General features: G+C 68.2%; 50 protein-coding genes and 1 tRNA gene (1 of these 51 cut by a window edge). 14 read left to right on the plus strand and 37 right to left on the minus strand.

Features of this window, described 5'->3' with window-relative positions; translation table 11 throughout:
• Positions 1-525: tetratricopeptide repeat protein (locus L6Q21_RS13565; RefSeq protein WP_237831308.1), on the plus strand; the 525-nt coding region annotated here is incomplete at its 5' end.
• Positions 515-1,471, plus strand: coding sequence for a tRNA lysidine(34) synthetase TilS (gene tilS / locus L6Q21_RS13570; protein ID WP_237831309.1), 957 nt, complete (start codon positions 515-517; stop codon positions 1,469-1,471). The genes L6Q21_RS13565 and tilS, both read left to right, overlap by 11 nt.
• Here tilS and L6Q21_RS13575 read toward each other — a convergent pair.
• From L6Q21_RS13575 to queF, 4 genes are all read right to left on the minus strand, one after another.
• The gene (locus tag L6Q21_RS13575) at positions 1,440-2,822 is read right to left on the minus strand and encodes a serine hydrolase domain-containing protein (protein ID WP_237831310.1); all 1,383 of its coding nucleotides are present in this window, start codon (positions 2,820-2,822) and stop codon (positions 1,440-1,442) included. The genes tilS and L6Q21_RS13575 overlap by 32 nt on opposite strands.
• A gap of 26 nt (positions 2,823-2,848) precedes the next feature.
• Entirely contained in the window at positions 2,849-4,051 is a 1,203-nt protein-coding gene (locus L6Q21_RS13580; protein WP_237831311.1) for a deoxyguanosinetriphosphate triphosphohydrolase, read from the minus strand.
• A gap of 82 nt (positions 4,052-4,133) precedes the next feature.
• Positions 4,134-5,261, minus strand: a complete 1,128-nt coding sequence (locus tag L6Q21_RS13585; RefSeq protein WP_237831312.1) for a CaiB/BaiF CoA transferase family protein — start codon at positions 5,259-5,261, stop codon at positions 4,134-4,136.
• Between the two features lie 96 nt (positions 5,262-5,357).
• A complete protein-coding gene (gene queF / locus L6Q21_RS13590; protein WP_237831313.1) occupies positions 5,358-5,810 on the minus strand; it encodes a preQ(1) synthase in 453 nt (150 codons plus the stop codon).
• A 71-nt stretch (positions 5,811-5,881) separates the two neighbouring features.
• Between queF and L6Q21_RS13595 the strand changes: the two genes are divergently transcribed.
• Positions 5,882-5,957, plus strand: a tRNA-Thr gene (locus L6Q21_RS13595).
• Between the two features lie 48 nt (positions 5,958-6,005).
• On the opposite strand, the gene L6Q21_RS13600 is transcribed toward L6Q21_RS13595, so the two are convergent.
• The 8 genes from L6Q21_RS13600 to L6Q21_RS13635 form a co-directional block, all read right to left on the minus strand.
• The gene (locus tag L6Q21_RS13600; protein WP_237831314.1) at positions 6,006-7,034 is read right to left on the minus strand and encodes an AraC family transcriptional regulator; all 1,029 of its coding nucleotides are present in this window, start codon (positions 7,032-7,034) and stop codon (positions 6,006-6,008) included.
• Between the two features lie 205 nt (positions 7,035-7,239).
• The gene (locus L6Q21_RS13605) at positions 7,240-9,033 is read right to left on the minus strand and encodes a flavin-containing monooxygenase (RefSeq protein ID WP_237831315.1); all 1,794 of its coding nucleotides are present in this window, start codon (positions 9,031-9,033) and stop codon (positions 7,240-7,242) included.
• Between the two features lie 44 nt (positions 9,034-9,077).
• Complete coding sequence (locus tag L6Q21_RS13610) at positions 9,078-11,159, minus strand: PQQ-dependent dehydrogenase, methanol/ethanol family (RefSeq protein ID WP_237831316.1); 2,082 nt, start codon at positions 11,157-11,159, stop codon at positions 9,078-9,080.
• Positions 11,160-11,259: 100 nt separating this feature from the next.
• The gene (locus L6Q21_RS13615) at positions 11,260-11,553 is read right to left on the minus strand and encodes a putative quinol monooxygenase (protein ID WP_237831317.1); all 294 of its coding nucleotides are present in this window, start codon (positions 11,551-11,553) and stop codon (positions 11,260-11,262) included.
• 47 nt (positions 11,554-11,600) lie between these two features.
• The gene (locus L6Q21_RS13620; RefSeq protein ID WP_237831318.1) at positions 11,601-13,946 is read right to left on the minus strand and encodes a TonB-dependent receptor; all 2,346 of its coding nucleotides are present in this window, start codon (positions 13,944-13,946) and stop codon (positions 11,601-11,603) included.
• Positions 13,947-14,363: 417 nt separating this feature from the next.
• Positions 14,364-15,143: an SDR family NAD(P)-dependent oxidoreductase gene (locus L6Q21_RS13625; RefSeq protein ID WP_237831319.1), complete on the minus strand. Its 780-nt coding sequence runs from the start codon at positions 15,141-15,143 to the stop codon at positions 14,364-14,366.
• Positions 15,144-15,158: 15 nt separating this feature from the next.
• Complete coding sequence (locus L6Q21_RS13630) at positions 15,159-16,112, minus strand: acyl-CoA dehydrogenase family protein (RefSeq protein ID WP_237831320.1); 954 nt, start codon at positions 16,110-16,112, stop codon at positions 15,159-15,161.
• Positions 16,113-16,263: 151 nt separating this feature from the next.
• Positions 16,264-17,340: an AraC family transcriptional regulator gene (locus tag L6Q21_RS13635; protein ID WP_237831321.1), complete on the minus strand. Its 1,077-nt coding sequence runs from the start codon at positions 17,338-17,340 to the stop codon at positions 16,264-16,266.
• A 227-nt stretch (positions 17,341-17,567) separates the two neighbouring features.
• Here L6Q21_RS13635 and L6Q21_RS13640 point away from each other — a divergent pair, with 227 nt between their 5' ends.
• From L6Q21_RS13640 to L6Q21_RS13655, 4 genes are read left to right on the plus strand one after another with little or no spacing between them, the layout of a single operon-like run.
• Positions 17,568-19,196, plus strand: a complete 1,629-nt coding sequence (locus tag L6Q21_RS13640) for an AMP-binding protein (RefSeq protein ID WP_237831322.1) — start codon at positions 17,568-17,570, stop codon at positions 19,194-19,196.
• A gap of 4 nt (positions 19,197-19,200) precedes the next feature.
• The gene (locus L6Q21_RS13645) at positions 19,201-20,364 is read left to right on the plus strand and encodes an acyl-CoA dehydrogenase family protein (protein ID WP_237831323.1); all 1,164 of its coding nucleotides are present in this window, start codon (positions 19,201-19,203) and stop codon (positions 20,362-20,364) included.
• Positions 20,361-21,293 (plus strand): acyl-CoA dehydrogenase family protein, encoded by a 933-nt coding sequence (locus L6Q21_RS13650; RefSeq protein ID WP_237831324.1) that lies wholly within the window; start codon positions 20,361-20,363, stop codon positions 21,291-21,293. The genes L6Q21_RS13645 and L6Q21_RS13650 overlap by 4 nt, the downstream gene beginning before the upstream one ends.
• A complete protein-coding gene (locus L6Q21_RS13655; RefSeq protein WP_237831325.1) occupies positions 21,290-22,414 on the plus strand; it encodes an acyl-CoA dehydrogenase family protein in 1,125 nt (374 codons plus the stop codon). Before L6Q21_RS13650 ends, L6Q21_RS13655 begins: the two co-directional genes overlap by 4 nt.
• A 29-nt stretch (positions 22,415-22,443) precedes the next feature.
• Here the strand turns inward: L6Q21_RS13655 and L6Q21_RS13660 are convergent, their stop codons facing one another.
• The 12 genes from L6Q21_RS13660 to phbB form a co-directional block, all read right to left on the minus strand.
• Positions 22,444-23,262 carry an enoyl-CoA hydratase/isomerase family protein gene (locus tag L6Q21_RS13660; protein WP_237831326.1) on the minus strand — a complete coding sequence of 273 codons (819 nt, stop codon included), beginning with the start codon at positions 23,260-23,262 and terminating at the stop codon, positions 22,444-22,446.
• 116 nt (positions 23,263-23,378) lie between these two features.
• Positions 23,379-24,827, minus strand: coding sequence for an NAD-dependent succinate-semialdehyde dehydrogenase (locus tag L6Q21_RS13665; protein ID WP_237831327.1), 1,449 nt, complete (start codon positions 24,825-24,827; stop codon positions 23,379-23,381).
• Between the two features lie 76 nt (positions 24,828-24,903).
• Positions 24,904-25,551, minus strand: coding sequence for a TetR/AcrR family transcriptional regulator (locus tag L6Q21_RS13670; protein ID WP_237831328.1), 648 nt, complete (start codon positions 25,549-25,551; stop codon positions 24,904-24,906).
• Positions 25,552-25,665: 114 nt separating this feature from the next.
• Positions 25,666-27,096, minus strand: a complete 1,431-nt coding sequence (locus L6Q21_RS13675) for an aldehyde dehydrogenase family protein (protein ID WP_237831329.1) — start codon at positions 27,094-27,096, stop codon at positions 25,666-25,668.
• 79 nt (positions 27,097-27,175) lie between these two features.
• Complete coding sequence (locus L6Q21_RS13680; protein ID WP_237831330.1) at positions 27,176-28,303, minus strand: acyl-CoA dehydrogenase family protein; 1,128 nt, start codon at positions 28,301-28,303, stop codon at positions 27,176-27,178.
• Between the two features lie 143 nt (positions 28,304-28,446).
• Positions 28,447-29,646, minus strand: a complete 1,200-nt coding sequence (gene gltS / locus L6Q21_RS13685; protein ID WP_237831331.1) for a sodium/glutamate symporter — start codon at positions 29,644-29,646, stop codon at positions 28,447-28,449.
• A 109-nt stretch (positions 29,647-29,755) separates the two neighbouring features.
• Complete coding sequence (locus L6Q21_RS13690; protein WP_237831332.1) at positions 29,756-30,883, minus strand: ABC transporter permease; 1,128 nt, start codon at positions 30,881-30,883, stop codon at positions 29,756-29,758.
• A gap of 1 nt (position 30,884) precedes the next feature.
• A complete protein-coding gene (rbbA, locus tag L6Q21_RS13695) occupies positions 30,885-33,623 on the minus strand; it encodes a ribosome-associated ATPase/putative transporter RbbA (RefSeq protein ID WP_237831333.1) in 2,739 nt (912 codons plus the stop codon).
• 6 nt (positions 33,624-33,629) lie between these two features.
• Positions 33,630-34,706, minus strand: coding sequence for an HlyD family secretion protein (locus tag L6Q21_RS13700; protein ID WP_237831334.1), 1,077 nt, complete (start codon positions 34,704-34,706; stop codon positions 33,630-33,632).
• Positions 34,703-36,190 carry an efflux transporter outer membrane subunit gene (locus L6Q21_RS13705; RefSeq protein WP_237831335.1) on the minus strand — a complete coding sequence of 496 codons (1,488 nt, stop codon included), beginning with the start codon at positions 36,188-36,190 and terminating at the stop codon, positions 34,703-34,705. The genes L6Q21_RS13700 and L6Q21_RS13705 overlap by 4 nt, the downstream gene beginning before the upstream one ends.
• 74 nt (positions 36,191-36,264) lie before the next feature.
• On the minus strand, positions 36,265-36,612 hold the full coding sequence (locus L6Q21_RS13710) for a hypothetical protein (protein ID WP_237831336.1): 348 nt from the start codon (positions 36,610-36,612) through the stop codon (positions 36,265-36,267).
• 98 nt (positions 36,613-36,710) lie between these two features.
• A complete protein-coding gene (phbB, locus tag L6Q21_RS13715) occupies positions 36,711-37,439 on the minus strand; it encodes an acetoacetyl-CoA reductase (protein ID WP_237831337.1) in 729 nt (242 codons plus the stop codon).
• Between the two features lie 160 nt (positions 37,440-37,599).
• Between phbB and L6Q21_RS13720 the strand changes: the two genes are divergently transcribed.
• The 5 genes from L6Q21_RS13720 to fabI are packed head-to-tail and all read left to right on the plus strand — an operon-like array spanning position 37,600 to position 43,451.
• Positions 37,600-38,265: a TetR/AcrR family transcriptional regulator gene (locus L6Q21_RS13720; RefSeq protein WP_237831338.1), complete on the plus strand. Its 666-nt coding sequence runs from the start codon at positions 37,600-37,602 to the stop codon at positions 38,263-38,265.
• 48 nt (positions 38,266-38,313) lie between these two features.
• Complete coding sequence (locus L6Q21_RS13725; RefSeq protein ID WP_237831339.1) at positions 38,314-40,068, plus strand: PHA/PHB synthase family protein; 1,755 nt, start codon at positions 38,314-38,316, stop codon at positions 40,066-40,068.
• A gap of 4 nt (positions 40,069-40,072) precedes the next feature.
• A complete protein-coding gene (locus L6Q21_RS13730) occupies positions 40,073-41,491 on the plus strand; it encodes a bifunctional enoyl-CoA hydratase/phosphate acetyltransferase (RefSeq protein ID WP_237831472.1) in 1,419 nt (472 codons plus the stop codon).
• The gene (locus L6Q21_RS13735; protein WP_237831340.1) at positions 41,488-42,681 is read left to right on the plus strand and encodes an acetate/propionate family kinase; all 1,194 of its coding nucleotides are present in this window, start codon (positions 41,488-41,490) and stop codon (positions 42,679-42,681) included. Before L6Q21_RS13730 ends, L6Q21_RS13735 begins: the two co-directional genes overlap by 4 nt.
• Entirely contained in the window at positions 42,678-43,451 is a 774-nt protein-coding gene (gene fabI, locus L6Q21_RS13740; RefSeq protein WP_237831341.1) for an enoyl-ACP reductase FabI, read from the plus strand. The genes L6Q21_RS13735 and fabI overlap by 4 nt, the downstream gene beginning before the upstream one ends.
• A 55-nt stretch (positions 43,452-43,506) precedes the next feature.
• Here fabI and L6Q21_RS13745 read toward each other — a convergent pair whose 3' ends face one another.
• From L6Q21_RS13745 to L6Q21_RS13755, 3 genes are all read right to left on the minus strand, one after another.
• The gene (locus tag L6Q21_RS13745) at positions 43,507-44,883 is read right to left on the minus strand and encodes a DUF1254 domain-containing protein (RefSeq protein ID WP_237831342.1); all 1,377 of its coding nucleotides are present in this window, start codon (positions 44,881-44,883) and stop codon (positions 43,507-43,509) included.
• Positions 44,884-44,919: 36 nt separating this feature from the next.
• Positions 44,920-46,353 (minus strand): DUF1254 domain-containing protein, encoded by a 1,434-nt coding sequence (locus L6Q21_RS13750; protein WP_237831343.1) that lies wholly within the window; start codon positions 46,351-46,353, stop codon positions 44,920-44,922.
• A 221-nt stretch (positions 46,354-46,574) separates the two neighbouring features.
• Entirely contained in the window at positions 46,575-47,471 is an 897-nt protein-coding gene (locus L6Q21_RS13755; RefSeq protein WP_237831344.1) for an AraC family transcriptional regulator, read from the minus strand.
• Between the two features lie 148 nt (positions 47,472-47,619).
• On the opposite strand from L6Q21_RS13755, the gene L6Q21_RS13760 reads away from it, so the two are divergent.
• Complete coding sequence (locus L6Q21_RS13760) at positions 47,620-48,345, plus strand: SDR family oxidoreductase (RefSeq protein WP_237831345.1); 726 nt, start codon at positions 47,620-47,622, stop codon at positions 48,343-48,345.
• 78 nt (positions 48,346-48,423) lie between these two features.
• On the opposite strand, the gene L6Q21_RS13765 is transcribed toward L6Q21_RS13760, so the two are convergent.
• Both L6Q21_RS13765 and L6Q21_RS13770 read right to left on the minus strand, forming a co-directional pair.
• Complete coding sequence (locus tag L6Q21_RS13765) at positions 48,424-48,654, minus strand: hypothetical protein (protein WP_237831346.1); 231 nt, start codon at positions 48,652-48,654, stop codon at positions 48,424-48,426.
• Positions 48,655-48,885: 231 nt separating this feature from the next.
• Positions 48,886-49,281 carry a MerC domain-containing protein gene (locus L6Q21_RS13770; protein WP_237831347.1) on the minus strand — a complete coding sequence of 132 codons (396 nt, stop codon included), beginning with the start codon at positions 49,279-49,281 and terminating at the stop codon, positions 48,886-48,888.
• Positions 49,282-49,365: 84 nt separating this feature from the next.
• Between L6Q21_RS13770 and zigA the strand changes: the two genes are divergently transcribed.
• Positions 49,366-50,589, plus strand: a complete 1,224-nt coding sequence (gene zigA / locus L6Q21_RS13775; protein ID WP_237831348.1) for a zinc metallochaperone GTPase ZigA — start codon at positions 49,366-49,368, stop codon at positions 50,587-50,589.
• Positions 50,590-50,633: 44 nt separating this feature from the next.
• Here zigA and L6Q21_RS13780 read toward each other — a convergent pair whose 3' ends face one another.
• The 8 genes in view from L6Q21_RS13780 to L6Q21_RS13815 are tightly spaced (at most 55 nt apart) and all read right to left on the minus strand, a layout consistent with a single transcriptional unit that may run on beyond the window.
• A complete protein-coding gene (locus tag L6Q21_RS13780) occupies positions 50,634-51,131 on the minus strand; it encodes a DUF3299 domain-containing protein (protein WP_237831349.1) in 498 nt (165 codons plus the stop codon).
• A complete protein-coding gene (locus L6Q21_RS13785) occupies positions 51,128-52,429 on the minus strand; it encodes an ABC transporter permease (RefSeq protein ID WP_237831350.1) in 1,302 nt (433 codons plus the stop codon). Before L6Q21_RS13785 ends, L6Q21_RS13780 begins: the two co-directional genes overlap by 4 nt.
• Positions 52,426-53,085, minus strand: coding sequence for an ABC transporter ATP-binding protein (locus L6Q21_RS13790; protein ID WP_237831351.1), 660 nt, complete (start codon positions 53,083-53,085; stop codon positions 52,426-52,428). Before L6Q21_RS13790 ends, L6Q21_RS13785 begins: the two co-directional genes overlap by 4 nt.
• A 1-nt stretch (position 53,086) precedes the next feature.
• Positions 53,087-53,392 carry a hypothetical protein gene (locus tag L6Q21_RS13795; RefSeq protein ID WP_237831352.1) on the minus strand — a complete coding sequence of 102 codons (306 nt, stop codon included), beginning with the start codon at positions 53,390-53,392 and terminating at the stop codon, positions 53,087-53,089.
• A 55-nt stretch (positions 53,393-53,447) separates the two neighbouring features.
• Positions 53,448-54,161, minus strand: coding sequence for an ABC transporter ATP-binding protein (locus L6Q21_RS13800; protein WP_237831353.1), 714 nt, complete (start codon positions 54,159-54,161; stop codon positions 53,448-53,450).
• A gap of 11 nt (positions 54,162-54,172) precedes the next feature.
• Positions 54,173-55,567, minus strand: coding sequence for a DUF3526 domain-containing protein (locus L6Q21_RS13805; protein WP_237831354.1), 1,395 nt, complete (start codon positions 55,565-55,567; stop codon positions 54,173-54,175).
• Entirely contained in the window at positions 55,564-56,997 is a 1,434-nt protein-coding gene (locus tag L6Q21_RS13810; RefSeq protein ID WP_237831355.1) for a DUF3526 domain-containing protein, read from the minus strand. The genes L6Q21_RS13805 and L6Q21_RS13810 overlap by 4 nt, the downstream gene beginning before the upstream one ends.
• On the minus strand, positions 56,997-57,151 hold the 3' portion of the coding sequence (locus tag L6Q21_RS13815; RefSeq protein ID WP_237831356.1) for a TonB-dependent siderophore receptor. It continues 1,954 nt past the right edge of the window; only the last 155 of its 2,109 coding nucleotides appear in the window; its start codon lies beyond the right edge, outside the window; its stop codon occupies positions 56,997-56,999. The genes L6Q21_RS13810 and L6Q21_RS13815 overlap by 1 nt, the downstream gene beginning before the upstream one ends.

Genomic DNA, 57,151 nt, shown 5'->3' on the forward strand with positions numbered 1-57,151 from the left:
GCCGCGGTGCCCGTGGTGGAGGCGCCCCGTCCGGCAGCGCAGCCGCCCCCGCCCGAGCCGCTGCCGGCGCCCGCAACGCCCGCCGCCCCGCCAGCCGCCCCCCCAGCCGCAACGCCGCCGGTTTCCGCCGCCGATGCGGCCGAGGCGCGCTATCGCGAGGGCTATGCGCTTTACACCGCCGGCAATTACGCCGGGGCGCACAAGGCGCTTTCCGAATTCGTCGCCGCCAACCCCAAGCACGCCCGCGCCTCCAACGCGCAATTCTGGGCCGGGCGATCGCTGCTGGCGCAGGGCAAGACGGCGGACGCCGCCAAGGCCTTCCTCGCCGGCTATCAGCAGTTCCCGCGCGGCGAACGCGCGCACAACAGCCTGTTGTGGCTGGGCAAGTCGCTGATCGAGCTGAAGCAGCCGACCGCCGCCTGCCAGGCGCTGGACCAGTTGCGGACCGCCTATCCCGACCGGCTGACCGGCCAGTTCGCCGCCGACGCGACCGCCGCCCGGGCGCAGGCGAAATGTGCCGGCTGAAAGGCTGACGCCGGACTGGCTGGCGGGCGAGGTAAGGCGCCTCGCCGGGCCGGATTTCACGCCCGCGACGCCTCTCGCCCTCGCCGTTTCGGGGGGAGCGGATTCGCTGGCCCTGCTGTGGCTGGCGGCGCGGGCGTTCGGCGCGCGCGCGCAGGTGCTGACGGTGGACCATGGGCTGCGCGCCGAGGCCGCCGGGGAATGCGCGATGGTGGAAAGCGTCGCGGCGGCGCAAGGGCTGGAGGCAACGCGCCTGACGCTGGCCCCGCCGCCGAACGGGCAGGAGGCGGCGCGGCTGGCGCGCTATTCCGCCATGGCGGGCGTCTGCCGCGCGAAGGGCATCGGGCATCTGCTGACGGCGCACCATCTGGACGACCAGGCCGAGACGCTGCTGATGCGGCTGGCGCGCGGCAGCGGGCTTTCCGGGCTGGCGGCGATCCGGCCGGTTTCGGCCTTCGACGGGCTGCTGCTGCTGCGGCCGCTGCTGGGGCATGGGCGGGGCGACTTGCGCGCCATCGTCGAGGCGGCGGGCTGGCGCCCGGCGGACGACCCCTCCAACCGTGATCCGCGTTACGACCGGACGCATGCGCGCGCCCTGCTGGCGCAAACCCCCTGGCTTGAGGCGGAGCGGCTGGCGGCCTCCGCCGCGCATCTCGCCGATGCGGAAGCGGCCATGTTGTGGATCGACGAGCGGCTTTGGGAAGGCCGCTCCGGCGAGGCCGGCGGCCGGCTCTGGCTCGATCCCGAAGCGCTGCCGCCTTACCTCCGGCGCCGGCTGCTGGCCCGCGCCTTCCGGGCGCTGGAAGCGCCGGCGCCGGACGGGCCGGCGCTTACCCGCCTGCTGCAAAGGCTGGAGGCAGGCGCGGGCGGGACGCTCGGCGGCCTTCGGGTTCGCGCCGCCGCCGGCCGCTGGTGGCTCAGCGCAGCGCCGCCGCCACGTCGCGGGTGAAGGCGGCGAAGTCGAAGCGCGCGCCGGCCGGATCGAAGCCGCGCCGCACCACCACCAGCCTGCCCGAAGGCACCACCACCGCATATTGCCCGCGATTGCCGATGAAGGCGTAGCTCCCCTCCGGCAGGCCCTGCGCCGCGCCCAGCAGCCAGATCGCCCGGCCATAGCGCTGGCCGCGGCCGTCCTCAGGCTGCGGGCCGACGGCCGTGGTCGCGTCGCGCACCCAGCCTTCGGGCAGCAGCCGCTCGCCCTGCCAGACGCCGTCGTTCAGATGCAGCAGCGCCAGCCGCGCCATGTCCCGCGCGGTCATCCAGACCTGCGACGACAGGATCGGCGCGCCGCGCCAGTCGCTTTCGAGCGTGGTGCGCGTCATCCCCAGCGGCCAGAGCAGATGCGTGTAGGGGAAGCTTTCCGCCGCCTCGCCCAGATTGGAGCGGAGCGCGCGCGAGGCCAGCAGCGTGTCGTTGTTGGCATAGTTGAAGCGGGTTCCGGCCGGCGCTTCCACCGGAGCGGTCGCCGCCGTTTCCGCGACCGTCGAGCCGCCGAAATAGAGCGCGTCGGTGCGGCTGCCCGGCCCGTTCGTCCAGAGGCCGGACTGCATCCTCAGAAGCTGGTCGAGGCTGATGCCGCCGCGCGGATCCCCGGCGAAATCCCATTCCGGCACCCAGGCGGGCTGCATCGGGTCCATGACGCCGAGCGCCGCCGCGCGGCCGACCAGCGCCGAGGTCAGCGACTTCGCCACCGACCAGGTGCGCTGCGGCGCATGCCGGCCGATCCCCAGCGCGTAGCGTTCGGCGACGATCTTCCCGTCCTGCACCACCAGCACCGCCGAGGTGCGGCTGCCCTTGCCGTAGCTTTCGCCGGCGATCGCGGCCGCCACCGCCGCGTCGAGCGCCTTCCTGGCCTTGGCCGGGATCGTGGCCGTCGCCTGCCGGTCGCCGAGCGGCCAGGGCCGCTCGTCCATGCGCCGCCGGTCCGGCCCGCCGATCAGCTGCGGCGGCAGGGCGACGGCGCCGGCCTTCGCGCCGATCGGAAGCTGCACGCAGCCGCGCCCTTCCACATATTCGGCGACGCGCGGCGGCTGGCCGGCGCCGGCCTCCACCTCCACCCGCTTCGCCGTTCGGTCGATGCGGGCGGCGAGGCCCTGCAGATGCGGCTGAAGCTCGGGATAGCCGCCTTGCAGGTCGGTCGCGGCGACGGTCTTCTCGTCCAGCCCGGCGAGGAACAGGCCGGAGCAGAGGAAGCTCGCCTTCCAGCCGGCGGCGAGCGCCAGTGTGCGGGAGTCCGGGGTGCGGGAGTCCGGCGCGCGGGCATCCGGCGCGCGGGCATCCGGCGCGGATTGCGCCGACACCGGGACTGCGAGCGCCAGCGCCAGCGCTAGAAGTAGCTTTCGTCCGGCCTGTTCTCGTGGGGAATGGGGCTTGCGCCGGTCAGGCGCCTGTGCTCGCGGATCGCGAAACGGTCGGTCATGCCCGCCACATAGTCCCCCACGATCCGCGCTCGCCATGGTTCGTCCCTTCCCTCTTCCGAAAGCCGCTCGCGCCAGCGCGGCGGCAGTTCCCGTGGCCCTTCGTGCAGCGCCGCGAACAATTCCTCCACCACCTGCTCGGCCGGCAGGCGGATTCGCTTGACCGAGGGGTGGGTGTACATCGCCCGCATCAGATAGGCCCTGAGCGGCTGGATCGCCTGCAGGGTGGCGGGCGAGAAGGCGACGAGCGCCCGGCCGGCGGCGCGCACATCCTCCACCGACCGTGGCGCGGCTTCCGCCAGACGCGCGCGGGTTTCGGCGAGCAGGCTTTCCACCATCACCCCGATCAGGTCGCGCGTCAGCTGCGGCACCAGCCGCGAGGCGCGCTTTTCCTGTGGCCAGCGGCGGGCCACCTCCTGCCAGAGGCTTTCGATCAGCGGCACGGCGGCCCGCGCCTCGTCGAGATCGAGCAGGCCCGAGCGCAGCCCGTCGTCGAGATCATGGGCGTTGTAGGCGATGTCGTCCGCCAGCGCCGCCACCTGCGCCTCCGGCCCCGGCCAGCTTCGAAGCTCCAGCGGCCATATCGCCTCCTGCGCCGCCAGCGCCCAGCCGGGCGTTTCCACCGGGCCGTTGTGCTTGGCCAGCCCCTCCAGCACCTCCCAGCTCAGGTTCAGCCCGTCATAGGCCGGCGTGCGGCTTTCCAGCAGGGTGACGATGCGGATGGCGTGGCCATTGTGCTCGAAGCCGCCGAAGGGGGCCATGGCGCGCTGCAGCGCGTCCTCGCCGGAATGGCCGAAGGGCGGGTGGCCGAGATCGTGCGCCAGCGCCACCACTTCCGCCAGATCCTCGTCCAGCGCCAGCGCGCGGGCGATGGTGCGGGCGATCTGCGCCACTTCCAGGCTGTGCGTCAGCCGCACGCGGAAATGGTCCTGCTCGGGGGCGACGAACACCTGCGTCTTGTAGCGCAGGCGGCGGAAGGCGGTGGAGTGGATCAGCCGGTCCCGGTCGCGGGCAAACGCGGTGCGCAGCGGGCTTTCCGGCTCGGGGAAGTGGCGGCCGCGGCTGCGGGCGGGGTCAGAGGCATGGGGTGGGAGGGGCTGCGGGCGCGTCATCGCGCCAGTCCGGTCGCGCCCGGCCGCGCGCAAGTCAAGCGGCAAAGGCAGAGGGCGGCCGGAATCCGGAACCGGCGGCGGATCAGCCGAGCGCGCCCGCAGCCTTCAGCGATTGGATTCGGGCGGCGTCATAGCCAAGCCCGGCCAATATCTCCGCGCCGTCCGCGCCGGCCTCGGGCGCAGGGCGCGGCGGGGCGGCGGGCGTTTCGGAATAGCGCGGCGCCGGCATCGGCTGCACCATGCCGCCCACCTCGGCGAAGCTGCCGCGCGCGAGATTGTGCGGATGGCCGGGCGCCTCGGCCATCGACAGCACCGGCGCGAAGCAGACGTCCGTCATTTCCATCAGCCGGCACCAATGGTCGCGCGGGTGGGTCTTGAACAGCGCTTCCAGCTTCGCCTTCAGTGGGGCCCAGCGGCTCGGGTCCAGTTGCGCGTCGAAGTCCGGGTCGGAATCGAGGCCGGTCAGGCGGCGCAGCTCGGCGTAGAATTGCGGCTCGATCGAGCCGATGGAGATGAAGCGGCCATCGGCGCATTCGTATGTGTCGTAGAAATGCGCGCCGCCGTCGAGCAGGTTCACGCCGCGCTCGTCCCGCCACATGCCGAGGCCGCTCCAGCCCCAGATCATCCCCATTAGCAGGGCGGCACCTTCCGTCATCGCGCAGTCGATCACCTGCCCCTTGCCGGTTTCGCGGGCGGAGAGGATCGCCGAGACCATGCCGAAGGCCAGCATCATGCCGCCGCCGCCGAAATCGCCGACCATGTTGATCGGTGGCGTCGGCTTCTCCCCGGCGCGGCCATAGGCGTGCAGCGCGCCGGCCAGCGCGATATAGTTGATGTCGTGCCCGGCGGCGGCGGCGTAGGGGCCGCTCTGGCCCCAGCCGGTCATCCGGCCATAGACGAGCTTCGGATTGTCGGCCAGCAGCACCTCGGGGCCGAGGCCGAGGCGCTCCATCACGCCGGGCCGAAGACCCTCCAGGAAGCCGTCGGCGCTTTTCGCCAGATCGCGCACGATGGCGACCCCATCCGGCGATTTCAGATCGACGACGATCGACCTGCGGCTGCGCCCCAGCACCGGCTCGGGCGGCTGCGGCCCCGGCCGCTCGACGCGGATCACCTCCGCGCCATGGTCGGCCAGCATCATGCCGGCGAACGGCCCCGGCCCGATGCCCGCCATCTCCACGATCTTCACGCCCTGAAGCGGTCCTGCCATTTCCCTCTCCGCCATGCGGCCCTTCACGGGGCCTTATTCGGGCTGGACGGTAGCGGCAAGCGGCGCCTTCGGGGGCCTGTGAAAATCGCGGTGGCCTCAGCCACGGCCGCGATAGGGCGGCACGCCCTGGTCCGGCAGCCACAGCCCTTCGGGCGGAGGGCCGGACTGCCAGAAGACGTCGATCGGCATGCCGCCGCGCGGATACCAGTAGCCGCCGATGCGGAGCCAATGCGGCTGCATCTCGTCGAACAGCCGCCTGCCGATGCCCACGGTGCAGGCCTCGTGGAAGGCGGCATGGTTGCGGAAGGCGCCGAGGAACAGCTTCAGCGCCTTCGATTCGACGATGCGCTCGCTGGGCGCATAGTCGATCACCAGATGCGCGAAGTCCGGCTGGCCGGTGACCGGGCAGAGCGAGGTGAATTCCGGTGCGACGAAGCGCACGAGATAGAGCGCGCCCGGATGCGGGTTCGGCGGATAGTCGAGCACGGCTTCGTCGGGCGAGGCGGGCAGCCCGCTGCTCCGGCCGAGATGGGTGGGTTCAAATGCCATGCCGGCCAAATGGCGCGCAACGGGCTTGAAGGGAAGCCCCCATGCTGCTAGAGGCGCGCGCCTGCTGGTACGCCGCTTTAGCTCAGCCGGTAGAGCACATCATTCGTAATGATGGGGTCAGGTGTTCGAGTCACCTAAGCGGCACCAGCGGTCTGCCCGGTCCGGATGTTGGAACGCGCGGCGCAGGTCGGGCTCTCAGGCCTGGGTGTAGCTGCCCGTGTCGAGCAGCGGCCGGCCATATCGATTTGGATTCCTGACCGGCCTGTCTGCCGACAGGCTCGCCTGCCACTCGCCGATCGATTGCCCTGTCCACTCATGGAAGGCCCGGCGGAAGCTCCCCACATCCTCGAAGCCCAATGTGAAGGCGATCGTCTTCAGATTGGCACTATTCTCCTCCAGCAGCTTGAACGCATGATACTGGCGGAACCGCCGGACGAGCTGCTGATAGGTCAGGCCCTCGCCCGCGAGCTCTCTCTGCAAGGACCGCTTGCTCATGCCGAATGCGGCGGCCATCTCGCCCAGCGAAGGAAGATTCCCGGCGGCTTCGCGCAGCAGATCCTCCAGGCGTTCGGCCAGCGAGCGGGAATGGGTGAGCTCGCTGAGATAGAGATCGCACTGCTTGTGGAACAGGCTCTGGATCGCCTGGTCGCCGGCGGGGATGGCCCGGTCGAGATCGCCCCTTTTGCCGGTGTAGGTGGTGGAACTTGCCGAGAAGCGGATGTCGGGCGCGCGGAACAGGGTGTAGGCCTCGGTCGCGGCGGGGCGGGGGAATGCGAAATCGATTCGCAGGCTGTTCGCCGGCTCGTTCGTCAGATCCTCGATGACGGGCTCGACCGCCGCGACCGCCGCCTCGATGCAATAGCGCCGCGCCCGCAGCGGCATCGGCAGCCGCGTTTCGAAGATCATCTGCCACTCGTCCCCATTCTCGACGATCCGGGTGATCAGCGGATCCCCGGCGATGAGGCAGTAGCGGCTCCAGTGCAGGAGCGCGTCCCGCAGCGTCGGCATCCCCATGGTGGCGAAGCCGACGATGCCGTAGTTCCGGACCTTGGACGAGTAGCCGCTGCGGATAGCGAAATCCTGCGGCGTGCGGTCCGCAAGATATTCGAAGAGCCTGGCGATCTCCGGCAGGTCGAAGGGGCGCAGCGACTCGATATCGGCCCAACTGGCGCCGCTTCCTTCCAATATGGTATCCGCACACAGGCCCGCGTCCTGTGCCAGCATCAGATATGTGCGCAACTTCGATGGCTTGAACACCGTAATTCCCCGCGTCTCCCAAGACGGCAAATCCCGTGGCCAAAATATATTGAGCAACGCCGGACGGCTTCTGTCAATCTCCACGTCAATTGGAAATTCCGATGGCACCCCCCGTGCCGCATTCGCATCCCCATCGCGCGTGACGGGGCTTGTTCGGGCGGCAGCGCTGCGTTCAACCGGCACCGGGCGAGGGAAATGCCAGATCGAGCCCGGGCAGCCCGTCCGCGCGCCAGCGGGCCAGCCGTTCGATATAGGGCATGGGGCCCGCCGGGTAGAAGTCGTTCAGGCTCGTGCCGGCCTCGCGCTGGCCCTCATAGCTGTAGTAGCCGGGCGTGCAGGCGGCCAGAAAGGCCCGGCGCGCCTGCGAACCTGCGACGATCTCTTCCACCCAGGCATCCTCGGCCTCTTGCGTGGGCTGGATGGTCTCCGCCCCTTTCCGGCGGGATTGCGCGATGACATGGGCGATGGTCAGGGTCTGCTCGTCGGCGACGTGCACATAGTTCACGGCCGCGCCCGCCTGGGCGATCGCCATCATGAAGAAGTTCGGGAAGCCGCGCGTCTGCATGCCGTGCAGCGTCCGGCGCCCGTCCGCCCAATGCCGGGCCAGCGTTCGCCCGTCCGCGCCGATCACTTCCAGCCCGGCCTCCTCGCAATAGTCGGTCAGAAAATCGAAGCCCGTCGCGAACACCAGGCAATCGAGCGGATATTCGATTCCGCCCGCGACGACGCCGGCCGGCGTGATCCGCTCCACACCGCGGCCGTCGGTGTCGACGAGAGTCACGTTGCGGCGATTGAAGCTGTCGAGATACTCGTCGTGGAAGCATGGGCGCTTGCAGAAATAATGATAATAGGGCTTCAGCGCCTCGGCGGTCGCCTTGTCCTTCACCACCGCGTCCACCCGTTCTCGCACGCGCTCGGCCTTCCGCATCTCGGCCCGGCGGATCGCCTCCGCGTCGGCCACGGGCGTGCCGTCTTCCAGGCGTGGTGCCACGTTGCGGATGATGTCGGTCCAGCCGTCCTGCACCAGATCGACGGGCGCGTAGCCGCCGCCGACGATCGTGGTGAAATTGTCGCGCCGCTCGCGCTGCCATCCGGGCTTCAGCCCGCTCAGCGCATCCGGGGCGAGCGGGCCGTTGTTGCGCACTTCGACGGAAGCGGGCGTGCGCTGGAACACATGGAGATGCCCGGCGGAAGCGGCGAGGTGCGGAATCACCTGCACCCCAGTCGAGCCGGTGCCGATGATGCCGACCCTTTTGTCGGCCAGCCCGTCGAGCCCGCCGGCTTCGTTGCCGCCGGTATAGGCATAGTCCCAGCGGCTGGTGTGGAAAGCATGGCCCGCGTAGCTTTCAATTCCCGGGATGCGGGGCAGCTTGGGGTTGCTGAGAAGGCCGGTGCAGGAGATGACGAAGCGCGCGGCGAGGCAGTCTTCGCGGCTGGTGAGAACCAGCCAGCGGGCGCGCGCCTCGTCCCAGCGGAGCCGGCGCGCCTCCGTCTGCAGCAGGGCAATGTCGTAAAGGCCGTAGCGCTCGGCCAGCTTGCGGCAATAGGCCTGGATTTCCGACGCACGCGGGTAGCGCTCGCTGGGCACATGGCCAAGTTCTTCGAGCATCGGCAGGTAGATGGTGGATTCCACATCGCAGGCGGCGCCGGGATAGCGGTTCCAGTACCAGGTGCCGCCGAAATCGGCGCCCTTCTCGATCAGCCGGATGTCGTCGATGCCCTGCTCGCGCAGCCGCGCCGCCGCGAGAAGGCCCGCGAAACCGCCGCCGATGATGAGCACTTCGCACTCGGCCTCCACCGCCGGGCGCTCGAAGGCCGGATCGGCGTGGGGATCGCGCGCCATTGCGGCGAAGCGGGCGGACAGCGGTTCATATTGCGCCATGCCATCCGCGCGAACGCGCTTGTCCCGCTCCTGGGCATATCTGCGCTCGAGCGCCTCCAGATCGATTTCCGTCCCGTTCGCCATCTTCGAAGCGCCCTCCTTCCCGGTTTCCGTCGCCAGCCGGCCGGCTATGGCTTGGATCGCGCCGGCGGCTCCGCCGCCTGCTGCTTCGCGATCTTCGCGCGATGGGAGACATAGGCGCGGATGTCCTCGATCTCCTTTTCGCTCAGCCAGGTCTTGAAGCTGATCATCCCGCGGTCTTCCAGCACGCCGTCGACGAGGACCGCCCGCCAGGCATCCTTGTTTTCCAGCGTCCCGGATCGGCGCAGATCGGGCAGCACGCCGGCCGATGCCGCGCCGGCGCCGTGGCAGCGGTAGCATTGCTGCGTGTAGAGCAGCCGGCCGGAATCGATCTGCTCCGTGGTGAAGCTCTCGGCGGAAGCGACCAGCGGCGGCGCCTCCCCGGGTTCATAGGCCGCCAGCCTGGCCGTGCCTCCCAGCTTGAAGACGAGAACCCGGCCGTTCGGGCGCGCCCTGGGCTTGTCCGCCCCTTCGCCCAGGCCGAAGCCGCCGCCATAGCCCGACAGAACCGCGACATACTGGGTTCCGCCGGCCTGGTAGCTGACCGGCCCGGCGATGATCCCGTCCTGGGCGGCATAGCTCCACAGCAGCTTGCCGTCCGTCGCATCCCGCGCCTCGAAACGCCCGAGGCCGGTTCCCTGAAAGACCAGATTGCCCGCGGTGGCCAGCACGCCGCCATTCTGCAGCGTCGGGTGCGCGACGGACCAGACCTCGCGCTGCGCCACGGGATCCCAGGCGACGAGCCGGCCCTCGAAGCCGGCAGCGCCCTTGCGCGCCACTTCGGGATCGTCCGGCGCCTGCAGGTTGCGGTTGTCGATCGCATTGTTCCAAAGCCCGGGCACGAAGCGGAAGTTCGGATCCTGCCCGTAGAGGAACAGCGAATGGTAGACGGGCAGATAGACGAGCCCCGTCTTCGGGCTGAACGCCATCGGGTGCCAGCTGTGCGCGCCCAGCGCGTTCGGATACATCAGGAACGGCTTGTCCGTATAGCGGGCGTCGGGATTCTCCAGCGGCCGCCCCGTCTTCATGTCGACGCCGCTCGCCCAGTTCATGGGCACGAAATTGTTGGCGGAGATCAGCTTCCCGTCGGTGCGGTCCAGCACATAGAAGAAGCCGTTCTTCGGGGCCTGCATCAGCACCTTGCGTTCCTGCCCGCCGATGTCGAGCGTGGCGAGGATGATGGGCTGGGTGGCGGTGAAATCCCAGCTTTCGCCCGGGGTCTGCTGATAGTGCCATTTATAGGCGCCGGTGTCCGGGTCGAGGGCGATGATCGACGACAGGAACAGATTGTCCCCCTTGCCGTCGGACCGCACATTGTGGTTCCAGGGGCTGCCGTTGCCGACGCCGATATAGAGCTGCTTCAGCTCGGGATCATAGACGATCGCATCCCACACCGTGCCGCCGCCGCCATATTCGTGCCAGCGGCCCGCCCAGGTTGGCAATGCCGCGGTTTTCAGAATGTCGTCGGACGCCGCGCCATCGGGCCCGGCCGCCGGATCCCCCGGAACGGTGTAGAAACGCCAGACCTGCTTGCCGGTTTTCACGGAATAGGCGCCGACATAGCCGCGCACGCCATATTCCGCGCCCGCGTTGCCGATGATCACCTTGTCCCCCACCACGCGGGGGGCGCCGGTGATGGTATAGGGCTTTTCGGGATCGGTCGTCTGCGTCGACCAGAGCGGCTTGCCCGTCTTCGCGTCCAGCGCGATCAGCCGGCCATCGAGCGCGCCGAGGAAAACGCGCCCGTCGGACACCGCGACGCCGCGGGTGATGACGTCGCAGCAGGCGTCGAAGCCCTTGCGGCCGGCGATTTCCGGATCATAGTGCCACAATTCCCGGCCGGTCGCCGCATCGAGGGCGTAGACGTGCGACCAGGCCGCCGACACATACATGACGCCATCGACGACGATGGGTGTCGCTTCCTGCCCGCGATTGGAACCGAGCTCGAACGACCAGGCCAGCCCGAGCTTGTCGACATTGCCCGCATTGATCTCTTCGATCTTCGCGAAGCGCTGCTCCAGGTCGGTGCCGCCATGCACCGGCCATTCCGCGGACGGCGCCGAGCCTGCGCCGCAGCCCGCCAGCAGCGCCAGCGCCAGAAGGGCGCAAACCGCACGCCATGACGTCATGGCCATGCTTCGGCTGGCGGGATGCCCTGCGGGCATCGGTGTTGCGAACAAGGCGGATCTCCTCTCAAGAAAGGCCGGCTCGGCTCCAGGTGCGGGGGCGTCAGGGAAGATGGTCGAACGCCAGCACTTCGGGCTGGCCGGCGAGAAGCTCGCCGGTCGCCGCCAGGAAGACGGCCACATGCGGCTGGGCCATGTGCGCGTCGAAAGCGGCATCGCCGCTCCAGCGCTCATAAACCATGAACTGCTCGCTGTCCGCGGAGCCGCTGTGCAGTTCGCAACAGACGCTTCCTTCTTCCTTGCCGCTTTCGAGGATGAGGGCGCGCAGCGCCGCCTCCAGTGCCGGGCCGCCGCCCGGTTTCGCCCGCATGAGCACTATCTTTGCTACTTCGGCCATGGTTGCTGCCTGAGCCTTTCGGGAAGGGGTTTCGGGGATGGACGGCGCTAGAAATCGACGCGGAGCTGCAGGCCGTAGGTGCGCGGCGGGCCGAAGCCGGCCGATTCCACCGAGAAGTTCTGGGCGCCGGCCGAGCCGCCCGTATAGTAGAGCTTGTTCGTGAGGTTCTTCACGAACAGGCTGGCGCTCACGCCGCTGTCGAACATGTCCGCCCAACCCAGCCGCATGTTGATGAGCGTGTAGGCCGGAAGCTGCGTTCCAGGCTGGATCGTGCCCCCCAGGTTCGAAAAATAGAAGGAGGACTGGTGGTAGATGTCGACGTGATAGTTGAGCGACCCCAGATCCCCCGGCAGCGGCATGCTTGCGTCGGCGAACATATTGCCCGAGAATTTCGGCACATCGCCGAACGGGCCATAGAATACGGGCTCGCCGAAGAGGCGGGATTCATTCTTCGTGAACTTCGCGTCGGTGTAGGTCGCCGACCCGCCCAGCGTGAGCCAGGACGCCGGCCGCAGCGTGGCGTCCAGCTCGAACCCGCGAATGCGCGATTCCGGCACATTGATGGTCGCCGAAGAGGCGGTGCCGGCGATCACCACATAGGCGGTCTTCTGGATGTTCGTGACCCATGCATTGTAAAGTGCGAGGTTCACGCGCAACGGCACGCCGCCTGCGCTTCCATCATATTTCGCGCCGATCTCCACGTCCCGCACGCGCTCGGGAAGGAAGAAGTTGCCGCCCGGATCCTCGGCGGCCGTCAGCGGCTCGGGCGTCGGCGGGTTGAACGGATTGAAGCCGCCGCGGCGCCAGCTTCCGCGCGTGGAGGCGTAGATCATGAGATCGGAACTGATCCGGTAGTCGAGCGTCGCGGTCCAGCTCGGATCGCTTTGCCTGACGCGCTGCGGCTGGCCGGCGCCGAAGACCGATCGGTCGCCCTGGACGAGCGTGACCTTTTCCCAGGTGTAGCGGCCGCCGAGGGTGAAGTTCAGCTCGTCGGTCAGCTTGTAGGTCGCCTGCGCGAACACCGCCGTCGACTTGTTGCCGGTGCGCGCGTCATAGGCCACCGAGGCATTGATCGCGCTGAGCCAGAGCGGGGAGAAATAGTCTTCCGTCGAATCGATGTAGAACAGGCCCACAAGCCAGGTCAGCCGGTCGTCGGCGCTCTTGCCCTGCAGCTGCAGTTCGTTCGAGAAGGTCTTGGTTGCAACCGTCTCGATCGGCAGATCTTCCCCCGTGAGCACGGCGTCAGGCGCATATTGCTGGATGAACGGATAGGGAGAATAGTCGGTGTCGTAGTGAATCCTGGTCTTCGAATAGGAGTAGCCGAAGATATTCTTGAGCGAGATATTGTCGGTCAGATCCACAGTCGTCCTATTGACGACCATGTCGCTGCGCGCCCTCAGGCCGAAATCGGCATTTTGATTGACGACATGCTTGCCCTGCGAGCGCTGGAACTCGGGCAGCGTTTCAAATCCGCCAGGATAGACGAAGCCGGTGGGATAGTTCGCGAAGATCCTGCCCGCCAGCAGATCCGAGAAGAAGGGCTGATTGTCGGGCGAGTAGGTGCAGGAGTTGAAGCCCGAAGGGTCGCCGCACGGAATCGCATAGAATGCGGTGTTGGGGGCATTGGTGCCGGTCGTCATGCCGGCCTGCACCATCAATATGTTGGAGATGCTGTCGGTGGGCTTCACCGCGAGCGTGACGCGCCCTGAACGCTCCTGCTTGTCGCCGAGCATTCGGCCGTCGTAGAGGTTGCGCACGAAAGCGCCGCCCGAGGTCGCCGTGCCGGCGAGGCGCAGCAGCACTTGGTCCTCGCTGATCGGCAGGTCGACGGCGCCGTCCGTGATCAGCCGGTCGTAATTGCCATATTGGATGGAAGCATAGCCGCCGAAATCCTCGCCCGGCTCCTGCGTCTGGAACAGCACCGCCCCGCCCGTCGAGTTGCGGCCGAACAAGGTGCCCTGAGGGCCCTTGACCGCCTGCACGCTTTGCAGATCATAGAGCGGCGTCGAAGCGGAGACGGGATAGGGCACTTCGTTGACATAGGGCTGGACCCCGGGCGGCGAGCCCGAATAGGCATCCACCGATTCCCCGCGCATCACGAAATTGAGCTGGTTGTTGTTGTTGCCCGAGCGGATGATGAGGCCCGGGATCGCCAGTTGCAGATCCGCCTCGGTGCGGACCCCGCGCGTCTGCAATGTGCTCGCGCTCAACGCCGTCACGGCGACGGGCACGTCCTGCAGGGTCTCGGTGCGCCGCCGGGCGGTGACGAGGATTTCCTCCAGCTGGCCACCGTCGCTCGCGGCCTCGGGCGCGGTGCCTTGCTGGGCCCAGGCCGGCATGGCGGAACTGGCCAGCAGCGCCGCCATGGCGCGTGACAGAATGCGAAAAGTCATGATCATCCTCCCCATGATTATCGCCATGTGACGGGTGGTCGGCCGCAGTGCGCGCAAGACGCGAGGATGGCCGGCCACGACATCGACTGGTCGTTGTTGAAAGACTTCTTCCTTCCCCGCGGCGCCGTCGCGCAACATTCGCGGCATGCCAATCGCGCCAAAAACAGTGCGAAACGCGCATGCGCCGCTTCGGGCGCCGAATGGCCTCGGCGTGCGTTCGACGGCCCGGCAAGCTGCGGCCGAACGGGCCGGCCCCGAGCGCAAAAACTGTCTTGGCTGTGCCGGGGCCACCGGGCAGATTCCATGCAATGTCTCCGATGCGGGCTTCAGACAGCGGGTGCGGGAACCATCGGCGCCGTCCGGCCCGGAGGACGGACGCATTCGCGTTTCGTCCCATCGTTCGACGGCGGGACGGGTTCAGGGGCGTTCGGGCGTCCAGGCCGATGTCAGGGCATATTCCGAGAGATATTTGGTCGAGCTCCAGCCGCCGTCCACCGCGATGGTCTGCCCGTTGATGAATTCGGCGCCGGGCGAGCAGAGAAAGGCGATCGTGCTGGCGATATCCTCCACTTCCCCAAGCCGGGGATAGGGCGTGACATCGTTGTTCATCCGGCGGAAGGTCTCATCCTCGAACCGCCCCTCGGTCATCGGCGTGGGAATCACGCCGGGCGCAACGGCGTTGGAGCGAATGCCCTGAGGGCCATATTGGCAGGCGAGATGCTGGGTGAGGCCCGTCATTCCCGCTTTCGCTGCGGAATAGGCGCCTCCGCGCCAGCCGCCGATCACCGCATAGGTGGAAGTGACGTTCACGATGCCGGCTCCGCGGCGCAGATGCGGCAGCACCTCCCGGATCAGCCGGAACGGCGCGCGCAGCATCAATCCCAGAACATGGTCCAGCGTCTCGTCATCCGCTTCATGCACCGGCTTCGGCCGCCCGACGCCTGCATTGTTGATCAGGAAATCGATCCGCCCGAACCGCTCGAGCGCGGCCGCGACGATCCGGCGCGGCGCGTCCTCATCCATCAGGTCCACGGCCACGGTCGCCACGCGGGCGGCATCGCCCACGGCGCCGGGAAGCTCCGCAAGCTTTTCCGCGTCGCGGCCGGTTCCGACGATCGACATCCCCGCCCCGGCGAGTTTGCGAGCGGTTCCCAGGCCGATGCCGCTGCCCGCCCCGGTGATGATCGCAACTTTCATGCCCGTCCGCCTCCTTCAGGCCGCCTGCGCGACCGGCATGGCCGCGATCCGCTCCAGCGCGGTTTCCACGCCGCCGCCTATCGCCACCAGCAATCGCGCCCGCTTCAGGAACAGATGCGGATCCGCTTCGTCGCTGAAGCCGATCGCGCCGTGAATCTGGATGCTGGCGCCGGCATTGCCGATCGCCGCCCGCGCCGCCACCGCGAAGGCGCTTTCCGCGAGGAAAGCGGCATCCGCCCGGCCTTGGTCGATCGCCAGCGCCGCGAAGGTGACAAGATCACCCGCCTCCCGCGCGGCGACCGCCATGTTCGCGCAGTGGTGCTTCACCGCCTGAAAGCTGCCGATGGGGCGCCCGAACTGCTCGCGCAGGCCAGCATAATCGGTCGCCGCGCCGAGAGTGGCCTCGGCGATGCCCGCCAGCGCGGCCGCATCGATCAGGCGCAGGCGCAGCAGGCCGTAGCCGTCGAACTGGCCGGATGTAGCCCCGAGATCGCCCAGATGCAGCAGCGGATCGAGCCATGGATTGCCGTCCACGGGCCGGAATTGGAACGGCCCGGAATGCAAAGCCGCGCCGCCTTCCCTCTGGCGCAGCAGCAGCGGCCCGATCGCGCCCGAGCCGACGGCCAGCACGCCGGCGCTTCCATGAAAGGCGGGGGTCGTCCGCTCGCCAGGCTTGTGCCGCCCGGCGTTTTCCGCGTGCACCGCGGCCAGTGTCGCGAACACGTCCGCGCCCGCCAGGCGGCGGCCAAGCGCGTTGGCCAGCAACGCCTCTTCCAGCGCCCCCAGCCCCGAACCGCCGGCGCTTTCCGGCGCCGCCAGGCCGAAGAGGCCGAGCGCATCGAGCGCTTCCCAGGCGGACGGGCTTTCCAGCGGAGAGTCGTGCAGCCGCGCAAGCGGCAGGATCGACACCAGCGCATCGTCCAGTTCGGCGATCAAAGCACGCTGGCTGCGGCTCGGCTGATATCGCATCCCTCTCACCCCGCTCGTCGACGCGCCAACCGCACGCCTAGCCCCCCTATCATGCGGAGCTCAGGGCGTATTGACCCCAGGAGACTGAGCGGCGACTTGAGGCGACAGGCGCAGGGCGAAGGAAGGCTGGGGCTTCAATCCTCGGGGGGCTTCAATCCTCGGGTCCGCCGGGCCGTGCCATGCCCACCCGGCGGATTTCCTGCGGCGACGCCTCGAACCAGCGCAGGCAGCTTCGCGACAAGACCGACGCCTCCGCATAGCCCAGCTTCTGCGCGACACGAGTCAGGGGGATCTCCCGCTGCCTCAGGTAGCGCAGGGCCACCTGGCGGCGCACATCGTCCTTGATGCTCTCGAACGAACCGCCTTCCGCCCGCAAACGGCGCTGCAGCGTGCGCGGATGCATGCACATCTCGCTGGCTATGCGCTCATAGGTGCAGTCGCCGTCCAGATGATTGAGGATCAGGCTTCGAACCCGCAGGCGCAGGGGCGGAGTCGCCGGCGGGAAGCGGGCGTCGATATAATCCACCGCCATTTCATGTATCTGTTCGTCGGGCTCGGCGATCGGGCAGAGAAGGTCGGATTCGGTCAGAACGAAGCCATCCTCCGCCTGGTCGAACAGCACCTCGCAGCTGAAATGCCGCCGATACTCGCGAACCGGCATCTGCGGCATGTGGCGGAAATGCACCTCGCGCAAACGCGCCCGGCCGCCGGAGATGTCGACGATATTGAGGTTGGCCAGCAGCAGGGCATGTTCGACGACCTGCCGCGAATCCAGCATCTCCTCCAGGAGGATATTCAGCGATACGAACAGGATATGCCTCGATCGGTCCGGCTTGAACCTGACACGGGTGGCGAGGCTGTAGGCGTGTATGTGCTTCGCGCAATAGCCGAGCGCCTGCCCGATCGTCTCGGAATTCTTCATCACCACGCCGATCGGGCCGATCACCTTCCCCCCGCGCTGCCGCTGGGCGAGACGAAGCCCGAAATCCGCGACTCCCAGCCGCTCCGCCGCCAGCGCCAGCAGCCGCACGAGATCGCCGTATCGCAGCGGCGCGCCGGCCTTGCGCAACGAGGATGGATCGACCTGCGCCTCCGCCAGCAGCAGCGGGGTTTCGCCGCCGAGGTCCGTGACCAGCTCTTCGAAGAAGAGCAGCGCCTCCGAACCGACGAGGCTCGTTCCGTCGCCGGATGCAGCGGCCCCTCCGCCCGCGCAGATGTTGCGTTCCATTCGTAGCTCCGCTTTCCTCCCGGCCGCCCCTCCGGCGCCGGCAGGCCTCCCGCGCACCATGCCGGGGCTTGCGGCATCCGGCAAGGCGCCAGGCACAGGGGGGGCGCGCCCGTCGCGTGCTGCACCGATCCTGTCGTCCACCATCAAGACGCCGGCCCTCAAAGCCGCTAGTCGAATGCCCTCGACGGCGAGCCTGGAAAAGGGCCGCGCACAGGATGGAGGCAGAGTTGGAGCAGGGACGGCGGCTGATCGCCGGCCGGTCGGTCCGCTGGGACGAGGAACGCGCGCAGCGGGCGTACCGGGACGGCTGCTGGTCTCGCGAAACGCTTGCGGACGCCCTCGCCCGCGCGGCTGCGGAAACGCCCGACCGGATCGCGCTGGTGGATGGCGAACGCCGGATCGACTGCGAGACGCTTTCTCGCGAGGCCGCGTCCCTGGCGCGGGCTCTGCTCGCCCGTACGGAACCCGGGTCGGTGGTGTCGTTCATGCTGCCCAACTGGGCGGAGGCCGCCACCATCTATCTGGGCGCCACCCTGGCCGGAATGGTGGCCCATCCCATCCTGCCGTCGTTGCGCGAACGGGAATTGCTGCACATGCTGCCCGATGTCGGCAGCCGATTGCTGTTCATTCCCGAGCGCATCCGCAATCAGGACTATTCGAAGATGCTGGCCGACGTGTGCGGCAGGCTGCGGCGGCCGCCCGAAGTCGTGGTGGTTCGCGGCGCCCCGGGCAGCCATTGCGCCTACGAAGCGCTGATGGCGGAAACGCACGACGGCGCGCTGCCGGCGCTGGATCCGGATGCCGTGCGCCTGATCCTCTACACCTCGGGCACCAGCGGAAGCCCCAAGGGGGTCATGCACAGCCACAACTCCATCCACGCGCTCGTGCGCCAGCTGGGAGAGAATTGGCTGACGGAGCCGGGCGACTGTTTCCTGGTGCCCTCGCCCATCAGCCATATCGGCGGGTCCATCTATGCGTTCGAATTCCCGCTGCTGCTGCGGACGACCGCCGTGCTGATGGAGCGTTGGGACGCCGACGCCGCCATCGAGCTGATGGAACGGCATCGCTGCACCCATATGGCCGGGGCAACGCCCTTCCTGGAGCAGTTGCTCTCCGCCGCGGCTGCCCGGGGCACCCGCCTTCCGGCGCTGAAGCTCTTCATCTGCGGCGGCGCCGCCGTGCCGCCCGCACTCATCCGCCAAGCGGCTTCCTATCTGGAAAACGCCGTCGTCACCCGCGTCTACGGCTCGACCGAAGTGCCGGTGACGACCGTCGGCACGCTGGACCGCGCCGATCTCGATCATGCCGCCGAAACGGATGGCGTGCCGGGAATCGCGCAGGTGCGGCTGACGCCCCATGACGCGGGCCGCAGCGGCGAAGGCGAGATCTGCGCCCGCGGCCCCCAGATGCTGGTGGGCTATGTGCATCGCGCCGACGAGGCTTCGGTCTTCGATGCGGACGGCTACTACCGCACCGGCGATCTCGGCCGCTGGGTCGATGGCCGCTTTCTGCTGGTGTCGGGCAGGGCCAAGGACATCATCATCCGCAAGGGCGAGAACATATCGCCCAAGGAAGTCGAGGATGTGCTGCTGGAACATCCCGGAATCGACGAAGTGGCGGTCGTCGGCATTCCCGACCGGCTGTCCGGGGAGATCGCCTGCGCGGTGATCGTCTCCCAGGCCGATCCGCGCCCCGATCTCGCCTCCGTTTCGGCGTTCCTGGCGGAGCAGGGGATCGCGGCCTTCAAGCGCCCCGAAAGGGTCGTGCTGTGGGCGGCGCTGCCGCGCAATGCGACCGGCAAGATATTGAAGCACGAAATCCGCGCGGCGCTTGCCGCCACAGAAGACGAGGACTGAGCCGATGGAGTTCGGATGGTCGCCGCAGGAGCAGGCGCATCGGCAGCGAATCCGCGACCTGCTGGAGGAAGCCCTGCCGGAGGATTGGGAAGCGCATTCCGCCCACGGGCCGGGCAGCGGCTACCAGACCGACTTTTCCCTGCAGTTCTGCCCCATGCTGGCGGAACGCGACCTGCTCGTGCCGAACTGGCCGCGCGCTTTCGGCGGCCAGGATGCGCCGGTGTGGCAGCAGTTCATTCTCGGCGAGGAGATGTGGGCGGCCGGCGAGCCGCGCGGCGCCCAGTATATGAACGTCAACTGGATCGGCCCGACCTTGATGAAGTTCGGCACGCCCGAGCAGATCGACCGCTATCTGCCGCCGATCCGCGAAGGCCGGGCCATCTGGTGCCAGGGCTTTTCGGAGCCGAGCGCGGGATCGGACCTGGCGGCGCTGCGCACGCAGGCCGTGCCCGTGGAAGGCGGCTACCGGGTGACTGGCGCCAAGATCTGGACATCCTATGCCGGCCGCGCCGACCATTGCTTCCTGCTGGCGCGCGTTGCGCCGCGGGCCGGAGGCTCCGCCGGCAAGGCGTCGATCCTGATCCTGCTGGTCGACATGGCCTCGCCCGGAATCCAGGTGAAGCAGATCCCGGCCCTGATCGGCGAGGGGGACATTCACGAGCTGTTCCTGGACGATGTGTTCGTGCCGGAAGCCAACCGGCTGGGCGCGGAAGGGCAGGCCTGGGACATCATCACCGCGGCGTTGCAGAACGAGCGCACCGGCATCGCCCGCTACGAATTTTCCAGGCGGATGCTGGATCGCGCCGTCGAACGGCTGAAGGCGCGGGGGCGCTGGGACGATCCGACCGTGCGGGAGCGGGCGGCGCAGGCGCTGATGCTTTGCGAGGCGGCGCGCCTGCTCGTCTATCGCGTGGTCGACGCCAGGGCGCGGGATCTGCCGGCCGACGCCTTTCCCAGCGTCGCGCGCTGGGCGGTCGTGCAGGCCGACAATGGCGTGAACGATTTCCTGACCGAATGCATGCCCGAGGGGCTGACGGGATCGGATCCGGTGCAGGTCGCGCATCACCAGCGGGCGATCGCCGCGGGAATCGCATCGGGGGCGGCGGAAATCCAGTTGAACCTGATTGCCCGACGCTGGCTGGAACTGCCCGGGGAGCCGAAACGATGAACTTCGAACCGACACAGGACCAGTCCAGCGTCCTGTCCGCGCTGGACAGCCTCCTGCAGCCCTTCGAGGCCAGCCCGGTGGAGCCCGTGCCTTATGCCTATGCCGGGGCCCTGGCCGAGACGCTGGCCGAATCGGGCTTCGGCGATATCGCCGGCGTCGACGGTTTCGGCCCGCTCGACGCGGCGCTCGTGGTCGAGCGGGTGGCGCGGGTGCCGCAGGTGGTGGAAATCGCCGCGACGGCCCTGATCGCCGGCGCGCTCGGCCTGCCGGCCGACCCCCGGCCCCTTGCGCTCGCTTCCGGTTCGGCGCTCAATGCCGCGCGTTTCCTGCCGATGGCGCGCAGGCTGGTGGTGCTTCACGACAGCCATGCCGATCTCGTCACCCCGGCGGACGGGGCCGTCGAGCCGGTCGAGAGCCTGCTTGCCTATCCCTATGGCCACCTGCGCACGCTGGAAGGCGCGCGGATCGAGCGCTTCGAGGATGCGGAGCTCGTGCGGCGGCGCTGGCGGATCGGGATCGCCGCCGAAGCGGCCGGCTGCATGGCGGCGGCGCTTGCTGTCGTGGTGGACCATGTGAAATCCCGCTTTGCCTTCGGGCGGCCGCTCGGCTCGCTGCAGGCGATCCAGCACCGGCTGGCGATGGCCGCCGAAACGGCGGAATCGGCCCGCTGGCTGGCGTTGCGCGCAGCATGGGCCGACAGCGATGCCGATGCCGCGATCGCGGCCGGCTTCGCCCAATCCCGGATCGCAGGCTTCACCTATGATCTGCACCAGTTCAGCGGCGCCATGGGCCTGACGCTGGAATTCCCGCTGCATTTCTGGACCTATCGCCTGAGGGCGTTGGCGGGCGAACTGGGCGGGGCGGGCGCGCAGGCACGCGCCGCCGCCGCCGCGGTCTGGGGCGATACGGCGGGAAGCCGGGCCGCATGAGCGCGCTTCACATGTTCCGGATGGAAGCCCGCGAATGGCTGGCGGCGAATGTGCCGGCATCCCCGGCCCCGCACGACGGCCCCGGCGCGCGCGCCTTCGCGCTCGAATGGCAGCGCCTCCAGCATGAGGGTGGCTGGGCCGGGCTTTCCTGGCCGAAGGAAGCCGGCGGGCGCGGCCTTTCCATCACCGAACAGATCGTCTGGAGCGAGGAATATGCCCGCGCCCATGCGCCAAGCCCGCTCAACCCCTTGTTCGTCGCGCTCAATCACGCGGGCCCCACATTGATCGCCTGCGGCAGCCCGGAGCAGAAGGCGCGGCACCTCCCCGAAATCCTGCGCGGCGAGGCGATCTGGTGCCAGGGCTTTTCCGAACCCGATACGGGCTCCGATCTGGCCAGCTTGCGCATGCGCGGCCGGGTGGAGGGCGACGAGCTGGTGCTCGACGGGCAGAAAATCTGGTCCAGCTACGCCGACATCGCGGATTGGCAGGAGCTTCTGATCCGCACCGATCCCGATGCCCGCACGGGTTCGGCGCTGAGCTGGGTGATCTGCCCGATGGATGCGCCCGGCATCAGCGTGCATCCGATCCGCACGATGGCGGGCGCGAACAAATATTGCCAGATCTTCTACGACGGCGTGCGCATTCCGCTCTCCAATGTCGTGGGCGGGCTGAACAACGGCTGGGCAACGGCCATGTCCACCCTCGCCTTCGAGCGCGGCACCGCCAGCCTCGGCCTGCTGATCGCGCTAGGAATGCGGATCGACGCGATGCTGGCCGATTGCCCGCCCGGCAGCGCCTGGATGCGGGCAAGGCTCGCCACCTTGCGAGCGGAAGCGGCGGCCGTGCGCGCCACTGCGTATCGGGTCGCGCTGGACAGCGAAGACGGGGTTCCGGATGCGTCGGGGTCGATCGTCAGGCTGAGTTTCGCGGAACTGGCGCAGCGCGCGACGGCGGCGGCCATCGATCTCTATGGCGTCGACGCGCCCCAGGTGACCGGCTCGCACGGGCTGGGCCACGAATATCTGGACGCATTTTCCGAAACCATTGCCGGCGGCACCTCGGAAATCCAGCGCAACATCATCGGCGAACGCCTGCTGGGGCTGCCCAAAGGGCCGCGCTGAGCGCCGCTCGCGGATCATGCGGCCGGCCGTCAGCCGCGTGCGTTCGGATCGGGATTCCAGTTCGGCGGGCGCCTTTCGGAGAAGGCGGCCGGCCCTTCGGCGAAATCCGGATGCGCCCAGTGCGACTTCAGCAGCTCCCAGCCGAACTCGCTGCTGGCCGGCTCGGCCATTTCCGTCGTCAGCCAGATCGCCCGCTTCGTGAGGGCAACGGCCTGCGGAGAATTTGTCGCGACCATCGCGGCGATCTCGCGGGCGCGGGCAAGAGCGGTCTCAGCGTCCGGCTCCAGCAGATCGACGAGGCCGAGGGTGTAAGCCCGCTCCGCCGGCATGCGATAGCCCTTGCCGGCAAGGCCCAGCAGCAGCGCCGCACCCGGCCCGGCCTTTCGGGCGAGGCTCTGGCTTTCCAGCGCCGAGACCTGACCCACCGACACATGGCTGTCCATGAAGGCGCTCGTGGCCGAGGCGACGACGATGTCGCTTTCCGCCACGAAATGCAGGCCGCCGCCGTTGCACAGGCCATTCACGGCGCAGATCACCGGCTTGCGCACATGCGCCATGCGCGGTGAAAAGCGGTTGGCCTCGGCGTGCGGGCGGTTGTTGAGCGTGCCCATTCCCACTTTCAGGCCGCCGACGTCGGCGCCGGTGCAGAAATGCCGCTCCCCCGCGCCGGTGACGATCGCCGCGCGGATGCCGGCATCGTCGTCGACCCGCCGCCAGGCCCGCTCCAGCGCGGCGAGCAGCGCGGGGTCGAGGGCATTGCCCCGATCCGGCCGGTTCAGCGTGAGAAGTGCGACCGCCCCTTCCAGCTCGAACTTCAGCCCGTCGCCGCTCAAGCCTTCACCGGCCATCGAACCCGCTCCCTGTTGCATGCAATCCGCCCACCGTAGTCCGGCCGGCATGGGCTGCAACGACATCGGCTTGATCCGAAGCGACAGCCGGCGTCGGCCGCAACGGCTAGACGCGATCAGATTCCCGACATGCAGATGTATTTCATCTCCAGATAGTCGTCGATCCCATGGCGGGAGCCTTCGCGCCCCATGCCCGACTCCTTGATCCCGCCGAAAGGCGCGACTTCCGTGGAGATGAGGCCGGTGTTGACACCCACCATGCCCACCTCCAGCGCTTCCGCGACCCGCCAGGCCCGGGACAGGTCGCGGGTGAAGAAATAGCCCGCCAGCCCCACCTCCGTGTCGTTGGCGAGCGCCAGAGCCTCCTCCTCGCCGTCGAAGAGGAACAAGGGCGCGAGAGGGCCGAAGGTCTCTTCCCGGGCGACCAGCATGGCGGCCGTACAGCCCGAGAGGATGGTCGGCTCGAATAAGCCGTTCCCCAGCTCATGGCGCCGCCCGCCCGCCACCAGCGCCGCGCCTTTGCCGAGGGCGTCGGCGATATGCTCTTCCACCTTGGCCACCGCCGCCTCGTCGATGAGCGGCCCCTGCGTGACGCCCTCGCCCACGCCGGACCCCAGCCGCAGCTCGCCCACCGCGGCCTTGAGCTTCGCCGCGAAGGCGTCCGCGACTTCGCGCGCGACGAGGATGCGGTTCACGCACACGCAGGTCTGGCCGCTGTTGCGGAACTTGGAGGCGATGGCGCCCCGCACCGCCGCGTCGAGATCGGCATCCGCGAAGACGATGAAGGGCGCGTTGCCGCCCAGTTCCATCGACAGCTTCTTCATCGTGGGCGCACATTGCGCCATCAGCGTCTTGCCCACTTCCGTCGATCCGGTGAAGCTCAGCTTGCGCACCCGGCCGTTCCCGGTCAGCTCGCCGCCGATCAGCCTGGACGATCCGGTGATCACATTGAAGACGCCGGAGGGAAGGCCCGCCCTTTCAGCCAGCACCGCCAGGGCCAGCGCCGTCAGCGGGGTCTGGGTGGCCGGCTTCAGCACCATGGCGCAGCCGGCGGCAAGCGCCGGGGCGGCCTTGCGGGTGATCATCGCGGCCGGAAAGTTCCAGGGCGTGATCGCCGCGACCACGCCGACCGGCTGGCGTATCACGACGATCCGGCTATCCGCCCTGTGGGCGGGGATCGTCTCGCCATAGACCCGCTTCGCTTCTTCGGCGAACCATTCGACGAAGGACGCCGCATAGGCGATCTCGCCCAGCGCCTCGGCGAGCGGCTTGCCCTGCTCGCGGGTGAGAATCATCGCCAGATCGTCCTGATGCGACAGGATGAGATCATGCCAGCGCCGCAGGATTCGGGCCCGATCGCCGGCAAGCAGCGCCTTCCAGCCGCGCATGGCCGCTTCCGCCGCCGAGATCGCGGCGCGCGCGCCGGCCGCATCCATGTCCGGCACGCGCGCCAGAAGCTCGCCGCTGGCGGGATCCGTGACGGCGATGCTGGGCGTCCCCTGCCAGATGCCGCCGATCAGGCACTGCTCGCGCAGCAGGCCGCGATCCTGAATGTCGATGCTCATGCTGATCCACTTTCCATTGGTTCGAATTCGCGGGAGCGCGCGGGCGAATCCCGGCCCTGCAGGCTGCGATGTGCGGTCAGCCGGTTTTCGGAACCAGTCCGGCGCACAGGCTTTCCACGAGTCTGTGGGCGATGGCGGCGGCGCTGTCCGGCCCGTCCGCCCGATACCAGCGCGCCGGCCAGTTGAGGGCGCCGGCCAGCGCAAAGGCCGTCGTGCGCACATCGCCGACCTGCGCGGATCCGTCGGCGGCGGCCTCGCGGATCATCTGCCGCAGCGCCGTGTCGACCTGGCGCTTGAGGGCGCGGAATTCCAGCCGGGCTTCGTGCGAAAGCAGCTCGTCGCCCGTGCGGATCGCGCAGCGCCCGAAATCCCCCATGATGATCTCGGCATAACGGCGCAGGAAGGCCTTCAGCCTGTCGAGCCCGCTGCCTGTTCCCGAACGCGTCGCGGCGGCGGCGGATTGAAGGTCGGCCAGCCCGATGCGCACGCATTCGAACAGAACCTGCTCCTTGTTGCCGAGATAATGGTAGATGACGGGCTTCGTGACGCCCAGCGATGCCGCCACATCGTCCAGCGACGTCGCGTGGAAGCCTCGTTCGTTGAACATCCGCACCGCCGCCAGCAGCAAGGCGTTCCGCTTCTCAAGACGCTCTTCGGGCGTCGACCGGTTCGACCGGAAGGGCGATGTGCCGGCCGACGCGGCCGGCGCAGACGAAGACGTCATCGGAACTCCCTCATAACCGACCAGGCCCGCGAACCGTGGCGAACAGGCTTCGCGGCGCCTGTCGAAGCCAGGCTTTGGAGCGGCTTTGCGGGCTCCATTCCCGCCGAAAGCCATTCAGGCGGCAGCAGGCTCATAGCCCATTATCGCACGGATTTCCGCGAATTCGGTGAAGGCGTGCGCGCCCCATTCGCGCCCGTTGCCGGATTGCTTGAAGCCGCCGAAAGGCGCGTTCATGTCGATGTCGGGATAGTTGACATAGACATGCCCCGCCCGCATCCGCGAGGCGACGCTGCGCGCTTCCGAAAGCTCGCCCTGCACATAAGCGGCAAGCCCATAGGGCGTGTCGTTGGCGATGGCGACGGCCTCTTCCACATCCGAATAGCCCAGGATCGTCAGCACCGGGCCGAAAATCTCCTCCCGTGCGATGGTCATTCCATTGTGCGCATCCGCGAACACGGTGGGCTTCACATAATAGCCCTGTTCCAGCCCTTCCGGCCTGCCGGGGCCGCCTGCCACCAGCGTCGCCCCTTCGGCGATTCCGGCTTCGATGAGATCCTGGATCTTCCTGAACTGGGTTTCGCTGGCCACCGGGCCCAGGCGAGCGCCGCTGCCGGGTGTTCCGACCGTCTGCTCGAGCGCCGCGGCGCGTGCGGCTTCGACCGCTTCCGCCATACGGCCTGCCGGCACCAGCATGCGCGAGGGCGCATTGCAGGATTGCCCGCTGTTCGCCATCATCGCGTCCACGCCGGCCGCGACCGCCGCGCGCAGGTCCGCGGAGGGAAGGATGATGTTGGCGGATTTTCCGCCCAGTTCCTGATGCACCCGTTTCACTGTTCCCGCCGCTGCCCGGGCCACCTCGATGCCGGCGCGAGTGGATCCCGTGAACGAGACCATGTCGATATCGGGATGCGCGCTCAGAGCAGAGCCGACGCCGACGCCATCGCCCTGGACCAGATTGAAGACGCCGGCGGGCACGCCGGCGGCATCGCAGATTTCCGCGATGATCTGCCCTGTGAAGGGCGCCACTTCGGAAGGCTTCAGGATCAGGGTGCAGCCCATGGCCAGCGCCGGGGCGACCTTGGAGAGGATCAGGCTGATCGGCCAGTTCCAGGGGGTGATGAAAGCACAGACTCCGATCGGCTCGAGCTGGATGCGGGTCGGTCCTTCCTGCCGGGCGAAACTGAAATCCGCCAACGCCTCCCGGGCCACTTGCAGATGGGCGATCCCCAGAGGCACCTGGGCTGCGGAGGCGAGCCAGGCCGGCGCGCCCATTTCCTCGGTAACCGCAGCTTCGAGGTCCGCGGAACGGCGGCGGAACTCGGCGATGACCGCGTCGAACAGCGCCAGCCGCCGGGCCACCAGGCTTTGCGACCAGCTTGCGAAAGCGCGCCTTGCCGCTGCCACGGCCCTTTCCACATCGGCGGCCTCGCCCAGCGCCACATGGCCGCAGATGCCGGCATCGGCTGGATTGACGACGTCTAGACGGCGATTTCCCGCCGGCTCCACCCAAGCTCCGTCGATGTAGAATCTGAGGGCCTCACGCATTCTGCATTCCTCCGCTAGCGTCGGTCATTTCCGCCGGATGGCGCCTTCGTCACGGCAGCCGCCGCGCCATGGGCAAAGCTCAGAGCGCACGCGCGATCACCATGCGCTGGATATCGGAAGTGCCTTCGTAGATCTGGCAGACGCGGACATCGCGGTAGATTTTCGCCAGCCCGAACTCTTCCAGATAGCCATAGCCGCCCAGCGTCTGCAGCGCGCCGGAGACAATGGCCTCCGCCGCTTCGGACGCGAAGAGCTTGGCCATCGAAGCCTCTTTCAGGCACGGCAGGCCGGCGTCTTTCAGACAGGCGGCATGCAGCACCAGTTGCCGCGCCGCTTCCAGCCGCGCCGAGAGATCGGCCAGGCGGAAGCCGACGGCCTGATGCTGGATGATGGGCTGGCCGAAGCTGCGCCGTTCCTTCGCATAGGAGACGGCGATCTCCAGCGCCGCCACGGCCATGCCGATGCACTGGGCGGCGATGCCGATCCGCCCCACCTCCAGATTCGACAAGGCTATGGAATAGCCGGCGCCTTCGGGCCCGAGGCGCAGATCTTCCGGAAGAAACATATCCTCGAACCGGATCTCGCAGGTGTCCGACGCCGCCTGCCCCAGCTTGTGCTCGATCTTGCCCACCCTGTAGCCAGGGGTGCCGGTGGGCACCAGAAAGCCCGAAAGACCGCGCTTGCCAGCCGCGGGGTCGGTGACCGCATAGACGATCGCAAGCCCCGCTATCCTGCCCGAGGTGATGAACTGCTTGGCGCCGTTCAGGCGATAGCCGCCCTCCACCCGTTCCGCGCGGGAGCGGATTGCGGAAGCGTCGGAGCCGGCGTCGGCCTCGGTCAGGGCGAACGCGCCGATCATCCGTCCTGCGACGAGGTCGGGCAGGAAACGCGCGCGCTGCGCGGCGCTGCCATCCTTCAGCAGGGCGGAGACGATCAGGCTGTTCTGAATGCTGAGGATCGTCGAGAGGGCCCCATCGGCCGCGGCGATCTCCATCAAGGCCAGCGCATAGGAGACATGGTCCGCCCCCGCCCCGCCGGCGCTTTCCGGCGCGGTCATGCCCGTCAGCCCCAGGGCGGCCAACCGTTCGAACAGCTCCGGCGGATATCCGCGATTGGCTTCGAACTCGAAGCTGAGAGGCCGAAGCACCTCCTGCGCGAAGCGGCGCACGGCATCGCGAATGGCCGACTGGGTTTCCGATAAGATCATGATGTCCCGATACCTACTTATCGGTAAGTTTCATACCCGTCAGTCACTGTCAATGCGTGAACGCCAGGACCGGGCTCTTGCGTTGCTGAAGTCTGGAGCCCGGCGGGCGAGAAGGATCGGAAAAATGCGATGGAGCCCGGAGGCTAGCCGATGAAGGCGGAAACCATCATGGCGTTGACTATGTCGATGAAGAAGCCGCAAACCAGAGGCACGATCAGGAAGGCGCGCGGCGCCCCGCCATGCTGCTGGGCCACCGCCGTCATGTTGGCGACCGCGGTCGCGGTCGACCCGAGCGTGATGCCGCCGAAGGCCGCGGAAACGACCGCGGCCTCATAGTCGCGCCCCATCGCGGGAAAGACCACGAACACCGCATAAGCGACGCTCATTGCGATCTGCAGCAGCATCACCACCGTGACGAAGCCGAGGAAATCCTCCAGCGTGGACAATCGCAGCCCCATCAGCGCCATCGTCAGGAACAGGCCCAAGGCGATGTCCAGCAGCAGCGACAGGCCCTCGCTGGCGGCGGGCCAGAGCGCACGGACACGGGCGCCGACCAGGGGCATCGCCATGTTCCTGACGACGATGCCGGCTACCAGGCAACTGACGAACTCCGGCAGTGTGACGCCCGTGCCCGAAATAAGCGCGTGCAGCCCCATCCCCAGCATGATCGTGACGTTGAGGACGAACATCGCCCACAACAGGGCGAAATAGTCGAGAGGCGGAGGCGGCGCATCGTGGAGCGTGCCGACCAGCAAGCCGGCGGGAACGGCAGGCTCGATACGGTGGCGGCGGATGAGGAAGGCCGCCACGGGGCCTCCGATCGCGCAGGCTGCGATCAGGCCGATCATGTTGCTGGCCAGCCCCAGATCGCCGGCGTCGGCGATCTCCAGCTTTTCCTCGAAGATGGGCGCCCAGGCCATCGTGGTGCCGACGCCGCCCGTCAGCGAGATGGAGCCGGCCATCAGCCCTGTCAGGGGGTCCATTCCGAACAGGGCGGCGACGCCCTGGCCCACCATATTCTGCGCAGCCATGAAGACCGTGGCGAGGGCGATGAGGGTGAGCAAGGGACGTCCGCCATCGAGCAGCGTCGCCACATCGCATTTCAACCCCACCCCCGCGAAAAACAGCAGCAGCAGGAAATCCCGCATCTGCAAGTCGAATTCGACGCGGTGGTCGAACAGGAAATAGGCAAGGCCGGTGACGACCGCGCAGAAAAGGCCGCCAATGGCGGGCTCGGGGATGCTGTAGCGTCTCAGAAACTGGCATCGCAGGGTGACGACCTTCCCCACCAGCAGCAGCATCACCGCAAGGGTGAAGGAAAGGAAGCCGTCTATTGCAGTCATCAACCACTCTATCCCTGATCCATGCAAAAGCCCGGACGGACGTGCCGACGGCCGGACTTCCAGCGCGCGGGCGGGAGAGGATTTCCGGCCCGCGCGCGCTCCCAGCGCCTCACGCCATGGTCGCGATGGCTTTCCGGAAGCGTCCGAGCGCGACCCCGAAGAAGATGGCGCCTATCGTCGCAATGGCCAGAAACTGCGGCCAGACGACATCCAGGCCGGCGCCGCGGAACAGGATCGCCTGCCCGAGCTCGACGAAGTGCGTGGTGGGCGCCGCCAGCATGACGGTCTGGACCAGTTCCGGCATGCTCTCGCGCGGGGTGGTTCCGCCCGACAGCATCTGCAACGGCAGAAGCACCAGCACCACCAGCATGCCGAACTGCGGCATGTTGCGCGCTATGGTGGCCATGAAGATGCCCATCGAGGTCGTGGCGAAGAGCAGCAACGCCGCGCCGGCGAAGAACAGCGGCAGCGAGCCGGCGATCGGCACGCCGAGGGCCCCGCGCACGACGATGTTGAGCGAGAGGAAGGCGGCCGCCAGCACCACCAGCCCCATGGAGAGCACCTTGCTCAGCATGAGCTCGAACGGAGTCACCGGCATCACCAGCAGATGCTCGATCGTGCCATGCTCGCGCTCGCGGATGAGCGCCGCGCCCGTCAGGATGATGGAAAGCATGGTGATCTGGTTGATGATCTGCGACAGCGCGCCGAACCACACATTGTCGAGCGTCGGATTGAAGCGCGCGCGCAGTTCCAGGCCGACCGGCGACGCCGGCTGCGCGCGATAGCGCTGGAGGAATTCATTCACCTCGCCGAGCGCGATCTGCTGGATGTTGCCGCTGCCGGAAAAGGCCTGGGACATGCGGGTGGCGTCGGTGTTCAGCTGGATCTCGGCCCGGCGGGCGGCCAGCGCGTCGCGCTGGAAGCCCGAGGGGATGTGCATGACGAAAGTGTAGAGGCCCGCGTCCATCAGCGGGTCGATCTGGCTCGGCGCGATCATGGCCGGCGGCATGAACTGCGGCGGGAAGAAGGCCGAGACGATGCGCTGCGAAAGCGCCGAATTATCCTCGTCGACGATGGCGATGGACGCCCTTTGCAGGCTGTCCGGCGCGGCTTTCGCCGAAGTGTAGACGGCGAGGGTGAAGATGTAGAAGATCAGGAACAGCATCGCCGGATCCCGCCACAGGCTCCAAAGCTCCTTGATGCCCAGCCGATAGATGTTCGACAGCTTCTGCCGCATGCTATCGCTCCTGCTTGCGCAGCAGGATGATCGAAAGGCCGACGATCACCGGCGCGGCGATCAGCAGCGGCAGGAAGGAGCCCGCCAGATCGCGGAACCCCAGCGCCTTGTTGAACACGCCGCGGCTGATCGTGAACATGTGGCTCGCCGGATAGATCTCCCCGATGATCCGGGCGCTGCCTTCCAGCGAGGATACCGGGTCCAGCATGCCGCCATAGGTCATGGTGGGGATCAATGTGCCGATCATCGCCAGGAACATGGCGGCGATCTGGCTTTTGGTGATGGCCGAGGCCAGCAGGCCCATCCCGGTGGCGATGATGCCGGTGAGAAGGGCCGACAGGACCAGTGTCGGCACGCTGCCCTTGATCGGCACGTCGAACAGGAACACGGCCATCAGCGCCATCACCGCGAAGTTCAGCATGGCGAGGCCGATGTAGGGAATCTGCTTGCCCAGCAGGAATTCCGCGCGCGTGACCGGGGTGACGTACAGATTCAGGATCGAGCCGGTCTCCTTCTCGCGCACCACCGCCAGCGCCGCCATCATCGTGGGCAGCAGCAGCAGCAGCAGCGGGATGACGACCGGCACCATCGCCGGCAGGCTCTTCACGTCCGGATTGTAGCGGAAGCGGTTCTCGATCGTCACCGATGTGGCCCCGCCGCCCATCCGACGCGCCTGCTCCGTCAGCCAGTGCTGGTGCATTCCCTGGATATACCCCCTCACCGTCTCCGCCCGCTGCGGCATCGCCCCGTCGAACCAGGCGCCGATCTCCACCGGATGGCCGCGCAGCAGGTCGCGGCCGAAGCCGGGCGGTATCTCGATCGCCAGCGCCAGCTCGCCGCTGCGCATGCGCCGGTCCAGCTCGGCATGGTCGGCGATCGGCGGCCGCTCGGTGAAATAGGGCGAGCCGGACATGTCCAGCCGGTAGCTCTCGCTGTAGCTGCTCCGGTCGCGGTCGAGCACCGCATAGCGCAGGTCGTTCACGTCCATGCTGATTCCGAACCCCATCACCAGCATCAGGATCACGCTGCCGCCCAGCGCCAGCGTGCCGCGCACGGGATCGCGGCGAAGCTCGAGCGCTTCGCGCCAGACATAGCTCAGCATCCGCTGCAGGCTGAAGCCGCGCTTCGCTTCATGGGTTTCCGGCCGGGCCGGCGTTTCCGCCGGCGTTGCGGCCTCTTCCCCGCCCTCCTCGCCAGCCGCCTCGACGAGATAGCCGATGAAGGCCTCCTCCAGCGTTTTCGCGCCCCGTTTCTCGACCAGCCGCGCCGGCGCGTCGCTGTCCAGCACCTTCCCCGCATGCATCATCGACATGCGGTCGCAGCGCTCCGCCTCGTTCATGAAATGGGTGGAGATGAAGATCGTCACCTTGTCGCGGCGCGACAGTTCCACCAGCAGCCGCCAGAAGGCATCCCGCGCGATGGGGTCGACGCCGGACGTCGGCTCGTCGAGGATCAGAAGCTCCGGCCGGTGGACCATCGCCACCGCCAGCGAAAGCCGCTGGCGCAAGCCCAGCGGCAGCCGGCCGGGCAGTTCCTCCATCACCGATCGCAGATCGAAACGATCCGCCATCTCCTGCACGCGGCCCGGAATCTCCGCCGGCGCCACATGGAAGAGCCGGGCGTGCAGCTCCAGATTCTGCCGCACGCTCAGTTCGCCATAGAGGGAGAAGGCCTGGCTCATATAGCCCACGCGCCTGCGCGTGCCGATGTCGCGCGGATCGACTTCCTGCCCGAACAGCGAAGCCCGCCCGGCGCTCGCGGGGAGAAGGCCGGTCAGCACCTTCATCGTCGTCGACTTGCCGCAGCCGTTGGAGCCGAGGAAGCCGAAGATCTCTCCCCGGCGGATGCGGAAGCTGACATCGTCGACGGCGACGAAATCGCCGAAGCGCATGGTCAGGCCCTCGGCCTCGATGGCGATGTCGTCCTCGTCCACGTCGAGCGGCGGGATGACGACCGGCTGGTGGCCGCGCTTGCGATCCTCCGGCAGCAGTTCGGCGAAGGCCGCCTCCAGATTGCCGCAGCCGGTCCGCTGCAGAATTTCGGTCGGCGTGCCCGTGGCCAGCACATGGCCGCCGTCCATGGCCACCAGCCAGTCGAACCGCTGCGCCTCGTCCATATAGGCGGTGGCGACGATCACGCTCATCCCCGCGCGCTGCCGGCGAATGCGGGCGATCAGATCCCAGAACTGCGCGCGCGCCAGCGGATCGACGCCGGTGGTCGGCTCGTCCAGGATCAAGAGGTCGGGATCGTGGATCAGCGCGCAGCAGAGGCCGAGCTTCTGCTTCATCCCGCCCGACAGTTTGCCCGCCGGACGGGAAAGAAAGGGGTAGAGGCCGGTCGAGCGGGTCAGGTCGTCGATCCGGCGGCGCCTTTCCTGCGTGCCATGGCCGAACAGCCGCGCGAAGAACTGGAGATTCTCCTCGACCGAAAGCGTCGGATAGAGATTCCGGCCCAGCCCCTGCGGCATATAGGCGATGCGCGGGCATATGGAGTCGCGGTGGCGCTTGTCGGCCATGTCGCCGCCGAGCACCCGCACGCTTCCCTCCTGCACCGCGCGCGCGCCGGCGACGAGGGAGAGGAGGCTGGACTTTCCAACGCCGTCCGGCCCGATCAGGCCGATCATCCGGCCGCCCGCGATGTCGAGGTCGATGCCCTGCAGGGCTTGCGCCTTGCCATGGCGCAGCCGGACGCCGGCGAGGCGGACGACAGGCTCCGTTCCATCGGGATGCGCCGGGGCCAAGGCAGGCTATCCCTTCACGACATTGGCGAGATGATCCGGCCAGGGGGTCTTCGGATCGATGCGCACATAGGCCATTCCGGGAAGCCCGGTCTTCACATGCTCCAGGTGGCGCCGCAGCAGCTCCGGGTCGATGCGGGCGCGCACGCGGAACATCAGCTTCTCCCGCTCGCTCGCGGTCTCCACCGTCTTGGGGGTGAATTGCGCGACGTCCGACACGAAGCTGATCCGGGCCGGGATCACATTCTGCGGCCTGGCGTCCAGCACCAGCCGCACCTCGCTGCCGATCCCCATTCGCCCCGCCGCCGTCGCCGGCACGAAGAAGGTCATGTAGACGTCGGTCAGGTCGACGAGGTTCATCACCCGTCCGCCTCCGCCCACCACTTCGCCGGGCTGCGCCACGCGGAACTGGATGCGGCCGGCGCGCGGCGCGCGCAGGTCGGAGTCGCGGATATCGGCTTCGATCCGCTCGATGGTGGCGCGCGCGGCGTCCACGCTGGAACGGGCGCCAATCACCTGGCTGCGCGCCGAGGCGACCCCCGCGTCCTGCGACGCCAGTTGCGCCTTCGCCGCTTCCACGCTGGCCAGCGCCCCTTCCACGGCGGCCTCATTGTCGTCGCGCTCCTGCTTGGGTGTTGCCCCTTCGCGCGCCAGCGTTTCCGAGCGCGCGTAGCGCCGCTTCGCCGCCTGAAGCTCCGCCGCGCGCTGGCGGACCGTCGCCTGCGCCGAGGCGCGCTCGCTCTGCCGCTGGTGCACCTGCGTCTCGGCGATCCGCACGGAATTGAGCGCCTGCGCATGCTGCGCCCGCGCTTCCGCCAGCTGGGCGCCAAGGGTTTCGGTGTCCATCCGGGCGACCACCTCGCCCGCCCGCACCATCTGCCCCTCGTTCGCCAATATCTCCTTGATTCGGCCCGGCGTCTTCGCCGCGATGTCGATTTCCACCGCCTCGATGCGCCCGTTGCCGCTGACGATCCCCTCGGGCAGGCCCGCGGGCCGGAGCGCGGACCAGAGATAGAGCCCGCCGGCCACGGCGGCAGCGGCGATCGCGCCCCGGATGAGCCAGGTCCTGCTGGTCGCCTGTGTCATGAATTCTGGTCCCCGTCGGTGTTGCTGGTTTCAAAGGGCTGCCGGTCGGCAAAGCCGCCGCCCAATGCGGCGTAAAGCGAGACGATGCTGGCCAGCTCGGCCCGGCGGAGCTGCACGAGCGCCTGTTCGACGTCGAACAGGTCCCGCTGGGCATCGAGCACTTCCAGATAGGCGGAGCGGCCGTTGTCGAAGAGAAGCTGGGCGAGCCGCGCGCGTTCCTGCTGCGCTTCCAGCATTTCCCCGGTCGTGCGGATCTGCGATCGCAACTGCTGCCGCTGCACCAGCGCGTCGGACACGTCGCGGAAGGCCGACTGGACCGTGCGCTCATATTCGGCGACCGCCTGCTCGCGCCGCGCCCGCATCACCCCCAGATTGCCCTTCAGCCGCCCGGCGTCGAACAGCGGCAGCCGCAGCGAAGGCGAGAAGGTCCAGGCCTCGCTGCCGCCGGAGAAGAGGCCGCTCAGCTCGCTGCTCATCGTGCCATAGGCCCCGGTCAGGCTGATGTTCGGGAAGAAGGCGGCGCGGGCCGCGCCGATATTCGCCTCGGCGGCCCGAAGCCGGTGCTCCGCCGACACGATGTCCGGCCGGTTCATCAGCAGGTCGGAAGGCAGGCCCGCCGGCAGGGCGATGTCCTGCGGCAGGTTCGCGAGCGAGAGCCCGCCGGCCGCGAATTCCACCGGCCGCCCCACCAGCAGCGCCAGCGCGTTGCGGTTGACGGCGCGCTCCTGCTCCAGGGCGTGGAGGGCGGTCTCGGCCTGCGCCAGCAATATCCGCGCCTGCGCCATGTCGAGCCTGGAGCCGGAGCCGACCTCGTAGCGCCGCCGCAGGATGCGCAGCGACTCCTCGCGGGTTGCGATCGACTGCCGCGCCAGCGCCGCGCGCTCTTCATAGTGGCGCTCCAGCAGATAGCCGTTCGCCACCTGCGCCACCAGATCGGTGGCGGCCGCGCGGCGCGCCTCCTCGGTCGCCAGATATTGCCAGCGCGCCGCATCCTTCAGGTTGCGCAGCCGGCCCCAGAAGTCGATCTCCCAGCTCGCGCTCAACTGCGCGCTCACCTGCTCCACGTCCATGGCCGTCGCGCCCGCGCCGGGAAGGTTGATCATGCTCCGCCCGCGCGATCCCGCGCCGACGGCGTCCAGTTGCGGGTAGAGCGGCGCGCCCTCGATCCGCCACGCCGCGCGCGCTTCCGCCAGCCGTGCGGTGGCGATCCGTATGTCCCGATTGTTCGCCAGAGCCTCGGCGATCAGCTTGCGCAGCTCCGCGTCGCGGAAGAAGTCCTGCCATCCCGTCCGCGCGACGCTGTCCCCCGGAACGGCCGCCGGCGCATAGGCCGCGGGCACCGGCAGGGCCGGACGGGCGTGTTCGGGCGCGAACGAGCAGGCGGAGACGCCCAGAAGAAGAAACGCCGCAGACGCGAGACGATAGCCGGGCGCAGGCGCCGGCCTTTGCCGCCAGGGGCGAGGCTGCGGGATGGTGGCTGGCACAGGCGCTCTCGACTTCAGGAATGAATGGCGGCCGCCCCCGCCGCCGGGCGGGGGCAGCCTTCAGGTTTCGCCGTTCAGGCCGCGGTTTTTTCCGGAGCGGGGGCGGAAGCCTTCCCCTCTGTTTCCGCCGCAAGCGGTTTCGACCACGCCTGCAAGGCCTCGGCGAACTGCTTCTGCACGTCGGGCCCGGCCAGAAGCTGGCCGACGCGGGTCTGCCACTCGGCCACCGCTTCCTGCGTGGCGGCGAGCGATGCCTGGCGGTTTTGCTCCGCATCCTGAAAGACGGTCGAGAATCCGGCGAAGTTCGAAAAAGCCGCCGGCTTCTCTTCGGCATCCTGCGCGGGAAGCGGCGCGAGCCCGCGGCTCGCGATCTCCGCCTGGCGCTGGATCGCCGCCTGGGAGATTTCCGCGAACTTCAGCAAAAGAGTCTGGTTGGCGCTCGCAAGAGCCGCAAATTGCTCGAAGGCATTGGTCATTTCTCAAACCTTTCAGATTAAGACCCTTGGCGAATTCCGAACCCTTAGCCGTTGGCGATATACTGGCCGCCGTTGATGGTCAGCACCGCGCCCGTGCAGAAGGCTGCCTTCGGGGAGGCCAGCCATGAAACCGCCTGGGCGATTTCCTCCGGGTCGCCCAGCCGCCCGACCGGGATGGTGGCAATGATCTTCGCCCGCACATCCTCGGGCACGCCGGCCACCATGTCGGTGTCCACATAGCCCGGGCACACCGCGTTCACCGTGATCCCCCGCGCCGCATTCTCCTGCGCCAATGCCTTGGTGAAGCCGATCACCCCGGCCTTCGCCGCCGAATAATTGGCCTGCCCCGCCTGCCCCTTCTGCCCGTTGATGGAGGAGATGTTGACGATGCGTCCGAACCGCCGCTCGCGCATGCCCTCGATGATGGGGCGGGTCATCGCGAACATGGAATCGAGATTGGTGGAAAGCACGGCGCGCCACTGCTCCCAGTTCATCCTGTGGAACATCGTGTCGCGGGTGATGCCGGCGTTGTTCACCAATATGGAAACCGGCCCCAGCTCGGCCTCCACCCGGGCGATGCCCTCCTTCGAGGCCGCCACGTCCGAAACATCCCATTTATAGACGGCTATTCCGCTCCCGGCGCCGAACGCCGCCGCCGCTGCGTCGTTGCCGTGATAGACCGCCGCCACCCGATGCCCGTCGAGCTTCAGAGCCCGGGCGATGGCGGAACCGATTCCGCGCGTGCCCCCCGTCACCAAGGCAATTCCCGTCATCTCGCACGTGCCTTCCATATCGTCCCATATCGCCCGCGAATCCGGGCAAACCGTCGATGGACACTATATATGTAAACTTTACAGTTTAATTATTGCGATAGATCAAAGACGGGTTCAAGTGAGGCAGGGCATATTTTCCAGCGCCAGACAGGACAGATGCATGACGTCCGCATATCCGACGACACAGAATCCCCAGGCGGTCCGCTCATCCAGGGGCGGCAGGCCGACCCGCGAAGCCGCGACCGAGCTCGGAACGCACATCCTGGACGTCGCCCTGCGGCACTTCTTCCGCCATGGCTTCGAAAGCGCCAACATGGACGCCATCGCCGCCGATGCCGGAGTCAGCAAGCGCACCCTCTATCAGCGCTACGACTCGAAGAAAGGGCTGCTGCTGGCCGTGCGCGAACGCGAGCGGGGCTACTATCTCCCCATCGTCGACACACCCCTGCCCGAAGGCAGCGTCAGGGATCGCCTCCTGATCCTGGCGCTGACGATCCTGGATGCCTTGCTGACCCCCAGGGTCCGGGCTTTCATGAAACTGAGGGAGGAGATCGAACGGCTGATGCCGGACTTCGACGACGGAACCTCCGAGATGGTGATGGCCCATTGGACCGGCGCCTTCCGGTCCATCCTCGCCTCGGGCACGGCCTGCCCGCCGGAGCGGCTGGATGCGACGGCCGCTTTTCTGTTCGATACCCTCGTCACCCTCCCGCATGTCCGAATCGAAACCCGGCGAGTGGTGCGGGATGCGCCGGAAGCGCGGCTGGCCGAGATCGAGCGCCTGCTCGACCTGATCGCCGACGGCATGCCGTTTCTTAAACAATGAAGAACTATGTCGGGTGAGCGCCCGAAGTTCGATCGTGGAGCCTGAGCGATGAGCAGCGATATGCAGCAAGCGACCGACCCTCTCGACGGCGTCGCCGAAACCCTGGACCGGGCGGCGGCGGCGGCCGTCGCCTCAGTGACCCGCGGCCTCTCCCCCATCACCTTCTTTCTGGCCGCGACCGACTGGGCGGTGCATCTCGGCCGCGCGCCCGGCAAGCAGATGCAACTGGGCGCCAAGGTGGCGCGCAAATATATGCGCCTCGGCGACTATATGGCGCGATACGCGCAAGACCCCGATGCCCAGCCCGCGATCGAGCCGCTGCCGCAGGACCGGCGCTTTTCCGATCCGGCCTGGAAGCAGCCGCCCTACAACTTCATCGCCCAGTCCTTCCTGCTGAACCAGCAATGGTGGCATGCCGCGACCACCGGCGTCGGCGGCGTCAGCCGCCACCATGAGGAGATCATGGAGTTCACCACGCGGCAGATGCTCGACCTGTTCGCGCCCACCAATTTCCTCGCCACCAATCCGGTGCTGCAGAGGAAAATCGGCGAAACCGGCGGCAAATGCCTGGTGGACGGCTTCAACCATCTGGTGGACGACATGCAGCGCCAGTTCCGCGGGCAGCCGCCCGTCGGCGCGGAGCAATTCCAGGTGGGCGAGACGGTCGCCACCGCGAAGGGCAAGGTCGTCTGGCGCAACCGGCTGATGGAGCTGATCCAATATGCGCCGACGACCGACAAGGTCCGCCCCGAGCCGGTTCTGATCGTGCCGGCCTGGATCATGAAATATTATATCCTCGACCTGTCGCCGGAAAACTCCCTCGTCCGCTGGCTGACGGGCGAGGGCTACACCGTGTTCATGATCTCCTGGCACAACCCCGATAGCCGGGACCGCGACCTCGATCTCGACAGTTACCGCAGGCTGGGGCCGCTGGCGGCTCTCGACGCCATCACCGCCATCACCGGCGCCGGCAAGGTGCATGCGGCCGGCTACTGCCTGGGCGGCACGCTGCTGGCGATCGCCGCCGCCGCGATGGCGCGCGACGGCGACGAGCGGCTGGCCAGCGTCACCCTGCTGGCCGCGCAGACGGAATTCAGCGAGCCGGGCGAGCTCGGCCTCTTCATCGACGAGGCGCAGCTCCACATGCTGGACAATATGATGTGGAGCAAAGGCTATCTCGACAGCCACCAGATGGGCGGCGCCTTCCAGATCCTGCGCTCCAACGACCTCCTCTGGTCGCACATGCTCGAAACCTATCTGATGGGCGAGCGGGAGCCGATGAGCGACCTGATGGCCTGGAACGCCGACGGCACGCGCATGCCCTATGCGATGCACAGCGAATATCTGAACCGGCTGTTCCTCAACGACGATCTCGCCGAGGGCAAGTTCAAGGTGGACGGCCGCACCGTCGATCTGGCGGCGGTCCGCTCGCCTGTCTTCGCGGTGGGAACCGAGCGCGACCATGTCGCCCCCTGGACCTCGGTGCACAAGATCCATCTGCTGACCGGGGCGGAAATCCGCTTCGTGCTGACGAGCGGCGGCCACAACGCCGGGATCGTTTCCGAACCCGGCCACCGCAACCGGCGCTACCGGGTGCTGACGCGCGAGATGGACGGGCAGTCCCTCGACCCCACCGAATGGCTGGAGCGCGCGGAAAAGAAGGAAGGCTCCTGGTGGATCGAATGGGGCCGCTGGCTGGACGAGCGCTCGGGCAAGCCCGTCCCGCCGCCGCAGCTCGGCGCGCCCGACAAGGGCCTTCCGCCGCTCGCCGACGCCCCCGGCCGCTATGTCCTGGAGAAATGAGCGCATGACCGACAGCCCGATGATCGAGAACCGCACGTTCGACGAAATCGCCGTGGGCGACAGCGCCAGCCTCGTGCGCACCCTGTCGAAGAAGGACATCCAGCTGTTCGCGCTCGTCTCCGGCGACGTGAACCCGGCGCATCTCGACGCGGAATATGCCGAAGGCGACAGTTTCCGCCGGGTCATCGCCCATGGCATGTGGGGCGGCGGGCTGATCTCCGCCGTGCTCGGCACCGAGCTGCCGGGGCCCGGGACCATCTATCTCGGCCAGTCGCTGCGCTTCGAGCGGCCGGTGGGCATCGGCGACGTGATCACCGCTTCCGTCACGGTGAAGGAAAAGCAGGCGGCGAAGCACCGGCTGCTGATGGATTGCCGCTGCACCAACCAGCGTGGCGAGACGGTGATCTCCGGCGAGGCGGAAGTGAAGGCCCCGACGGAAAAGGTCCGCCGCCCGCGGGTGTCGCTGCCCGAGATCCGCCTGTCGGACCATGACGGCTACACCCGGCTGATGGAGGCCGCCCGCGGCGGCCGCGCGCGGACGGCGGTGGCCCACCCCTGCTCGCCGGCGGCGCTTGCGGCGGCAGTGGAAGCGGCCGAGGCCGGGCTGATCGAGCCGCTGCTGGTCGGCCCGGAAGCCCGAATCCGGCAGGCGGCGGCGGAGGCCGGCAAGGATATCTCCGCTTTCACCATCGTGCCCAGCCTGCACAGCCATGAATCCGCCGCCAGGGCCGTGGAGCTGGTCCGCTCGGGCGAGGCGGCGCTGCTGATGAAGGGCTCGCTCCACACCGACGAGCTGATGGGGGCGGTGGTCTCCAGGGAGGCCGGGCTCCGCACCGAGCGCCGCATCAGCCACGCCTATGTGATGGACGTGCCGGGGCATCCGGAGCCGCTCATCATCACCGACGCCGCCATCAACATCGCCCCGACGCTGGCGGAAAAGGCCGACATCATCCGCAACGCCATCGACCTCGCGCATGTGCTGGGCCGGCCGCAGCCGAAGGTCGCCATCCTGTCCGCCGTGGAGACGGTGAACCCCGCGATGCCGACGACGCTGGACGCGGCCGCGCTCTGCAAGATGGCGGACCGGGGGCAGATCGGCGGCGCGCTGCTGGACGGGCCGCTCGCCTTCGACAATGCCGTGAGCGAGGCCGCCGCCAAGGAAAAGGGCATCGTCTCCCCGGTCGCCGGCAAGGCCGACATATTGGTGGTGCCCGATCTCGAGGCCGGGAACATGCTGGCGAAGCAATTGACCTTCCTGGGCGGCGCCGACGCCGCCGGCGTGGTGCTGGGCGCGCGCGTGCCGATCATCCTCACCAGCCGGGCCGACAGCCTGCGCACGCGCCTCGCCTCCTGCGCGGTCGCCGTGCTGCTGGCGCGCGCCGCCACCAAGGCCGCCCCCGGCCTGCCGGAGGGAAGCCGGTGACGCAGGCCGTCGTCAGCCTCAACTCCGGCTCCTCCAGCATCAAATTCGCCCTTTTCACGCTGGAGGAGCCGGGCAACCCCCGGCTTTCGGCCGGCGGCAAAATCGAGCGGATCGGAATCGCCCCCAGCCTCGCGATCCGCAGCATCGCCGGGGAAACGCTGCACGCGCATATTTGGGCCGATGGCGCCGGCCTCAGCCATGCGGAGCTGCTGGAATATCTCTTCGCCTGGGCGCGCGGGCATCTGGATGGGCATGAGATCGTGGCGATCGGCCACCGGGTCGTCCATGGCGGCACGGAATTCGCTGCCCCCTGCCGGCTGGACGAGGCGATCCTCGCGAAGCTGGAGAAGCTCTGCCCGCTTGCCCCGCTGCACCAGCCGCACAATCTGGCGGCGATCCGCGCCATCGCCCGCCTTGCCCCGGGGCTGCCGCAGATCGCCTGCTTCGACACCGCCTTCCACCACGACAAGCCGGAAATCGCCGCGCGCTTCGCCCTGCCCCGCGCGCTGCACGCGCAGGGAATCCGCCGCTACGGCTTTCACGGCCTTTCCTATGAATTCCTCATCCGCCGCCTGGCCGAACTGGACCCGGTGCTGGCGAGCGGCAAGATCATCGCCGCGCATCTCGGCAATGGCGCCAGCCTCTGCGCCATCGCGGACGGGCGGAGCGTCGACACCACCATGGGCTTCACCGCGCTCGACGGGCTGATGATGGGCACGCGCTCGGGCGCGCTCGACCCCGGAGTCGTGCTGCATCTGCAGACGCAGCTCGGCATGCGCGCGGCCGAAGTGGAAGAGCTTCTCTATCGCCAGTCCGGCCTGCTTGGCGTCTCGGGCATTTCCAGCGACATGCGCACGCTTTCCGAAAGCGGCCGGCCCGAGGCGGAAGAAGCGATCGAGCTTTTCGCCTGGCGCGCCGCGCGCGAGGCCGCCGCGCTTGCCGCCTCGCTCGGCGGGCTGGACGGGATGCTGTTCACCGCCGGCATCGGCGAGAATCACGCCGATGTCCGCGCCCGGATCTGCCGCCGGCTGCAATGGCTGGGGGTGGAGCTGGATGCGGAGGCCAACGCCCGCAACGCCACGGTGATCAGCGATGCCGAAAGCCGGGTTCGCGTGCTCGTCATCCCCACCGACGAGGAGCGGATGATCGCCTTGCACACGCTGGGCGTATTGCAGGGAGGAAGCGCTTGACCCCCATCGTCGATCTGCGCGGCAAGCGCGGCCTCGTCGTCGGCATCGCCAACGAGGAGAGCATAGCGGCCGGATGCGCCGAAGCCTTCGCGCAAGCCGGCGCCCGGCTGGCCGCGACCTATCTGAACGAGAAGAGCAAGGGCTGGGTGCTGCCGGTCGCCGAACGCCTGGGGGTCGAATGGACGGCGCCGCTCGACGTTCGGGTGCCGGGCGAGCTGGAATCCCTGTTCGCGCAAGTCGAGCGGCGCTGGGGCGGGCTGGATTTCCTGCTGCATTCCATTGCCTTCGCCCCGCGCGAGGATCTGCACGGACGGGTGGTGGACTGCTCGGCGCAAGGGTTCGCCATGGCGATGGACGTCTCCTGCCACAGCTTCCTGCGGATGGCGAAGCTGGCGGAGCCGCTGATGGCCGATTCCGGCTGCCTGCTGTGCGTGACCTTCTACGGCTCGGAGCGGGTGGTCGAGCATTATAATCTGATGGGGCCGGTGAAGGCGGCGCTGGAAAGCGCGGCGCGCTACGCCGCCGCCGAACTGGGGCCGAAGGGCATCAGGGTGCACGCCATTTCGCCGGGGCCGATCGCCACCCGCGCGGCCAGCGGCATCGCCCGTTTCGACGAGCTGCTGGAACGCGCCGCCGCGCAGGTGCCGATACCGGAACGGATCGACATTGCCGATGTCGGCGCCCTCGCCGCCTTCCTCGCCAGCCCGGCCGGGCGCCGAATCACCGGCACCGTCATACCCGTCGACGGCGGCCAGCACCTGCTGGCCTGATCGGCATCACGCCCTTACCGCTGCCCCTTGCCTGTGTGGCGCCATGGGCGGCGGATCATTGCAGCGGCTCGGGGGCGGGAAGTTTCCAGCGCCCCTCGATCGCGTCCTCGTTCGGGCCGTAGAGCCGGGCCACCAGCGTGTAAGGCGCGGCCGGCGCCGGAATCCAGTTCGCCCGCTTGTCGGCCCCCGGCTCCTGGTGGCCGATGTAGAGCGTCAGCGATCCATCCGCTCCCTGGACGAGGCCCGGGGTTTCGCTGCCGATCGAATAGCGCTTCTCGGGGTTGGCGTAGAGCAGCCGGTCCGGCAGGGTGTAGAGCGTCATCGACCAGAAATAGGCGGCCGGCGGCAATTGCCCGGCCGGGAAGTGCAGCCGCACCAGTCGCGTTCCATCGCCCGTGAAACCGCCATACCAGGCCTCCGTCAGCGAATTGCCGTAGATGCCGATCCGGGCGCCCACCGTGCGCTTCATATAATCGTTGCCCAACTCGTCGCGGGTGCCGAAAAGCCCGTTCGACGATTTGGCCGCCTTCACCGCCGTGGCGATTTCCGCCTTCGCATCGGCCACGCCGGCGTCGATCGCGGCGCGGACCGCCGGGTCCAGCGTCCTGGGCGGCCAGGGCTGCCCGGGCGCGATCCCGATCCGCGCAAACCGCTTCAACAGAGCCGTTTCCGAGCCGACCGGCGGCTGCGCGAAGGCGAGAAGCATGTTCAGATAGGCGAAGCTTTCCGCACCGCTGGCCCGCGCCGGATCGAATGGCGGGAAAAGGGGAGCCGGCGCCGGGGCGGGCGCCTTGCCGCCGAGAAATGCGCTGAGGGGCTCCAGCCGATACCCCGCCTGCACGGCGTGGACGTTGGAAAGATCGTTCGCCCCCTTCAGCTGCGTGCGGCCGAGGATGCCGACGATGTCGCTCTCGCTGCGCAGCACCTGGCGGATGCCCGCAGGCGTCCCGCCCTTCCATTTCGGCCCGGCGATCAGGAAGTTGCCGGCGCCATTGCCGGTCGCCCGCGTGCCGACATAGGCGAAATTGTGGGTGAACAGGTCGATCAGCTGCATCACATAATAGCGATCCTCCTCCACCTCCGGAACGCTCAGCACCATCGGTTCGGCCCTGAGGTCCAGCCAGGCCCAGGAATAGGGCGTGTCGTTGTTGGGGGTGACGATGTCCTTGTTGTCCGGCGTGAAGACCTCGGCATAGTGGCGGAACCTGTTGAAACCGCCGACATATTCCGCTGCCTTCGGATCCACCGCCTGCTTGTACCAGGTGCCGTAGCTCTGCACCGGGGCGGCCGCATAGATGAAGGCTTCGCGGGCGATCGCCCGCGCCTCGTCCGGCGACACCGCCTCGGGCGCGGCGCGGGCGGCCGTCATGGCGAAGCCCGCCAGCGCGGCCAGGCCCAGCAGAAGCGCTGCGCGCGATCTGAAAATGCCCATGGTCAAACCTCTCCTGCTTGCGCCGCCGATGCCGGCTCAGTCGATGCGTTCGACGGCAGGCGGAGTCCAGCTGCCGTCCGTGATCGCGACCTTCGGCCAGTAAGCGCGGATATAGAGGGAGAAGGCGCCTTTTTCCGGGGCCGGAAGCCAGTTGTCGCGCGCGGCGCCGGCCGGGGGCCTGGACTGCACGAGGATGGTGAGCGAGCCGTCCGCATTCAGCTGCAATGTGCGGTTCTTGGTGCCCAGCGAGTAGCGGTTCAACTCGTTGGGGACGAAGAAATGCGTGCTGTCGTAAAGGGTGATCGACCAGAAGCCGTCCACGGGCGGAGTCTGGCCCCTGGCGAAGGTGATCCGATAGGCCCTGGCGCCATCGAGCCGCTGCCCGCTGGAATCGAGGTCCTGGTAGAAATATTTTGTCTCGTTGGGGGCGTTCACGAAGATGTTGGATTTGGCCACCGCGGTGCGGGTGTAATAGTCCGTGCCGAAGCGGGCGTTGTTGCCCGTCGTCGTCCAGTGATGCGAGAGAGGCAGGCCATAGTTGCGGAACTGGAACAGCGGCTCGACCAGTTCCCGCTCGGCCTTCACGGCGGCCTCGTCCATCGCCTTGCGGATCGCGGGATCCCGCCGGCCGGCTTCGATCACGCTATATACCTGCGCGAAGCGGGCCTCCTCGCCCGGCAGCGGCCCTATGTCAGCCAGCGCGGCCGGCAGCGCGTCGAAGAAGCTTTCGGGCTTCACCCATTGCACCTCGCCGCTCGAACGGGTGTCGGGGGGAAGCTTCGGAATGGCGCTCCAGTCCACCAGCTTCATCGTGCCGTCATAGTCCGCCAGCGGATAGACGGTGATCTGGCGCAGCACGGCCTGCACGGCGCTGCGGTCTTCGGCGGTGTCGTCCAGGAACACCCGCGGGATCAGATAGGCCGTGTTCCCCGGCGAGCGGAAGACGTCGGCGATGCCGGGGGGCACTTCGCCTTTCCAGTCAGGCCCCACGATCAGGTAGAAGCCGGGCCGCGTGCCATACATCTTCCCCAGGCCGCCGATGCTGTCGGTGCGAAGGTCGACGAGTTGATACACCCAGAAGCGGTCCCCGAAATCCGGCACCTGGACGACGATCGGGGTCTGGTCCAGCCCCAGCATTCCCGCGCCATAGACCACATCCTGATTGGGGCAGGCGACCGAACGCTGCTCGGGGGCGATATAGTCCGTCAGCATGCCGATCTGGTTGAGAGGGGCCACCGGCGCCGCGCCGCGCAATATGGTCTGCGGCACCTTCGCCGCCTGCTGCCGTCGATTGTACATGTTCACCAGCGGCCAGGCCCAGAAATAGGCGTCCCTGGCGACCAGTTCGGCATAGGAGGCCGTGATACGGGTGCCGGGCACGGGCCCAGTCGCCATCGCTCCGGCCCATCCGCGGGACGGCTGCACGAGTTCGACCTGCGCCGCCGGTGTCAGTTCGACATGCTGTTCCATGAAAGCCCCCTGGGTCTGGAAAGATGCGGCCGCCGGCAATCGCCCAGCGTGAAATCCTGTTCCATGCCCATTGCCAATATGCGCTTCCCATGGCGCCAAAAGAACCGCCGGAGCATTCATCCGCAACTTTCGAAGACCGTGGGACCAGCCGCCGGGAACTGGAACGGCCGCGTGGGAGAGCGGATCAGGCCGTTCCGGCGCCGGGTGGCGCCGGCGCGCGCTCAGACCGTTTCGACGAAATCTTCCGTCTGCTGCAGCCGCTCGATGTCCCGACGCGGCGGGGCTCCGAAAAGGCGGCGATACTCGCGGCTGAACTGCGACTGGCTTTCATAGCCGACCGCAAATCCGGCGGCGCCGGCGGTCGTGCCTTCCGCCAACATCAGCCGCCGGGCCTCCTGCAGCCGGAGCTGCTTCTGATATTCGAGCGGGGTCATGCGCGTGATCGCCTTGAAATGCGCGTGAAGCGACGACGCGCTCATGCCGGCGGCCTCGGCGATGTCGTCGATCCGCAACTGTTCGTGGAAGCTCCGCCGGATGGTGGCGATGGCCCGGCTGATCTGGCCGAGACGATTGTCCGCCGCCGACATCTGCCGGAGCAACGGCCCATGCGGCCCGTGCAGCAGGCGATACAATATCTCGCGCTGCACCAGCGGCGCCAGCGCGGCGATGGCCTGCGGCCTGTCGAGCAGCTCGAGCAGACGGCAGGCCGCATCCACCAGATCGGGTTCGACCGGATAGACGGCGAGCACCGGCAGATCGCTCTTCGGGGCCGACATGCCTTCGGCGATCATCAGATCGGCGAGCGCCGCCATGTCGAGATCGATCTTGCAGCAGAGATAGGGCGCGTCCGGGCTGGCCTCGATCACATGCCCGACCAGCGGCAGGTCGACCGAAACCAGAAGATAGCGCGACGCATCATAGACGACGGTCTGCTCGCCCAGCGACACGCGCTTCGCCCCTTGGGCGATGAGGCAAATCGAGGCTTCGTAAACCGATGGGACAGGGACGGTCGGCCGATCGGCGCGGATGACGGACAATCCGGGCATGGCTGTGCCGCACATGCCCGATGGCGGGGCGTGGCGCAGGATCGAAGCGGCGAGATCGGTGATTCTTCTCATGCCGGCACGATCCCCGACATGGCGGACGCCCGCAAGGGCGTTGCGCGAAATCTGGAGGATAAGGCAAGGATTGCGGCCGATCGGTCTAACGCGCCGCCCCGGCTTTCCGGCAATGACCGCTGATCGCCTTCAACGGAAAGGAACGACCATGAGCGGACTGAACGGCAAGACGATCCTCATCACCGGCGCGTCGAGCGGAATCGGGGAAGCCAGCGTGCGCGAGCTTGCGGCGGCAGGCGCCCGGCTTTTCATCGGCGCGCGCCGCATCGAGCGGCTTGAGGCGCTGGCCGAAGAACTGGGGGAGCGGGTCGCCTGGAGGCAGCTCGACGTGACCGATGCCGAAAGCTTCGGCGCCTTCGCCGATGCGGCGGAAGCGAAGTTCGGGCGGATCGACGCGCTGGTGAACAATGCGGGCATCATGCCGCTGTCGCCGCTCGCCGCCCTGAAGCGGGACGAATGGACCTGGATGATCGACGTCAACATCCATGGCGTGCTGAACGGCATTGCCGCGGTGCTGCCGCGTTTCGTCGCCCGGGGCGGCGGGCATGTGGTGAATGTCGCCTCGATCGGCGCGCATGTCGTGCTGCCGACGGCGGCGGTCTATTGCGCCACCAAATATGCGGTGTGGGCGATCACCGACGGCCTGCGGCAGGAGCATGATGACATCCGCGCGACCGTGATCTCGCCCGGCGTGGTCGCGACCGAGCTGGGGCATGACATCAGCGACCCGCAAGTGGCCGAGGCGCTGAAGGACTGGCGGCGGAAATCGCTGACCCCGGACGCCATCGCCCGCGCGATCCGCTACGCGCTGGAGCAGCCGGACGGCGTGGACGTGAACGAAGTGATCGTCCGCCCCACCGCCGCGAACATGTAGAGCCGAGGGCTTCGCCGACGCCGGCCTTCGGAGCGCCGTGCCCGAAAGCCGGCGTTGCGCGACAGCATTCCCGCATGTCTACAGGGTGGCATATATCCTGCCGCCGTCTTGTTCGGTCTCGGCGGTCGTCCGGCAGCTCTCACAGGTTCCTATCAGCTCCAGATGCGGCCGCTGGAGATCGAAGCCGGCTTCCCTGCACAACCGGCCGAATGCCTGGCCCAGATCGGCTGCGGGATGCTGGCTGCCACCGCCGCAATTCTCGCATATCAGCACCAGAACCGGTCCCGGATCTTCCGGGTCGCGCAGCATCCATCCGTTCGCGGAAACGATCTGAAGCGCTGCCCCCGAGCGGGCCATCCGCTGCAGCGCCCGGTAAACGGAATTCGGGAAACAGCGCCTTCCGGACAGGTCGGTCAGCCGGGCGGCGATTTCATATATGCTAAGCGGCCCGGGCGACTGCGACAGCAGCCAGCAAATCCGTGCGTCGAGCCGCCTGCCCGCCGCCAGCCTCCGATATTGCGCCCTCATCTCCACGACGCATTAGTGGGCATGCCTGCGGCCGTTCCCGAGGCCGCGCCAGTTCAGAACATGCCCGACGGAAAGGAGGACGGAGCCGAGAACCGTGACCACGGTCTCCTCGATTTCGGAGGAGGTCAGAAAGACTCCGGCCACGAGCAGAAGCAGGCCGGCCGATGCGATCAACCCCGGGGCGGCGCGATGGTGCCGCCGGTGACCGAGGCCGAGCGCGAGCAGGCTGGTGGGCACGGCAAAGGCAAGCGCCCACAGATGGAAGGATTCGGGAATCGTCAGGAAGACGGCCAGGGTCGGGACCAGAAGCAGGACGAGCGGAAGCAGCAGGCAATGCGCGAGGCAAAGCGCCGAGGCGCTGATCGCCAGACTGTCGAACAGACGTTGACGCATGGGAACTGCCGTCATCTCCTTCCGGTCGGTTGCCGCTGGACAGAAGCGGCCGATGGATTTAATTGTATGTTATAACATCACACATATCAAGGTGGTTTCATGCTTTCACTGGATCATCGCCTTCCGGTCACCGTGCTGTCCGGCTTTCTGGGGGCGGGCAAGACCACGCTCCTCAACCATATATTGGCCAATCGCGAGGGGCGGCGCGTGGCCGTCATCGTGAACGACATGTCCGAGATCAATATCGACGCGGAGCTGGTGCGCGGTGGAGAGGCCGCGCTTTCGCGCAGCGAGGAAACGCTGGTGGAGATGACCAACGGCTGCATCTGCTGCACCCTCAGGGACGATCTGCTGAAAGAGGTGCGCGCCCTCGCCGAAGCGGGACGCTTCGACTATCTGGTGATCGAGAGCACCGGCATCTCCGAACCCCTGCCGGTCGCCGCCACCTTCTCCTTCCGGGACGAGGCCGGCGTGTCCCTCGACGATGTCGCCCGGCTCGACACCATGGTGACCGTCGTCGACGCCCTGAACCTGATGGCGGATTACACCAGCGAGGATTTCCTGGCGGATCGCGGGGAATCGCTTGGAGAGGAGGACGACCGGCAGCTCGTGAGCCTGCTGGTGGAGCAGATCGAGTTCGCGGATGTGATCGTCGTCAACAAGGCGGGCGACGTCAGCCCCGAGCAGCTCGCGCGCGTGCGGCAGCTTGTCGCCTCGCTGAACGCCGATGCCCGGATCGTCACCGCGGACCAGGCCCGCGTGCCGCTGGACGAAGTGCTGGCGACGGGGCGGTTCGACGCGGAGGAAGCGGAAAACCACCCGCTCTGGGCGAAGGAGCTCTACGGATTCGCCAGCCATCGCCCGGAGACGGAGGAATATGGAATCGAGAGTTTCGTCTACCGGGCCCGGCGCCCCTTCGACCCCGCCCGCTTCCATCGCTTCCTGACCGAGGGCGGCCTTGCCCATGTGCTGCGCGCGAAGGGGCATTTCTGGCTCGCCACGCGGCCCGACTTCGTGGCGGAACTCGCCGTGGCCGGGCGGCAGACCAATGTCTCGCGGATGGGGCGCTGGTGGGCCGCCGTGCCCCGCAACCGCTGGCCCGCCGACGACCGCTTCGAACTGCATGTGCGCCAGCATTGGGACCAGGTGTGGGGCGACCGGCGGCAGGAGCTGGTGCTGATCGGAATCGGCATGGACGAGGAAAGCCTGCGCCGTCGGCTCGACGCCTGCCTCGTGCCGGCGGACGCCCTCACCCCCGACGCCTGGAGCGGGCTGGCCGACCCCTTCCCGAGCTGGGATGAGCCGCAGCCGGCAGAAGCCTGATCGTCCGCGCCCGGTCAGGCCGGCTCCGGTCAGGCCGGCCCCCTTCAGGCTGGCTTCGCGTCGGTGAAGCGATAGAAGATGCCCTGCTCGTCTTCCCCGTGCAGCGACAACAGGCCCTCGACGGTGACGACATCGTTGCTGACCGGCACGGGGGTCGCGGACCGCACCTCGATGAACTGCATGGGCGCCGGGTTCAGGTGGAACGGACAGTCCGGCGGATAGGCGAGCAGGACGAAATGCGTCTGCCTCGCGCCATTCTGCAGCGGCAGCATATAGCCGCTCACCTTGATCCGCTTGCCCGCCAGCGCCTTGATGCCCGGCGGGAAGATCGGCTTCGAGCGGATCAGGCCCTCCTTGTCCAGCCGGGTGGTTTCCTTGGTGGATTCCAGCACCGCCCAGGAAACACCGCCCTTGGGCGTGGGGGCGGCCGTCCAGACGCTTTCGCTGGGCTTCAACGCCGGGCCCGGCTGGATGGCGGCGGCCGGCACGCCGGCCAGAAGGGCGGCGCAAACCGCCACGGCGAAAGGGCGTTTTCGGTTCATTGGACCTCGGCAAGTGTGCGGGCGATATCCGTTCGATAGACCTGAAGGGCCGGAATCAGGGCAGCGAGCAGCCCCAGCCCCAGCGCCCCGAGCAGGATCAGAAGCTCCGCGGGATCGAAGTGCAGCGCCGACACGCCAAGCTCCCGCAGTTCCGGGAAGATGGCCGCGGCGACGCCGACGACGGCGTGGCCCAGCAGCAATCCCAGAATGGCGCCGGCGGCCGCCAGCAACAGCCCTTCCAGCAGGACCTGGCCGAAGACCTGCCCGCGCGAGGCGCCGATCACCCTCAGAAGGGCCATGTCGCCCTGGCGCTTCTGCAGCGAGCCGTAGAGCGCCACGAAGATGGAAAGCGCGGCCGTCAGCATCTGCAGCAGCGCCAGAACGCGCATCGTGTCCAGGCCGATCCCCACGAGAGAAAGGATTCGGGCCAGTTCGACCGCGGGCACGGCGGCCTGGAGATCCGTTTGCCGGTTGATGAAGCCCGGAAGCTGCACCGCGCCCAGAGCCGAGCGGTAGCGGACGAGGATGGCCGTAACCTCGGGCTTCAGCTCCGCCTGCCGGCCGGAATCCATCGCCGCCGGTGCGGGCCGGGCCTCATGATCGTGATCGTGATCGTGATGGTGGCCGTGGGTCTCCTCAGCGGATGGCGCATGCTCATGGCCATCCTCATGCTCCTCATGGTGGATTCCATGGACGTTCCAGACGCTTTCCACCGGCGTCAGGATCAGCCGGTCGACCACCGTGCCGGTGGGCTTCAGCCGGCCGACGACGGTGAAGGGCGTGTCCTCATGGCTGTGGCCGCCTTCGCCGAGGCCGTGGCTGCCCGTGAACCGCTGCCCGAGCGCGGCATGGGTGCCGGCCGCGACGGCGCTGCCGATCACCGCCTCCATGGGCCGGTCGAACAGGCGCCCGTCCGCCAGCTCCGCGCCGTAAAGGTCGAGATAGCCGGCCTCCGTTCCGACGATGCGGAAGCCGCGGAAGTTGTCGCCCAGGGCCAGCGGGATCGCCTGGCCCACCGTCGGCTGCCGGCGCAGCAGGTCGAGCGTCTCCAACGGGATGTTGCCGGTCGGCGCGTCGATATGGAAGACGCCCGACAGGATCAGCTGCATCGGCGAGCCCTTGGCGCCCACCACCAGATCGATCCCCTGCGCGTCGCGGTCGAGCCGGCTTTCCAGCTGGCTGGCGAATATCCGCAGCAGCACCAGCGTGGCGACGCCGAGCGTCAGCAGCAGGATATTCAGCAGCGTGGCCAGCTTCCGGTCCCGGAGATAGGCCAGCGTCAGGGCGAAGATGCTCATGCGCGCGCCGCCAGTTCCAGCCTGTGCGCGAAACGGCCGCGAACGCGCTCGTCATGCGTGGCGACCAGCAGCGTCGCGCCGGTGGCGGCGGCGGAATCGAAAAGCAGATCCAGCATCCGGCCGGTATTCGCGTCGTCCAGGGCGGAGGTGGGCTCGTCGGCGATCACCAGCGCCGGGCGCGCCACCAGCGCCCGCGCAATGGCGGCGCGCTGGCCTTCGCCCTGGCTCAGCTCGCGCGGGCGGCCATGGGCGCGGTGCGACAGGCCGACGCGCCCGATCAGCCGGTCGACATCCGCCTCGTCCCGAAGCCTCCGGCCGATCGTCTGCGCCAGAAGCAGATTCTGCCGCACGGTCAGGGCGGAGACCAGCCGCAGCGTCTGGAACACCAGGCCGATGCGGCGCCGGCGCAGATCGTCCTTTTCCAGGGCAGAGACCCCCGTCATCCGCTCGCCGGCGACCCGCACCTCGCCGCCGGTCGGCGCGACGAGACCGCAGACGATGTTGATGAGGCTGGTCTTGCCGGAGCCGGACGGGCCGAGAAGCAGCGCATGCTCCCCCGGCCGCAGAGCCCAATGCTCGATTTCAACGATGGTCCGGCCGCCGATCGCATGGTGCACGGCCTTCAGTTCCAGCAGCGGTTCATCCTGCAAAGCCATGTCAAAGCCGGCCGGATGTGGGGTCCGACCTCTCCGCCTGAAGGGGGGGAAGGGGCTCCGGCGAACTCGGCTCCCTGACTTGAGCGACGCCCGGAAAACGGCTCAGAAAAGCCTGACGCGCTCTCTGCATGGTCGCGAGGCGCTCGGCTTCGGCCTGCGCCTCGGAAACCGGGGCGGATTCATAGTCTGCATCATAGCCCCATCCCCCCATGAAGCCGTGCATGTCGCAGGCGAAGGCGGAGGAATGCCCGGACAGCAGGGCGAAAGCGACCAGGGAGAGGGGCCGGATGACGGGCTTCCAGATCATCCTGATATGTTATTCTGTTACGCCTTCATCCGCAATAGCGCGATCCTGTTCCCGGTCAGCCGTCGACCCGCCCCATTTCCTCGAGATAGAGGTTTTCCAGTTCCGTCGCGGTGATGTCGGCGGCAGCCAGCATGCGGCGGAGCTTTCCCTGCCGCATCAGGCCTATGCGCGTTCCCACTTCGCGGGCGCGGAACAGATCGTGGGTCACCATCAGCACCGCCGCCCCGGAATCGCGCTGGCGAACGATCAGGTCGTGGAATTCCGCCGAAGCCTGCGGATCCAGCCCGGACGTCGGCTCGTCCAGCAGCAGCGCGCGCGCTTCCTTGGCGATGGCGAGCGCCAGGCCGACTTTCTGCCGCATGCCCTTCGAATAGCCGGAGGCGCGCCGGTCCATCGCCTGCTCCGGCAGCCCGGCCTGCGACAGACAGCGGCGCAGAAAGGCGGGGGAGCGATCTTCCAGGCCCGAAAGGGCGACGAAATAGGCCAGATTCTCGCAGCCCGACAATTCGCCGAACAGCGCGATCTGTTCCGGCACATAAAGGAGCTTGCGCTTGCTGCCGACCGGATCGCGGCGCACGTCGACTCCGTCGACCCGGGCTTCGCCCGAGGTCGGCTCCAGAAAGCCGAGGAACAGGTTGATCGTCGTCGTCTTGCCCGCGCCATTGGCGCCGAGCAGGCAGACGATCTCGCCCGGATCGACCCGCAGGTCGAGCGTATCGAGCGCGCGGTGCGCTCCGAAATCCTTGGTCAGCGAGACGGCTTCGAGCATCGGGGAGGTCCTCAAAGAAGCTTCGCCGCGCCTTGCCGCAGGCGAAGCGCCGCCGGCGCCAGCACCAGCGCGGTGAACAGAAGCAAGGCGAGAATGTCGCGCAGCAGAGGCCCGCTGCGCGGCGGCTCGACGAATTCGAAGCGCAGCAGGGGCCGGTCATAGTCGGCAAGCGTCATGAGCCGGTCCTTGTCCATCCAGTCGAAGGCCAGTTTCCGCGCTTCGGCGGCGAAGTCCCGCGCCTGCCGCTGGAAGGCGGTGGCGCGGCCGGCGTCCGTCCCGGCGACCCGGTCGAGCGCGTCCTGCGCGATCACGGCCGGAGACAGGAAGCGCAGCCGGTCCTCCAGCGCGCGGTGCCGGGCCCAGCCTTCGGCATAGGCCCTATGGATGGGGCCCAGCCGCGCGTCGCGCTGAAGCGCCTCGCCCCGGCTGTGCCAGAGCGAGGCCGGATAGGCGCGGCCGGACTCGGCGGTCGCCGCCTGGCGCGCCGCGCTCCGGTTCGCTTCCCGCACCTCCAGCCCGGCGACGCGGACGGCGTTCGTATAGGCCATGGCCGAGGGTGGCGGGGCGGCAAGCTCCGCCACGGCCACCGCCACCGCCGGCAGCAGCAGGACGATCGCCAGCCAGGCCGTGCCGCCGGCGAGAGCGGCGGTGGTCGATACCCGCACGAGGAGATTGATGAGAATGGCGAGCGCGATCCAGAAGGCGCCATAGGCCAGAATGACCATGGCGAGGACGGCGATGTCGCGCATATGCTGTCCGCCGGCGGCGAGCAGCCAGCCGCAGGCGATCAGCATCGCCCCCAGCAGTATCGAGCCGCCGCGCACCAGCGCCCGCGTCAGGATCAGTTTCGCGGGGCGCACGGGCTGGGCGAGCTGGAACCGGGCGCTGCCATTCTCCACGTCGCGCGCCCAGAAATCATAGGTCGCGGCAAGCAGCAGCAACGGCATCAGCACGACGATCACGAAGGCCAGGTCGAACCGGCCCGCCGCGAGCACGGCGGGGCTTTCAAGCCCTGTCGCATGCGAATCGAACATCGCCCAGGGGTCGGCGAACGGCGCCACATTCGCTGCCGCCGGATAGCCTTCCGCCTGCCCGGCCGACAGCGCCGCGAGCGGCGCATTGGGCAGCCCGGCGCGGAAGGGAAGCGCGCTCGCGTAGATCAGGCCGAAATTGGGCTTCTCGCCCTTTGCCACCATCGCCGCGAATTCGTCGCGCCGCTTCCCCATGATTTCATCGGCCTTGGCCACGGCTTCCTGCACGGCAAGCTGGCGCTGCTCCGCCCAGCGGGCGCCGGTCAGCGCCGCATAGCCCGCGGCGATCAGGAACAGGATCAGCATCGCCCGCATCACCGGATCGCGCCAGGCCCGCACCAGTTCGAGGCGCGCGATGGAGGTTCCCCAGCTCATGCGCCGGCCCTTCCCAGGCGGCGCGCGGCGGCGAAGGCCAGCAGGACGGAAAGGCCGGCCCAGGCCAACAGGATGGCGAGGTCGGCCCAGTGGCGCGCCAATGCCTCTTGCGCCCACACGGGTTCGGCCACGAACCGCATGTCGCCGGTGATCGCCGCGACATCGGCCATATAGGGCCCCTCGATGTCTCTCGGGCGATGGATGATGGCGCGGTTGAGCTTCTGCACCAGTTCGAAGCGGAAGCGGTCCGCCTGTTCGAGAAAGCGGCGGTGCGCCTGCTGGTCGGTCTGCGCCATCGCCGCCGACCAGGGCCGCATGGCCTGCGCGGGGGACAGCAGGGAAAAGCGGCGCTGGATCGCCGCCTGCCGGTCGTAGCCGTCGTAAAGCGCGGCGAAGTGGCGGCGGTAGATGTCGGTCGACAGCGCCTCGCCGTGCAGTAGCGCGACGCCGTTGAAGTCGACCGGCAGGTCTTCGAGGCGGGTGACGCCATAGCGGCGCATGGTGTCCTGCCGCAGCCGTTCCAGCCGCGCGTCGCGCGGGTCATGGCCGCTCGGCCCCTCCATCACCTCGCGGGTGACCGCCGCCTCGAACGCCGGGCCGGAAAGCGTCGGCGCCCGCGCTTCCGCGAACGTCGGCGCGATCCGCGGCACGAACAGCGTCGCCATGGCCCAGAAGGCCAGCATCGCCACCAGCGAGGTTCGCGCCGAGGAGAAGGTGGCGGAAGCCGCGAGCGTCAGGGCCGCGAAGCTGAGCAGATAGAGGGCGTAGCCCAGCCCCATCCAGAGCAGCGGCACGATCTGGCCAGCCGCGCCGCCCGCAAGCCACAGGGCGCCAATTCCCGCCAGAGTTGCGGCCAGCAACAGCAGCAGGAGCATCGCGCCCACCCCCAGAAGGCGCCCGGCCATCAGCTTGCCCGGGGCGATGCCGGTTGCCAGCTCCTGCCGGAGCAGCCCGCGCGCGCGTTCCCCGGAGAAGGTCGCGAAGGCGGACAGGATGATGAGCAGCGGCACCAGCACCTGCAGCATCGTCGCCGGGCTGAGGCCGCCGAACCGGTCGAGAGAGGTGCCGCCGTCGATCGCCCGGTGGCGCGCCGGATTGTTCGCATGCGCCTCCAGCTTTAGCGAGGTGCCGAGCTGGGGGAGCAGCCCGGGGTCCATGACGGCCAGCGGCGACAGCGGCTTGAAGAGATAGCGGCCGAAATGCGCCGCGCCATGCGGATTGGCCGCCCCCTGCATCGCCCAGACCCGCGCTTCCTCCGCCTGCGCCGCCTGCCGCTCCGCTTCCTGCGCCGTCTGCAGCGCGGCCCCGGTCATGGCCGCGGTGCACAGCAGCAGCAACAGCGCCAGCCCCAGCAGCATCAGTCGGCGGTCGCGGACAAGCAGCCGCCATTGCAGGCCGGCGACGACGGGAACGGCGCCACCCGCGCGCATCAGTAGCTGGCCCTCAGCGTCAGCAGGACGTTCCGCGGCTCGCCATAGAAGTTATAGGTGTTGATCGAGCCGACGCGCTGGTAATAAACCTTGTCGAACAGGTTGTTGACGCTGACGAAGGCGCGCAGCCCGTCGCTGAAGCGCCACCCGAGCT

Source organism: Sandaracinobacteroides sayramensis, from assembly GCF_022014495.1.
Lineage (GTDB): Bacteria > Pseudomonadota > Alphaproteobacteria > Sphingomonadales > Sphingomonadaceae > Sandaracinobacteroides > Sandaracinobacteroides sayramense.

Coding starts and splice junctions, on each gene's coding strand:
- L6Q21_RS13580 (WP_237831311.1), bottom strand. CDS start 4,051: ATGACGCGCCCGCAGCCCCTCCCACCCCATGCCTCTGACCCCGCCCGC.
- L6Q21_RS13585 (WP_237831312.1), bottom strand. CDS start 5,261: ATGGCAGGACCGCTTCAGGGCGTGAAGATCGTGGAGATGGCGGGCATC.
- queF (WP_237831313.1), bottom strand. CDS start 5,810: ATGGCATTTGAACCCACCCATCTCGGCCGGAGCAGCGGGCTGCCCGCC.
- L6Q21_RS13600 (WP_237831314.1), bottom strand. CDS start 7,034: ATGCTGGCACAGGACGCGGGCCTGTGTGCGGATACCATATTGGAAGGA.
- L6Q21_RS13605 (WP_237831315.1), bottom strand. CDS start 9,033: ATGGCGAACGGGACGGAAATCGATCTGGAGGCGCTCGAGCGCAGATAT.
- L6Q21_RS13610 (WP_237831316.1), bottom strand. CDS start 11,159: ATGACGTCATGGCGTGCGGTTTGCGCCCTTCTGGCGCTGGCGCTGCTG.
- L6Q21_RS13615 (WP_237831317.1), bottom strand. CDS start 11,553: ATGGCCGAAGTAGCAAAGATAGTGCTCATGCGGGCGAAACCGGGCGGC.
- L6Q21_RS13620 (WP_237831318.1), bottom strand. CDS start 13,946: ATGACTTTTCGCATTCTGTCACGCGCCATGGCGGCGCTGCTGGCCAGT.
- L6Q21_RS13625 (WP_237831319.1), bottom strand. CDS start 15,143: ATGAAAGTTGCGATCATCACCGGGGCGGGCAGCGGCATCGGCCTGGGA.
- L6Q21_RS13630 (WP_237831320.1), bottom strand. CDS start 16,112: ATGCGATATCAGCCGAGCCGCAGCCAGCGTGCTTTGATCGCCGAACTG.
- L6Q21_RS13635 (WP_237831321.1), bottom strand. CDS start 17,340: ATGGAACGCAACATCTGCGCGGGCGGAGGGGCCGCTGCATCCGGCGAC.
- L6Q21_RS13645 (WP_237831323.1), top strand. CDS start 19,201: ATGGAGTTCGGATGGTCGCCGCAGGAGCAGGCGCATCGGCAGCGAATC.
- L6Q21_RS13650 (WP_237831324.1), top strand. CDS start 20,361: ATGAACTTCGAACCGACACAGGACCAGTCCAGCGTCCTGTCCGCGCTG.
- L6Q21_RS13655 (WP_237831325.1), top strand. CDS start 21,290: ATGAGCGCGCTTCACATGTTCCGGATGGAAGCCCGCGAATGGCTGGCG.
- L6Q21_RS13660 (WP_237831326.1), bottom strand. CDS start 23,262: ATGGCCGGTGAAGGCTTGAGCGGCGACGGGCTGAAGTTCGAGCTGGAA.
- L6Q21_RS13665 (WP_237831327.1), bottom strand. CDS start 24,827: ATGAGCATCGACATTCAGGATCGCGGCCTGCTGCGCGAGCAGTGCCTG.
- L6Q21_RS13670 (WP_237831328.1), bottom strand. CDS start 25,551: ATGACGTCTTCGTCTGCGCCGGCCGCGTCGGCCGGCACATCGCCCTTC.
- L6Q21_RS13675 (WP_237831329.1), bottom strand. CDS start 27,096: ATGCGTGAGGCCCTCAGATTCTACATCGACGGAGCTTGGGTGGAGCCG.
- L6Q21_RS13680 (WP_237831330.1), bottom strand. CDS start 28,303: ATGATCTTATCGGAAACCCAGTCGGCCATTCGCGATGCCGTGCGCCGC.
- gltS (WP_237831331.1), bottom strand. CDS start 29,646: ATGACTGCAATAGACGGCTTCCTTTCCTTCACCCTTGCGGTGATGCTG.
- L6Q21_RS13690 (WP_237831332.1), bottom strand. CDS start 30,883: ATGCGGCAGAAGCTGTCGAACATCTATCGGCTGGGCATCAAGGAGCTT.
- L6Q21_RS13700 (WP_237831334.1), bottom strand. CDS start 34,706: ATGACACAGGCGACCAGCAGGACCTGGCTCATCCGGGGCGCGATCGCC.
- phbB (WP_237831337.1), bottom strand. CDS start 37,439: ATGACGGGAATTGCCTTGGTGACGGGGGGCACGCGCGGAATCGGTTCC.
- L6Q21_RS13720 (WP_237831338.1), top strand. CDS start 37,600: ATGACGTCCGCATATCCGACGACACAGAATCCCCAGGCGGTCCGCTCA.
- L6Q21_RS13725 (WP_237831339.1), top strand. CDS start 38,314: ATGAGCAGCGATATGCAGCAAGCGACCGACCCTCTCGACGGCGTCGCC.
- L6Q21_RS13730 (WP_237831472.1), top strand. CDS start 40,073: ATGACCGACAGCCCGATGATCGAGAACCGCACGTTCGACGAAATCGCC.
- L6Q21_RS13745 (WP_237831342.1), bottom strand. CDS start 44,883: ATGGGCATTTTCAGATCGCGCGCAGCGCTTCTGCTGGGCCTGGCCGCG.
- L6Q21_RS13750 (WP_237831343.1), bottom strand. CDS start 46,353: ATGGAACAGCATGTCGAACTGACACCGGCGGCGCAGGTCGAACTCGTG.
- L6Q21_RS13755 (WP_237831344.1), bottom strand. CDS start 47,471: ATGAGAAGAATCACCGATCTCGCCGCTTCGATCCTGCGCCACGCCCCG.
- L6Q21_RS13760 (WP_237831345.1), top strand. CDS start 47,620: ATGAGCGGACTGAACGGCAAGACGATCCTCATCACCGGCGCGTCGAGC.
- L6Q21_RS13765 (WP_237831346.1), bottom strand. CDS start 48,654: ATGCTGCGCGACCCGGAAGATCCGGGACCGGTTCTGGTGCTGATATGC.
- L6Q21_RS13770 (WP_237831347.1), bottom strand. CDS start 49,281: ATGACGGCAGTTCCCATGCGTCAACGTCTGTTCGACAGTCTGGCGATC.
- zigA (WP_237831348.1), top strand. CDS start 49,366: ATGCTTTCACTGGATCATCGCCTTCCGGTCACCGTGCTGTCCGGCTTT.
- L6Q21_RS13780 (WP_237831349.1), bottom strand. CDS start 51,131: ATGAACCGAAAACGCCCTTTCGCCGTGGCGGTTTGCGCCGCCCTTCTG.
- L6Q21_RS13785 (WP_237831350.1), bottom strand. CDS start 52,429: ATGAGCATCTTCGCCCTGACGCTGGCCTATCTCCGGGACCGGAAGCTG.
- L6Q21_RS13790 (WP_237831351.1), bottom strand. CDS start 53,085: ATGGCTTTGCAGGATGAACCGCTGCTGGAACTGAAGGCCGTGCACCAT.
- L6Q21_RS13795 (WP_237831352.1), bottom strand. CDS start 53,392: ATGATCTGGAAGCCCGTCATCCGGCCCCTCTCCCTGGTCGCTTTCGCC.
- L6Q21_RS13800 (WP_237831353.1), bottom strand. CDS start 54,161: ATGCTCGAAGCCGTCTCGCTGACCAAGGATTTCGGAGCGCACCGCGCG.
- L6Q21_RS13805 (WP_237831354.1), bottom strand. CDS start 55,567: ATGAGCTGGGGAACCTCCATCGCGCGCCTCGAACTGGTGCGGGCCTGG.
- L6Q21_RS13810 (WP_237831355.1), bottom strand. CDS start 56,997: ATGCGCGCGGGTGGCGCCGTTCCCGTCGTCGCCGGCCTGCAATGGCGG.